This window comes from Photobacterium sp. J15, from assembly GCF_963870815.1.
GTDB classification, from domain to species: Bacteria; Pseudomonadota; Gammaproteobacteria; order Enterobacterales; family Vibrionaceae; genus Photobacterium; species Photobacterium marinum.
In genome coordinates this window covers 3,226,816-3,284,486 of the sequence record NZ_CAWMUI010000001.1, presented here as the reverse complement: position 1 = coordinate 3,284,486, position 57,671 = coordinate 3,226,816, and the positions used below count along the sequence as shown (strand labels likewise).

Below are 57,671 nucleotides of genomic sequence, written 5' to 3'. Positions count from 1 at the left end.
TGCTGGCAGACTTCATAGCCGTTCATGCCTGGCATCATTATATCTAGCAACAACAGAGCAGGTTGCTCGCTTTCCAGTAACTCCAGTGCCTGTGGGCCGTTTTCAGCAGTGAGCACCCGATAGCCTTCAAGCCTCAGGTAATTGGTCAGAACCTGAAGATTGACTGGCTCATCATCGACAATCAGCAGCAAATCACCATCAGCATTTTCCGGCAAATCTGCATCATCGAAATGGGTACTTTCCGATGATGGTGCCTGGAAGTGTGAGTTGGTGAGTGGCTGCTGCATCTCTGTTATGTCTTCTTCTGATGCCAGATTCAGAGTGAAACTGAAGGTAGTGCCGACCATTGGTTGGCTGCTGACGTAGAGTCGCCCTTCCATCAGCTCAATTAGCTGACGACTAATAGAAAGCCCGAGGCCGGCGCCTTGTCGGTAACTGCTGCAGTTGGTGTTGGCCTGGATGAGTGGTTCAAAAATATGCTCCAGTTGTTCAGGTGCAATGCCCTGCCCGGTATCCACGACTTGGATACGAAGCTGGTTCTCGAGCCGGGTTGCCGACAGGATTATTTTCCCCTCAGAGGTGTATTTGATGGCATTGCCGACCAGGTTATACAGCACCTGCTCCAGGCGCTGTTCGTCGCCTAGAACTAGTGGAAGGTCATCTGGGATCTGGTTGATGATTCTGACGGGTTTGCCGCCAAGCAGATGTGTGGAAAGCTCCAGTACCAGCCGTACTGCTGACGCTAGGTCTACCGGTTGTTTGCTGATGTCGAGATCGCCATAGCGCATTTTGTGGTAGTCGAGCAGATCATCAACCAGGTTGGTCAGGCGCTGGCCGCTGTTGATTAGCATTTCCAACTGGCGTCGCTGGTTGGGCTGGATCGGGCCGTTTGCTCCGGCCAGCAGGGATTCGGCTATACCGACTATGCCATGCAGCGGAGTGCGAAGTTCATGCGAGGTGGTTGCCAAAAATTCATCTTTGAGTTTGTCGGTGGTCTGCAACTCATCATTCTGCTTCTGGATCACCTGCAGGCTCTGTTCCAGTTCATTGTTCTGCTGGCGAATTAATGCCATTTTCTCACGCACTGAGCGCTGCATCCGGGCAAAGCTGGTGGCAAGGCGACCAAGTTCGTCGCCGCGCTCTGCTCCCTCTATTTTCTGGTCCATATCACCGGCACACACCCGCTCGGCAGCCCAGGTCAGGCGGAGCAGGGGAGCTGTGATGGAGTTTGATAGCCAGTGCGATGCGATGATCACCAGTACAATGGCTGTCACCATGGCGATCCCGAACAGCTTTTCTAATTGGCGGATGCGGGCAAAGGCTTCCTCTTCCGGTAATTCGATTACCAATGCCCAGTGATTGCCGAAGACATCTATTGGCGCAAAGGCACTTAGTACAGGGACTTGCTGGAAGTTGAGCAGGCTGCCGACCCCGCTGATACCGGACAGGGCGTTTTCGATACTCGTGCTGGTGAGATTATCCGGCAGTGATTGTGAGCCAGACAGTCGTGACTGATGATCGCTGCCGATCAGCAGGGTGTGGACGTAGGTACTGCTGCTGCCGGTATCGGTGATAAGTTTGCTGATGGTGTCATTACGCAGCTGAAAGAATACATAGCTGTGGAGATATCCCTGGCGGATAACAGGTGCGGCAAACCAGGCTGTGTAGTTTTGGCTGAGTGGATCGAGGCTGAAATCAGTAAAGGCAACAGGGACATGCTCTGGCTCAATTTGTTGTTGGCTGGTTTGTGCTTTGATTGCGGCGAACGTCCGGCGCAACGCCGGAAGCGGTGTGTTCTCGTCTTGCAGGTTATAGCTGAATTTATTCGGGCTGAAAGTGGAATAGACGATGTTGCCTTCGATATCGACCAACAGAATGTCACTGAAATCAGAGCGTTTCAGGTATTCCTCATATGCCCAGTTATAGCGTTTATAAATCAGGCGGTAGCGTTCGTGACCAAGGTAATGGCTGCTGTTACTACCGTTTTCGGGTTTAGTGGTCAGGGTCTCTGTGAAGTAACGGTCGCGTTCTTGCCCCTGTGTCAGATAACCGATATCTCCCAGTTGATTGTAGGCACCAACCAGACCGTAAAATCGTCCTCCGCTGGCGTTAGCCAGTTCCGAGCGGGCAAAGCTCTGTACTTCAGATGTTCTGGCTGCAAAAAAGGCATTGAGCTGTTTCTGCTTGTTTTCAAGCAGTGAAGCCAGGTGGTTAGTGCTCTGCTCGGCCAGATCATTGGTATGAGAGTTTAAGAAGAAAAGGGCCGAGAATGTCAGCGGAGTAATGCTGAGAACAAGAAAAGCGAGCATAAGGGTATGCTGGAGACGTTTAAAACGGGTGGTATTCTGCATTCCTGTGCCTGAAATTAACCGACTTGAAACGAAATATGATGTTTACTGCCGGTTTTTCCGCATCGCAACCTGATGCCCATCAACAGTGATTGTTTAATTTATGCTTTAAAAGCAACTATATAGATGGCTTTGGGTGGTGCTACCGGCACCGCAGCAATCAGTTATACTGAGTTTTTTTGTGTGTTCAAGTAAGTGTGTAGGGAAGCGTGTGGCGAACCACAATATTGACGGAATTGACGGCGAATTGGGCTAAAAATAGCTCGGAGGAGGGCTTTGATGTTCGTTGATAAGTTAAGGGCCGAGCCATGGCTCAGCCCTTGATGTTTATTTTTTTGCAGCGTAAATATTGAATTTGTTAGTACTGGCGGCAATCTCACAACTGCCCAGACTGTCTTCAATCAGCGGCGGGTAACGCAGGAAGCTGTTGGCAACAATGATAAGCTGGCCATCCGTGTTGAGGTAATTCGGAGCCTGAGCGATAAAGTCTTCAGTTGCCGCATAGAAAGTTTTCAGGCCGGCATGGAATGGCGGGTTACTGATCAGGAAGTCATAAGGCCCTTCCAGTGCTTTGTAGACGTCTGTCGCTGTAAAGCTTGCTTCAAGGTTGTTTACTTTGAAGGTTTCGCGGGCAGATTCAATCGCCAGGGCGCTGATGTCACACAGCTCAAGCTCAATGGCCGGGTTATTTGTTTTCATTACCGCACCGATAACACCGGCACCGCAACCGAAATCAAGCACACGACCATGCAGAGACGGCAGGGTTTCCAGCAGCAGTTCCGAACCCTTATCGAATTCACCATGGCTGAACACGCCAGGCAGCGAACGGATCGTCAGCTCAGTGCCAGCAACCGTAATCGGGTAGCTCTTGAACCAGCTGTTGATATCGAAGGTTGGTGCCTGCTGTTCACAACGACCCCAGTAAAAGCTGCATCGGCGTGCTGAGTCATATTTGGTGATATTACCGTAGGCTTGAAACATCTTTTCGGCACTACGAACACCACTGCGATTTTCACCGACGATACAAATTTCTGTTTCCGGGCCGAATTTGGCCAGCGTCATAGCCAGTAAGTATTCGGCTTCTGCTTTTGCCTTCGGCCAGTAAAGCAGGATCATATCAATGTCGATATCAGCGCTCAGCTCAGCCCCGAAATGAGACTGAATCTGGCTGTGGCGGCTCATGTTGCAGTGGTAGCCATAGTTGGTCGTAAAGACTGCCACAGACTGGGCAACCTGAGTCAGCTCAAGCGGGTAGGAATCAGACAGTTCGCCGATGACGAGTACTTTACGGTTTTCAAAAAACTCAAGCTGGCGGGCAACAACCTGGCTTGCTGCTGTGTAGGACATAAGGGCCTCAGATTTGCTTTACATGGAGTAAGGGCGCGAATTGTTCCATAAATTAGCGGGTATGAAAAGGTGAACAAAGCCGCACCGGGCGGCTTTGTTTCTTGCAGCCGGTTAACTCTGATCCTGGTTATCCAGAAAGTCTTTGAATTCGACTTCGTAGAGCTTGAACAGTACCAGAGTGACGGCAAAGATGATCGGGCCGTAGATCAGACCAATCAGGCCAAACAGATGCAGGCCGCCGAGAATTGAGAAGAAGATCAGCAGGGTATTCATGCCTGAATTGCCCTGCATCAGCAGCGGGCGCAGCAGGTTGTCGATAGAGCCCACAACAATCACGCCCCAGCCTGCCAGGAACAACGCCCATTCCCACTGATGGCTCAACAGCAGATAAATTGCTGCTGGCAACCAAATCAGAGCGGTTCCGACAACCGGAATGAAGGAAGCAAAAGCCATCATTGAGCCCCAGAACAGGCCTGGGAAACCGGCCAGCCACATGGCAAAACCGCCGGCGACGCCCTGTGCCAGTGCTGTCAGGAATGAGCCGAGTACCGCAGATTTGGCTACTTGCTCGACTTCCGTCAGCAGGGCATCTTCCTGGCTACGGGAAAGCGGAACGACATGACGCAATGCTTTAACCATTTTCTTGTGGTCTCGAAGGAGGAAGAAAAGGACAAACAGCATCAGCAGGAAACTGATCACAAAGTTGGTGGCATCACCGAGGATTTTTGCGCTGACATTGAGCAACTGGGTGCCGAATTTGGAGGCTGCAGACGCTATTTTCTGAATAATCGCATGAGCATCAAGGGGCTCGAACGGGGAGTATTTGTCTATCAGTGCCAGTGCCTTAACGGCGTAAGGATGTGACAGTACTTCTTTGGCACCACCGGAGCTCAGCCATTCATAGCTGTCTCGTGAGAACATGGTCCCCTGATGGACAATTGAGCTGAATACAATCAGCAGCGGGATCACAATGATAAAGGTCAGCAGGAGACAGGAAAGTAATGCTGACAGGTTAGGCTTGTTCGTCAGTTTACGCTCTACTTTGGAGTGTAGCGGATAGTAAAGCAGAGAAATAATAAATGCCATGACGATTGGGCCGAGGTACGGCTCAATCAGGCGGTAGCTGGCATAAGCGGCCAGCGCCAGGGCCGCAATCAGCATCCAGTGGCGAGGTTCGGCTTGAAAACGTTTAGACACCGTTTGTTATCCTTGCTGTTTGTTAATTCTAACGGGGGTTATAATTGCATCCGGTTGGCTAAGTAGCAATCTTTTATAAATCAATTGTTTTGAATGAGGTTCACATCAAATGGGATGCTGTGACTGCGGTTGTGAAACCAAGAAAAAACGGCGGGTGCCGCTGGCTGTGTGGATTTTGCTGGCGCTGGGGGCTCTGGCTGTTTTTTTCTGGCAGTAACAACGGGAAAAAACAAATAATAAAAACGCCACTATCTGAGTGGCGTTTTTGGTGTTAACTATTTGGCTTTAATAGCAGCAAAGCCGTTTATAGCTTGGCTTCCTGAGCCAGTGCTGCGAAGGCAAATTCAGCTGCTTCCAGCGTTGCTTCAATCTCTTTGTCGCCGTGCGCCAAAGAAGTAAAGCAGGCTTCGAAAGCAGAAGGAGCAAGGTAAACGCCTTTTTCCAGCATTAGGTTAAAGAAGCGCTTGAAGCGTTCAACATCGCATTTCGCTACATCGTCGTAGCAGTTCACACTGTCCTGATCGGTAAAGAAGAAACCGAACATAGCACCAACCTGATTGGTCTTCAGTGGAATACCGTATTTATCAGCCAAGTGCTGGAAGCCGTCTGCCAGAGCTTTAGTGGTATTGGCTAGGCGTTTCTCGTTGCCTTCTTCGGTCAGTACTGTCAGGCAGGCATGGCCAGCAGCCATTGCTACAGGGTTACCTGAAAGTGTGCCCGCCTGGTATACAGGACCGGTTGGAGCTACGTACTCCATTACGTCTCGACGGCCACCGAAAGCACCGACTGGCATACCGCCGCCAATTACTTTACCTAGTGTAGTCAGGTCAGGTTTGATGTTGTAGTAACCCTGGGCGCCGCCTTCAGATACGCGGAAGCCAGTCATTACTTCATCCAGGATCAGAAGGGCACCGAACTCATCACAGATTTCGCGCAGGCCTTCCAGGAAGCCTGGTACCGGCGGGATACAGTTCATGTTACCGGCTACCGGCTCAACGATGATACAGGCGATCTCTTCCGGGTGGCTGGCAAAGGTTTCGCGAACTGAATCCAGGTTGTTGTAGGTGCATGTCAGGGTGTGCTTGGCAAAATCTTCAGGCACGCCCGGCGAGCTTGGCTGACCCAGAGTCAGGGCTCCGGAACCTGCTTTAACCAGCAGGCAGTCTGCGTGACCGTGGTAACAGCCTTCGAACTTGATGATTTTGTCGCGGTTAGTGAAACCACGAGCCAGACGGATCGCACTCATGGTTGCTTCTGTACCAGAGCTTACCATGCGAACCATTTCCATTGACGGAACCAGTTTAGAAACCAGTTCAGCCATAGTCACTTCCATCTCGGTTGGTGCACCGAAGCTCAGGCCGCGTTGAGCCGCTTCGATCACTGCATCGCGAATAGCGACATGGTTGTGACCCAGAATCATCGGACCCCAAGAGCCAACATAATCGATATATGCTTTACCATCAGCATCAAAGATGTAAGCGCCGTCAGCTCGTTCAATAAACAGCGGGCTGCCGCCAACTCCGGCAAATGCGCGAACCGGTGAGTTAACACCGCCAGGGATCTTTTCTTGTGCTTTAGCAAATAAATCGGCTGATTTGCTCATTGTATTGTCCTGTTTTCAAATAAAGTCTGATTTGAATTGCCCGCATTGTACCTAAATTACCGGGAATTTGGCGAGCGAATTGACCAAGTATGCTTTTGGTGGCTTATTGTGATGTTGAGCATGGATGGAAAGCTAGTTTGCAACATTGGCTATGTAAAAATATCCATGTCTCGGATAACCTACGGTCAGACGAGCTTCGTCCTTCTCCGCGCTTCCTCCGGCGCATCCCAACATATTACGGCGTAATAATGACAGATAACATTCAAGGCACTCCTGCGCCTGAACGTCTGCAACCTAGTGGATTAGTTCGGCGTTTTCTTTCTCGTGACAAAACACCGGTCTCGGTGTTGTTTCTCTCTGCGTTGGTAGGCCTTCTGGCCGGTCTTATCTCTACATTATTTGAAATTGCAGTTCACTGGGTTTCTGAACAGCGAACCGAGTGGCTGCGTGATGTGATCAGCAGTGTTTTGCCTTTGTGGCTGGCAGCTTTCCTGATTAGTGCTTTGCTGGCTTTCATCGGTTATTACCTGGTTCACCGTTTTGCTCCGGATGCTGCAGGCTCAGGGATCCCGGAAATTGAAGGTGCGATGGATGACATCCGTCCGGTTCGCTGGTGGCGGGTGCTACCGGTGAAGTTTATCGGTGGTCTCGGTGCACTGGGCTCCGGGATGGTACTTGGTCGGGAGGGCCCTTCGGTTCAGATGGGCGGTAATATCGGCCGAATGGTATCGGATATGTTCCGTCTTAAAGATAAAGAAGCAAGGCATGCCCTTTTAGCGTCCGGTGCGGCTGGCGGCCTGGCTGCTGCGTTTAATGCGCCTCTTGCCGGTATCATGTTTGTCGTCGAGGAGATGCGTCCGCAGTTTCGTTACAGCCTTATCTCCATCAAGTGTGTACTGATTTCTGCCATTCTGGCCGATATTGTGTTCCGCAGTATTCAGGGCCAGCATGCAGTGATCTCCATGCCGCAGTATGATGCGCCGGTATTGAAGTCTTTGTGGCTGTTCTTGCTGCTGGGGATGTTTTTCGGTGTCTTTGGGGTGATCTTTAACCGCCTGGTGACGATGGCACAGGACCTGTTTGGCCGGATCCATCGTAATGAGCGTCGTCGCTATGTGTTAACCGGTACCTTGTTAGGTGGCTGTTTTGGTCTGTTGTTGCTGTATATTCCTGAACTGACTGGTGGTGGTATTGCCCTGATCCCGAGTGCGACCCACGGTGATTACAGCATCAATATGTTGTTTATCTTATTCCTTGCCCGAGTGGCGACAACCCTGCTTTGTTTTGGCTCCGGTGCGCCGGGCGGTATTTTTGCGCCTATGCTGGCGCTGGGTACTTTGTTCGGTACCTTCTTCGGCTCCGTTGCGCAGCTGTTCTTCCCTGATTTAGGGATTGAGCCGGGTATGTTTGCGATTGCCGGTATGGGGGCGTTGTTTGCCGCAACGGTAAGGGCACCGATCACTGGCATCTTGCTGGTTATTGAAATGACTAACAATTACCACCTGATCTTGCCGTTGATCATTACCACACTGGGCGCAACCATGCTGGCTCAGGTACTGGGCGGGCAGCCAATTTACTCTCAGCTCTTGCGTCGTACGATGGAAAAGGAAAAAATAGCGCAAAGAAAACAGTCTGAATTGGCTAATACTTGAACAAGTTAGTCGGGTATTAGATAATCAGCCCAATTAACGGAAGTTGTGAGAGGTTTTTAATGAGCGATGCCAACGTACCGCTGAATTTTTCTGATGTGGCAGCGAATAAAGTAAAAGCGCTAATCGCCGAGGAAGAAAACCCGAATCTGAAGCTGCGCGTTTATATCACCGGCGGTGGTTGCAGCGGTTTCCAGTATGGTTTTACTTTTGATGAAAAAGTGAATGAGGGTGATACAACCATCGAAAAGAGTGGTGTAACCCTTGTTGTTGACCCTATGAGCCTGCAGTACCTGATTGGCGGTACCGTTGATTACACTGAAGGTCTGGAAGGTTCACGTTTCTTCGTAAACAACCCTAACGCTACAACAACTTGTGGTTGCGGTGCATCATTCAGCGTATAACAAGCACTGAATGCGTTTTGCTTAAACCGTAACAACAGATAAAAAAAGCCGTCACATCGTGACGGCTTTTTTGTGTCCAGTCGTTTTTGGTGATTGCCTGATAAGCTAGCTGCGGTTGATTAGCAGCGGGCTGTTATCGGCAATTAGTTGGCTGAACTGCGACAACTGCTTCAGGCGTTCAACGGCGTATTTCTTAAACTTCGTTTTTTCGGCACCTTTGAGTGATTTTGCTTGTGGCAGCTTCACTGTACGCGGGTTCTTGTGCACGCCGTTAACCAGGAACTCATAATGCAGGTGCGGACCGGTAACGCGACCCGTGCCGCCCAGCGTACCTACCGTCTGGCCTTGTTTCACTCTTTCTCCGGTTTTGACCAGGCGTTTGGTCATATGCAGGTACTTGGTGATATAGGTTGAGCTGTGACGGATAAAGACATAGTTACCGTTAAACTTGTTGTAGCTTGATTTCATGACCACACCGTCGCCGGCAGCCCAGATTGGTGTGCCGACCGGGGCAACATAGTCGGTACCACGGTGTGGTCTGACACGGCCGGTAACCGGATGCAGACGGCGCGGGTTGAAGTTTGAACTTACATAGCGGAAGTTGATCGGCGAGCGCAGGAAGGCTTTACGCATCGCACGTCCCTCCTGATCATAATACTTACCGTCTTCGCTGCGAACAGCAGTAAAGGTTTCCCCCATATTGGTGAAGGTAGCGGCGATGATATTGCCTCGACCAATTGGTTCACCTTCAACAAAATTTTCTTCAAACAGAACAGAGAAAGTATCACCGGCACGGATATCAAGTGCAAAGTCGATATCCCAGCCGAAGATACCGGCAATTTCCATGATTTGATTGGCAGTCAGTCCCGCTTTGTCACCGGCATTCCAGAAGCTGGAGGTGATCACTGCCTGAGCAAAGTTAATCAGGGTATCAACTTTTTTGGTTTCTTTGCGGGAATGGTAGTTGTCACCGGTGCGGGTAACAACCAGGGTGTCTGTGGCGTTTTGCGGCTGGATCAGCTGGATAAGTTCATTGTTCGGGTCGAAGCCGAACTTCAGAACATCGCCGGGGCGAAGGCTGGTCAGGGTTTTGGTGCCTTCATCGGCATTAACCAGGCGGTAAAGCGTGCCGGGTGACAGACCGACCTTATCGAATACCACTGCGAGGCTTTCTCCCGACTTGATTGTGTGCTCCTTCCAGCGCAGTTGCGCGTATTGAAGCTTTTCGTCTTTTTCCAGCGGCCGGAGCTGGTGTTCATCGAGGTTCATGTCGAGTGGATAGGCTTTGCCTATTTCGAATTTTCGCTCAGGATGAGCTTGCTTGTCGCCAGATCCCGGAATAAGGAGCAGAAGCACCACAAAGGCACTGATTAGCGAGATGAGTATTTGGTGCACTCGTGGCAACCGAACAAGTTTCGATACTAGCATTAACTGGATTTTTTTCACAAAAGGGAAAAATAAGACAGTGCCTAGTCTAACTGGTTTCAAAAAACATCGCTATTCAAGTAAGATGTTCGATTATTACTTTTTTGCCTATTCTGTGGGAGAGAACAAGAATGGCCAGCATTGAACAAGCGTTAGCTGAAATTAAGCGTGGCGTCGATGAGCTGATTCCTGAAGATGAGCTGATTGCCAAGCTGAAAGAAAATCGTCCACTGCGTATTAAACTGGGTGCAGATCCAACAGCTCCAGATATCCACCTGGGTCACACTGTGATTCTGAACAAACTGCGTACTTTCCAAGAACTGGGCCACGAAGTCACTTTCCTTATCGGTGATTTTACTGCCATGGTCGGTGACCCGACTGGTAAAAACACCACTCGTCCGCCGCTGACTCGTGAACAGGTTGTGGAAAACGCCAAGTCTTACACCGATCAGGTGTTCAAGATCCTGGACCCAGAAAAGACTAAGATTGTATTTAACTCCAGCTGGCTGTCAGAGCTGGGCGCGGAAGGCATGATTCGCCTGGCTGCGAACCAGACTGTTGCTCGTATGCTGGAACGTGACGACTTCAAGAAGCGTTACAACGAAGGTCGTCCAATCGCGATCCACGAATTTATGTACCCGCTGCTTCAGGGCTATGACTCTGTGGCAATGGAAACTGATGTTGAGCTGGGTGGTACAGACCAGAAGTTCAATTTGCTGATGGGACGTGAGCTGCAAAAAGCGAACGGTCAGAAGCCTCAGGTTGTACTGACTCTGCCGCTGCTGGTTGGTCTGGACGGCGTTAAGAAGATGTCTAAGTCTGCAAATAACTACATCGGTATTGCAGATACGCCAAGCGAAATGTTCGGTAAGATCATGTCAATATCTGATGATTTGATGTGGAACTACTACGAACTGCTGTCTTTCCGTCCACTGGAAGAAATTGAGCAATTCAAGCAAGACATTGCTGGTGGTAAGAACCCACGTGACGTGAAGATCCTGCTGGCGAAAGAAATTATTGCTCGTTTCCACACTGAAGCAGATGCTGACGCGGCTGAACAAGAGTTCATCAACCGCTTCCAGAAAGGTGTAATGCCGGATGAAATGCCTGAGTTCGAATTCGAAGCGGGTATTGCGATTGCTAACCTGCTGAAAGAAGCCGGTCTGGTTAACTCGACTTCTGACGCTATGCGTATGATCCGCCAAGGTGCAGCGAAGCTGGACGGCGAAAAGATCGAAGATACCAAGCTGGTTCCTGCTGCTGGTACTGCAGTTTACCAGGTCGGTAAGCGTAAGTTCGCTCGTGTTACTGTTAAGTAATTACTTAACAGTAATCGAGAGAATTGAAAAAGGCGCCGTAGGGCGCCTTTTTTGTGCTCATTATTTTTCAATACGGGTCAAACTGACCTTATCCGATTTTGCTCATTGTCTCGGAGCAAAAGCCGGTAACGACAGGTGCCAGCGAATTGCCGTCAGGCGGATCGTTAAGGTGGTGATAATACCAGCCATGGTTGCCACGGTTGAATCAACATGGATAGCCAGTGCTGAGGTATGGACAATACCGCCGAGAATACAGGCAGTGGCGTAAACTTCAGTTCGCAGTACCATCGGGATTTCTCGGGCCAGAACATCACGGATCAAACCGCCGCCGCAACCTGTCATCACGCCCATGATCACCGCTACCATTGGCGAGGCCTCAAAGCGCAGTGCTTTTTCCACCCCGATAGCAACAAAGACGGCGAGGCCGATAGCATCAGCAACTGGCAGGAAATACCAGGGAATTTGCCTTGGGCGACGGATAATCATCATTGAGATTAAACAGGTAACAAAAATAACCCAGAGGTAGTTGGTATCAGTGATCCAGAATACCGGTGTGGCTCCAAGAGCCATGTCACGGATGGTTCCGCCCCCGATAGCTGTCACGCTGGCCAGTACAACAACACCGAACGGGTCCATGCGAAGGCGGCCCGCCAAAATAACACCAGATGCGGCAAACACAGCGGTGCCAAACATATCGAGAAAGTATATAAGCATGTTTGTACCTGTAAGCTCAGAGAAAACGAATAGCTGAGATTGTACGACGAATCGCCACAGGTACAACTTGATACGGTTGCTTTGTGAGCACTTTCACAATGATTGTTGACACCCTGTTAAAGAGTATTTTTTCTAACTATATCAAAGTAGTTACATACTTCTTCCAAGGCATTTACGGTGCGAGGGGTCGGGCGGTTGAGCCAGTCAGCCTGAAGATTAAATATGTGTCGGTTATCGACAGCGGGAAGTTTACCCTGCCATTGCTGCCAGATCCCGGTTTGGGTTCCGGCGTGCTGAGTGCTGAAAATCACTTCCGGCTGGCGGACGACAACCTGTTCTTCGGAAATTTGCGGGTAAGCTGCCGGGCTGTCGGCAAAAATATTTTTACCACCGCAAAGCGAAAATACCTGGCTTGGCCAGCTGTTGTCGTTGACTGTGATAATCGGAGAGCTGCTGAGCTGGTAAAAATAACTGACTGGACGGAGATTTTTATGTCTGCTTTTCAGCTCGGTCAGTTTAGCGCGAAACTCACTGGCATTATGGTTGGCAATGTTTGGCTGTTCTGAATACTGACCCAGAGCCTCAATGGTATCGGCGATATCAGTCAGCTCGACCGGACTGGAGTAGAAAATATTGAAGCCGAGCTGTTCCAGCTTGGTCATTTCGCGGGTTGGGTTGCCTCCTTTCCAGGCCAAGATTAAATCCGGCCTGAGGGTAACAATACGCTCAAGTTTGATACCGCGAAAATTGGCGACCCGCTCAAGGGATTTGGCCGCTTCCGGGTAGTCACTGTAGTCACTGGCTGCAACCAGCTTGTCACCCAGTCCGGCGGCATAAGCCAACTCAGTAGTATGGGGCGAAAGGCTGATCACCCGCTGAACTTGATTTGCGGCAAAAGACAGAGATGAAACCAACAGAAGACATAGCGGGATCAGTTGATAAAGCCGATGCACTTAAAAGGCTCCCTGAAAGATGACAATCAATACGCTTTGAATCGCCAGCCAGCCAACCAGTCGGGTAGTGGCAATCTTTTCTATTTGCGCTAAGTGCAGGGCTGCTGGGGCGATTTTACCACCGAGGCGAGGGCGTTCCATTTTATGTTTTTCATAGATAGCCGGCCCACCGAGAGAGAGTGACAACTTGTGGCCTGTTGCTGCCAGCAACCAGCCTGGACCGGGCAGCAGCCAGTTTTCACCCTGGCGGGTAATTCCCTGTAAAGCGGTCTTGCTGTTATGGCCGATACAGATCAGCAAAGCAAAAATTCGGAGCGGAATTATGTCTAGCACGGCAAGGATACGCACCGCAGCCTGACCGAAAACATGGTAACGTTCACGGCTCGGTGACCAGGCTCGGGCCAGACCAATTGCCAGGCGGTACATCAGAGCGCCGATCCCGCCGGTGAGGGCATACCAGAACAGGACACCTGCCACCAAGCGCCCGTAAGCGAGCAGCTGAGTTTCTGCGGCGGCTTTACCGAGTCCGAGTAGTGATAGGTTACTGGTATCACGGTTCAGCTGACCTTCCAGTAACTGGCGGCAATAAGCTTTGTCTTCCCGGCTGAAGGCGCGGATAAAACGTTTGCTGAATTTGGCCGTGTTGCGCCAGTCCAGTGCCAGCCATAACAATACCAGTTGGAAAGCACTGTCTATCCATACCAGCTGAGACAGGGCGAGCAGCAGCACCAGGACGGTCAGCCACATCATCGACCAGGCCAGCCAGCCGGAGAGCTGTCGTTGCCGGTAAAGATCGTCGGGTTTGTTCACCTTGTCGGCGATAAGGACAGCCAGTTGCTGCCAGAGTTGCAGCGGGTGGAGCTGGGCCGGAATAGGGAGCAGCCATTGCATGGCGATAGCCCCCCACAAGACCAGCAGGGAGCTGTTTTCGTTGAGAAACGCGAGGGTCTCGGTCATTACTGGTTCAGCAGCTCAACCATTTTCTCAACCATCACTGAAGAGCTTTTCGCTGCCAGTGGCAGGAATTCTTCAAAGCTCATTGGTGACTCTTTGTCAGCTACGTCAGAGATAGCGCGAACAACAACGAACGGAATATCGAACTGGTGACATGCCTGAGCGATAGCGGCTGCTTCCATTTCTACAGCAACCACTGACGGGAAGTTTTCACGGATGAAGTTTTGTTTTGCTTCAGTACAAACAAAAGCATCGCCGGTGCAGATCAGGCCGCGAACTGCGTGCATGTTTTCCATGCTTTCCAGTGCTTTTTCAGCTGTGTCCATTAGCTTGGCATCAGAGATGAAAGAAGCTGGCTGCTGAGCCATCTGGCCGATTTCGTAGCCAAATGCCGTTACATCTGCATCGTGGTAACGAACTTCGGTTGAAATTACGACATCACCTACGCTCAGGCTTGAATCAAAGCCACCAGCAGAGCCTGTATTCAGAACCAGATCCGGCTGGAATACTTCAAGCAGTACCGCTGTACCTACCGCAGCTGCTACTTTACCGATACCGGATTGCAGCAGAATAACATCAGCACCATTTAGCTTACCGGTATAGAAGGTACAACCTGCTTTGTGGTGAGTTTCGCTGTTAGTCAGTTGCTCTTTCAGGATGGCAACTTCCTGCTCCATCGCGCCAATAATGCCGATTTTCATCAATACTGTTCTCTTGTCTGTGGATCCGGACTCCCGCTTGGGAGTTAATGTGCGGGGAATTGTAACACGAAGAAATTAAAATCGGGAACGGTGGTGTTACACCACTGTTCCCGGTTTTGTTGGTTGGCCGATGTGGGTTAAACCTCCAGGAAATCGAGGATCCCTTCTGCTGCGCGGCGACCTTCGTCGATGGCGGTAACGACCAGATCTGAGCCGCGGACAGCATCGCCGCCGGCAAAGATCTTGGTGTTGGTAGTCTGGAATGCGAAGCTGCCTTCTGCCGGGGCTTTGATCCGCCCCCACTGATCCAGTTCGACGTCATAAGCAGCCAGCCACGGCATCTTATGTGGCTGGAAACCGAAGGCCATGATAATGGCATCGGCTGCTAAGGTGTGTTCACTACCGGCAACTGGTTCGGGACGGCGACGGCCAGCTTCATCCGGCTCTCCCAAGGCAGTTCTGACCATTTTGACCCCAGAGACTTTGCCGCTGCGGTCAAGTTCGATGCCAACAGGCTGAAGGTTGAACATGAATTTCACGCCTTCTTCGCGGGCATTTTTTACTTCACGGCGTGAGCCCGGCATGTTGGCGGCGTCACGGCGGTAGGCACAGATAACATTCTTTGCACCTTGGCGAACAGAGGTACGAACACAGTCCATCGCGGTATCACCGCCACCCAGCACCACAACCCGCTTACCTTTCATATCAATAAAGTCGTTGCCGTTTTCCAGCTCCATCACCCGGTAGGTGTTGGAAATCAGAAACGGCAAGGCATCATAAACCCCCGGTGCCTCTTCGTTGTCGAGTCCGGCACGCATACTTTTATAGGTGCCGACCCCGAGGAATACCGCATCATATTCACTGAGCAGTTGTTCCATCTGGATATCTTTGCCGACTTCGGTATTGAGGCGGAACTCAACGCCCATATCGGAAAAGATCTTGCGGCGGTTGATCATCACCTCTTTTTCCAGTTTGAACGAGGGAATGCCGAAGGTCAGCAGGCCGCCGATTTCCGGATAGCGGTCGAAGACCACAGGTTTAACTCCGTTGCGAACCAGGATGTCGGCACAGGATAGGCCTGCAGGTCCGGCACCAATGATGGCTACTTTTTTGTCGGTCCATTCGACCTGAGACATATCCGGCTTCCAGCCCATTTCAAAGGCCTTGTCGGTAATGTATTTTTCGACATTGCCGATGGTGACGGCGCCAAAGTCATCATTAAGGGTGCAGGCTCCTTCACAGAGACGGTCCTGCGGACAGACCCGGCCGCACACTTCCGGCAAGGTGTTGGTCTGGTGCGACAGTTCAACGGCTTCGATGATCCGGCCTTCATTGGCCAGCTTCAGCCATTGCGGAATGTAGTTGTGGACCGGGCACTTCCATTCACAATACGGGTTACCGCATCCCAGGCAACGGTCGGCTTGTGCGCTGGCTTGCTGTTGGGTAAAAGGTTCGTAGATTTCCACGAAGTCGATTTTGCGTATTTTCAACGGCTTCTTGGCCGGATCGATACGGGCGACGTCGATAAATTGGTAGATGTTCTGGCTCATTCGGTATCCCTCCCTTACTGTGCCTGAACACGCAGCTCAGCGGCGCTGAGGCTCTGGTGACCCAACAGGGTATTTACATCGGCAGTTTTCGGCTTGGCCAGATAGAACTTAGGGATCCACTGGTCGAAATCAGCCAGGATTTCCTGGGCTCGGTCTGAGCCGGTTTCTTCCAGATGGCTGTCGATGAGTCCGCGCAGGTGTTCCTGATGGATTTTCAGATCATCCAGCGGCAGGGCTTCAATCAGCTCTGGATTAACGCGTCCTGCAAAGTCGCCGTCTTCATCCAATACATAGGCAAATCCGCCTGTCATACCGGCACCGAAGTTAACACCGGTCTTGCCGAGAATGGCGACGATGCCGCCTGTCATGTACTCGCAGGCGTTATCACCGGCTCCTTCAACCACGGCGATGGTGCCTGAGTTACGAACCGCAAAACGCTCGCCTGCAGTACCGGCTGCGAAGAACTTGCCTCCGGTGGCACCATACAGGCAGGTATTGCCGACAATGGTAGCTTCGTTAGATTTGAAGGCCGAACCTACCGGCGGACGGATGACAACCTTGCCGCCGGTCATGCCTTTGCCGACATAGTCATTGGCATCGCCGGTGAGATAGAGGTTGAGACCTCCGGCATTCCACACCCCGAAGGACTGTCCGGCTGTACCGGTCAGGTACAGGTTTATCGGGTTGGCAGCCATGCCCTGGTTTCCGTAGCGAAGGGCTATTTCACCTGACAGGCGGGCTCCGATGGAGCGGTCTGTATTACGGATGTCGTTATACAGGTCGGCCCCGCAGCCGCTTTCGATCGCCGGCAGAGCTTCGGCAAGCAGGGTGCTGCTAAGTACTGCCGGATCAAACGGGGTATTCGGTTCTGTGCAGTAAAGTGTCTTGCCTTCAACCGGCGTCGGTGAATGCAGCAGGCTGGTTAACTCCAGCTTGCTTTGTTTGGAAGTAAACCCATCGAGGATTTCCAGCAAATCAGTACGACCGATTAAGTCGGTGAGTTTTTCCACACCCAGCCGTGCCAGCAACTCCCTTACTTCTTCACCAAGACCTATAAAGTAGTTCATCACCTGTTCCGGCAGCCCTTTGAAGAAATCGCGGCGCAGTTTTTCATCCTGGGTTGCAACACCGGTTGCACAGTTGTTGAGATGGCAGATCCGCAGATATTTACAGCCGAGGGCAACCATTGGCGCGGTACCGAAACCGAAGCTTTCGGCACCGAGGATTGCGGCTTTGACCACATCCAGGCCGGTTTTCAGGCCGCCGTCGACCTGAAGCCGGATTTTATGACGCAGGCCGTTGGCAACCAGTGCCTGCTGGGTTTCGGCCAGCCCTAATTCCCACGGGCTACCAGCATATTTAACCGAGGTCAGCGGGCTGGCACCGGTACCGCCGTCATAACCGGAGATGGTGATCAGGTCGGCATAGGCTTTGGCAACGCCGGTGGCGATGGTGCCGACACCCGGCTCGGAAACCAGCTTGACCGAGACCAGCGCCTTCGGGTTGATTTGCTTGAGGTCGAAGATCAGCTGCGCCAGATCTTCAATTGAGTAAATATCATGATGCGGTGGCGGTGAGATCAAGGTGACGCCTGGCACCGCATAACGCAATTTGGCGATTTCTGTGGTGACCTTGTGCCCCGGCAATTGACCGCCTTCGCCGGGCTTGGCTCCCTGAGCGACCTTGATTTGGATGACATCGGCATTGACCAGATAGTGCGGGGTGACACCGAAGCGGCCGGAGGCAACCTGCTTGATTCGCGAGTTACGTTCCCCCCCGAAGCGACGGGGATCTTCGCCGCCTTCCCCGGAATTTGAGCAGCCGCCGAGGCGGTTCATGGCGATAGCCAGAGCTTCATGGGCTTCGGGGCTCAGGGCTCCGATAGACATCGCCGCCGAGTCGAAACGCTTATAGAGCCCGGTGGCCGGTTCAATGCTGGCGATATCGAGCGGATTGTCGGATTCCTTAAGGTTCAGCAGGTCACGCAGCGCCGCAACCGGGCGATCATTAACTTGTTTAGCAAAGGTCAGATAGTCCAGATAATCCCCGGTTTTGACCGCATGTTGCAGGGTTTGCACCACATCCGGGTTGTAGGCATGGAACTCGCCGTCGTGGACGTACTTGAGCAGGCCGCCGTTTTCGAGCGGTTTACGCTTGAGCCATGCCCGGCGTGACAGGTTGTACAAATCCTGCTGGAAGTCGTTGAAATCGGCTCCGCTGATACGGCTGGAAACGCCCCGGAAGCAAAGGTCGATCACTTCTTCTCCTAAGCCTACTGCTTCGAACAGTTTCGAGCAGCGGTAAGAGGCGATGGTGGAAATCCCCATCTTCGACATGATCTTATATAGCCCTTTGTTCATGCCTTCGCGGAAGTTAAGCATGACTTCACGGTAGGACTTGCTGATGGCACCGTTGTCGACCAGCTGGCCTAGGGATTCATAAGCCAGATAAGGATAGACGGCGGTGGCGCCGAATCCGAGTAGGACTGCAAACTGGTGCGGATCTCGGGCGGTGGCGGTTTCAATCACGATATTGGCGTCACAGCGCAGGTTGGTATCAACCAGCCGGGTCTGGACAGCACCGACAGCCATCGCAGCCGGAATTGGTAGTTTGTCCGGGTTGATCCCGCGGTCCGATAACACCACCAGCACAGTACCGTTGCGTACCAGGCGTTCAGCTTGATCTGCGAGATCAAGGATAGCTTGTTTGAGGTCCTTTTCTTCCGGGTCATAGTTAATGTCGATGATGCTGTTGCGGTAGTACTGGCTGTCGAGCTCCAGCAATTGGACCAGATCCGAATAGAGAAGTATCGGAGATTTGAAAGCAACGCGGTGGGCGTGACCGTCGGTTTCGCAGAACACATTCATCTCACGGCCGATACAGGTCGCCAGCGACATCACGTGCTTTTCCCGTAGCGGGTCAATCGGCGGATTGGTGACCTGGGCAAACATCTGGCGGAAATAATCAGTGATGGCCCGCTCTTTTGATGACAGTACCGCAACCGGAGCATCGTCACCCATTGAACCGGTGGCTTCCTGGCCGTTTTCTCCGACAACCCGAAGCACCTGATCCAGCTCTTCGTTATTCACTCCAAACAGCTTTTGGTAGGTCTTCAGTTCGTTGTCATCGAAGGTGCGGCAACCGACCTGATCATCCCCTAATTCTTCGAACGGCACCAAGCGCTTAACGTTACTGTCCATCCACTCTTTATAGGGATGGCGGCTCATCAGCTCATTGTCGATATCACCTGAGTGCCAGATTTTGTTGAATTTGGTGTCGATCACCAGCAGCTCACCGGGGCCTACCCGACCTTTTTCAGCAACTTCATCTGGGGCGTAGTCCCAGATTCCAATCTCTGAAGCCAGGGTGATCAGCTTGTCTTTGGTGATGACATAGCGGGCCGGGCGCAGGCCGTTACGGTCGAGGTTACAGGCTGCATAGCGGCCGTCAGACATGACGATACCTGCCGGGCCGTCCCACGGCTCCATGTGCATGGTATTAAAGTCATAGAAGGCTCGAAGCTCGGGATCCATATCCGGGTGGTTCTGCCACGCCGGTGGAACCAGCATCCGCATCGCCCGGAACAGATCCATACCGCCGGAGAGGAAGAGTTCCAGCATATTATCCAGGCTCGATGAGTCCGAGCCGGTTTCATTGACGAACGGAGCGGCTGTTTGCAGGTCTGGCAGCAATGGTGAGGAGAACTTGTAGGCGCGAGCCCGTGCCCACTGGCGGTTACCGGCGATAGTGTTAATTTCGCCATTATGGGCGAGATAACGGAACGGCTGAGCCAGCGGCCAGCGCGGTTGGGTATTGGTCGAAAAACGCTGGTGGAACAGGCAAATCGATGATTCCAGGCGGATATCACCCAGATCGAGGTAGAACCGCGGCAGGTCGGCAGGCATGCATAGTCCTTTATAGACAGTTACCTGGGTCGACAGGCTGCAGATATAGAAATCCGGGTCTTCGTTAATTCGCTTTTCTATCCGGCGACGAGCAATATAAAGGCGGCGGTCGACATCCCGTGGCTTCCAGCCTGCTGGGGCGTTGATAAAGACTTGTTCGATTTGCGGGAGTGATTCTGTGGCAATCGGACCCAGTACTTTAGGATCAACCGGCACTTCACGCCAGCCAGCAATGGAAAGGGTTTCTTTGGTCAGCTCTTCGCTGATAATAGTACGCGCCTGCTCGGCTTTGACCGGATCCTGGCTTAGGAAAATCATCCCCACAGCAAACTCGCGGGCGAGTTTCCAGTCCAGCTCTTCTGCAACAAGACGGTAAAAACTGTCGGGCTTTTTCATCAGCAGGCCGCAACCGTCACCGGTTTTGCCATCGGCGGCGATACCGCCTCGGTGGGTCATACGATCCAATGCGGATATAGCGGTACGGACAAGTTTGTGGCTGGTTTCCCCCTCTATGTGGGCGATAAGGCCAAAGCCACAGTTATCTTTTTCCAGCGTTGGGTCATACAGTGTCATTGCAACTCTCCCTTGCTTCTGCCCTCCGGACAGCGTTACTGCATATTTATGGCAATCTCCCTGATCACCTTTTCTGCTATTCAGCAATAGATGAAGTTAACGAGAATTTACAAAAAGGTCAAATATTCGTCACAAGCCGACCGGGGTGAAAAACAGGTCAGAAACCTTATGGTAACTGGTTGGAATTGTTTCTGTTTTTATTGTTGTGACACATTATGTTTACATCTTGTGTGGTGCGATATAGACAGGGAAGGGTATGAAAAGTCGGCGTTTTCTCGGGAGAGTGACGGATTATTACGGATAGCAGTTATGCAATAATGATTTAATGAGCTTGAATTGTTGTTGTGCCACGGTTTGCCATGCCGGGCTGGTTTGAGTGGCAATAAAAAGCCAGCTCCTGGGAGCTGGCTGATTCGGTAGAACAAAAGTGAATAAAATTAGCCTTTAGATAGCATAAGTGAATCCGCTTTTGCTTCCAGATTGGAATTACCCATCAGGTAATCATCGATTTCACGGGCACATTCCCGGCCTTCGCTGATACAACGTACAACCAAGGACTGGCCGGTACGCATGTCACCGGCAGCAAACACGCCTTTCTGGTTGGTAGCAAAGCCGTTGGTCGCGACATTGCCGCGCTCATCCAGTTTGATATCTAGCTGGGCCAGCACGCCGGTCAGTTCCGGGTGAAGAAAGCCCATTGCCAGGAAGGCCATATCACACGGAATGATGCGTTCTGAGCCATCAATCTCGGTAAAGCCCGGACGTTCACCCGCTTTTGCTTCTTCCCACTGAATATCTGCAATGCGGAGTGCGGTCAGGTTGCCGCTGTCATCACCGATAAACTCCTTGGTCAGGATGTTCCAATGGCGCTCACAGCCTTCTTCGTGAGAAGTCGAGGTGCGCAGGATTGTCGGGTATGACGGCCACGGTTGGCTGACCGGGCGTTTTTCCGATGGCACAGGCATGATTTCAACCTGAGTGATGCTGGCTGCACCATGGCGATTTGAGGTACCGACACAGTCAGAACCGGTATCACCGCCGCCGATGACAACCACATGTTTGCCTTTGGCGTGGATTTCTTCGGCTTTCAGGTCCATATCGTTAGCACGACGGTTGTTCTGGGCCAGGAATTCCATGGCGAAGTGAACACCTTTCAGGTCGCGCCCCGGGATCGGCAGGTTCCGAGGTACGGTTGAGCCGCCGGTCAGCAGCACCACATCAAAATCCTGACGTAGCTGCTGGGCGTTGATGTCGACGCCGATATGGGCATTCACTTCAAACTTGATCCCGGCCTCTGCCATCAGGGCAACCTTGCGGTCAATGATGTCCATGCCGAGCTTGAAATCCGGGATCCCGAAGCGCAGTAGGCCACCGACTTTTTCGTCACGCTCAAATACAGTTACGCAGTGACCAGCACTGTTGAGCTGCTCTGCCGCTGCCAGCCCAGCCGGGCCGGAACCGATGATAGCGACGGTTTTTCCGGTACGGGCACGCGGCTTTTTCGGCTTGGCGTAACCTTCCCGGTAGGCTGTTTCGACAATGGTTTTCTCGATGTTGCAGATGGTGATTGGATCCTGGTTGATACCAAGCACACAGCCGCTTTCACAAGGGGCCGGGCAAACCCGGCCGGTAAATTCCGGAAAGTTGTTGGTTGAACTCAGGATGTTCCACGCTTCTTCCCAGCTGTCGCGGTATACCGCGTCATTGAACTCTGGGATGATATTACCCAGCGGGCAGGAGTTGTGGCAGAACGGTACGCCACAGTCCATGCAGCGTGATGCCTGAGTATTGATTTTGTCACCAAACTCTTTGTTCAGGACAAACTCTTTGTTGTCCTGGATCCGTACGCTCGGATCCAGTTTTTGTGGCAGCTCACGGCCAAATTCCAAAAATCCAGTAGGCTTACCCATTCACGGCCTCCAGCTCTTCCTTGTTTTCTGCTTCCGCTTTGCGCTTTTGTAGTACAGCCTTGTAGTCGCGCGGCATGACTTTCACCATCTTCTCCAGATTTGCATCGAAGTTATCAAGGAAAGTCTGCGCCACTGTACTACCGGTATGCTCAACATGTTTGGTCAGCATTGACTGTAGTAACTCACGGTCTTCCTGCTCGATTGGGTCCAGGTCAACCAGTTCCGGGTTAAGTTTGGTTTCGAAGTCACCATACTGATCCCAGACATACGCCACACCGCCGCTCATACCTGCGGCAAAGTTACGGCCGGTCTGGCCCAGGATGACAGCGACACCGCCGGTCATGTATTCACAACCGTGGTCACCGATGCCCTCGACAACCACTTTCGCACCTGAGTTACGAACACAGAAACGTTCGCCGGCCAGGCCGCGGATGTAGGATTCGCCAGAGGTTGCACCGTAGAAGCAGACGTTACCGACAACAATGTTGTCTTCCGGGATCAGGCCTGAGTTGGCATCCGGGTAAAGAACCAGCGTACCGCCGGACAGGCCTTTGCCCCAATAGTCGTTGGCATCACCTTCCACTTCGAACTTCACGCCTTTCGCCAGGAATGCTCCGAAGCTCTGGCCCGCCGAACCATTGAACTTGATGTTCATCGGCTGTGGCAGTCCCTGGTCCTTGTAGACTTTCGAAATCTCGTTCGACAGCATGGTACCGGTACTGCGGTCGGTGTTGATGATGTCGAATTCGGCATCCACTTGTTTGCCTTCGCTCAGTGCCGGAGCCGCTGTTTCGATCAGCTTGCGGTCCAGAACCGCTTCCAGGTTGTGATTCTGTTCGCGCTGGTTGTACACGCCGTCTTCTTCACGCGGCTGCTCGATGTGCAGTACCGGGCTCAGATCCAGGTTCTGGTATTTCCAGTGCTCAATGTCTTCACGCAGTTTCAGCTTCTGAGCCTGACCGACCATTTCGTCGATAGTACGGAAGCCTAGTTCTGCCATGATTTCACGCAGGCCCTGTGCCATGTATTTGAAGAAGGTAACTACGTCTTCAACACGACCGTCGAAGCGCTCACGCAGGGTCTTGTTCTGGGTAGCGATACCGACCGGGCAGGTGTTCTTATGACACTTACGCATCATGATACAGCCTTCAACAACCAGAGCCGCTGTTGCCACGCCCCATTCCTCGGCACCCAGCAGAGTTGCTACCGCAAGGTCGCGCGGGGTCTTCATCTGACCGTCGGTCTGCACCACGATACGGTTACGCAGGCCGTTTTTCAGCAGGGTCTGATGTGTTTCAGCCAGGCCCAGCTCCCATGGCAGGCCAGTATGGCGGATAGAGGAAATCGGTGATGCGCCTGTACCGCCGTCGAAACCGGCAATCAGAACCACGTCTGCTTTTGCTTTGGCTACCCCGGAGGCAATGGTGCCGACACCGGCTTCCGATACCAGTTTGACGTTAACACGTCCGGCACGGTTGGCGTTTTTCAGGTCGTAGATCAGCTGCGCCAGATCCTCGATAGAGTAAATATCGTGGTGCGGCGGTGGTGAAATCAGGCCGACTCCCGGGGTTGAGTGTCGGGTTGCACCGATCCATTCATCCACTTTGTCACCCGGCAGCTGACCGCCTTCGCCCGGCTTGGCTCCCTGAGCCATCTTGATCTGAATTTCGTCAGCGTTGGTCAGGTAGTATGAGGTTACACCGAAGCGCCCGGAAGCTACCTGTTTGATTGCTGAGCGCTCCCAGTCACCGTTGTCTTTCTTCTCAAAGCGGATCGGGTCTTCACCGCCTTCACCTGAGTTCGACTTGGCACCGATGCGGTTCATCGCGACTGCCAGGGTGGAGTGCGCTTCGTAGGAGATAGAGCCAAAGCTCATCGCCCCGGTAGCAAAACGCTTGAGGATGTTTTCGATTGGTTCGACGTCATCCAGCGGGACTGAACCGGCCGGATTCTTGATAAATTCCAGCTGGCTTCGCAGTGTTGCCGCTTTGTCACCCTGCTCGTCAATGGCCTGGGCATATTGCTTGAACTGGTCGTAGTCCTTGTTGCGGGTGGACTGCTGCAGCAGGCTGATGGTTTCCGGGTTGAACAGGTGCTTTTCGCCACGCTGTTTCCATTGGTAAACACCTCCGACATCCAGCATCTTGATCGGGATTTCGCGGGTCGGGTAACCCAGACGGTGACGGATCAGGACTTCTTTGGCGATATCGTCAATCGTCAGGCCCTGGATACGCGATACCGTACCGGTGAAGTATTTGTCGACAACGGACTTGTTGATCCCCAGTGCTTCGAAGATCTGGGCACCGTGGTATGACTGCAGGGTCGAGATCCCCATTTTGGAGAAGATCTTAAGCAGGCCGCCATTGATACCTTTGCGGTAGTTGTTAAACAGCTCTTTTGTCGATAGTTCCGGATCCAGTTTGCGCTTGCTCTGCAGATCGACCAGCGTCTCGGTTACCAGGTACGGGTTCACCGCGTTGGCACCGTAGCCGAACAGAGTGGCAAAGTGGTGGGTTTCGCGGGCATCACCGGTTTCAACCACAATGTCACACTTGGCGCGCAGGCCTTTGCGGATCAGGTGGTGGTGGACCGCGCCGACAGCCAGCATGGCAGGAATCGCCGCGTGGTTAGAGTTTACTGCACGGTCGGTCAGGATGATGATTGAGTAGCCGTCGACTACCGCATCTTCGGAATACTGGCAGATACGCTTCAGTGCGCGCTCCAGTTTGCCCGGTTCGCCGTTGGCTCGGAAAACGATGTCCAGGGTTTTGGCCTGAAGGTGCTCGTTATCGATAGCACGCAGCTTTTCCAGCTCGGCGTTGGAAAGTACAGGTGATTCCAGCTCAACTTTCTGGCAGTGCTCAGGCGTTTCTGTCAGCAGGTTCTGATCTTTACCCAGATAGGTGTTAAGTGACATCACCATGCGCTCGCGGATCGGGTCGATCGGCGGGTTGGTTACCTGGGCAAACAGTTGTTTGAAATAGTTCGACAGGTGCTGTGACTGGTGTGACAGCACAGCCAGCGGCCAGTCGGCACCCATGGCACCCAGCGGCTCGTAACCGGTTTTCGCCAGCGGGACAATGATCTCGTTGACTTCTTCAGTGGTGATACCGAAGGCTTGCTGGTGGCTCAGCAGACGTTCCGGCGTCGGCTGGTGGTGCATGTTGTCAGCATCCGGCAGCGACTTGAGGCTTAGCAGGTTATCTTTAACCCACTGCTCATATGGCTGTGCCGACGCGATGGTGTCTTTGACTTCTTCGTCTGAGATGATCCGGCCCTGCTCCAGGTCGGCGACAAAGATTCGTCCAGGTTGCAGGCGCCCGCGGAACTGGATGTTCTCCGGCTCGACTTCGACTACACCGGACTCCGATGCCATGATCAGGAAGTCATCTTTGGTCACGGTATAGCGCGACGGGCGCAGGCCGTTACGGTCAAGGGTTGCACCAACCTGAACGCCGTCAGTGAAGCAGACCGATGCCGGGCCGTCCCATGGCTCCATGATGTTAGCGTGGTACTGGTAGAAAGCACGACGCTTCGGATCCATGTTCTTGTTTTCCTGCCAGGCTTCCGGGATCAGCATCATCAGGGCATGCGGCAGGCTGCGGCCGGAGAGAACCAGAAGCTCCAGCGCCATATCGAAGTTGGATGAGTCCGAACCGCTTTCCTGGCAGATTGGCAACAGCATGTCGATTTCTTGCTGGCTAAACAGCTCCGACTCCAGAATTGCTTCACGGGCTTTCATCCAGTTCAGGTTACCGCGAACTGTGTTGATCTCGCCGTTGTGGGCAATGTAGCGGAAAGGCTGGGCCAGGCGCCATTTCGGGAATGTGTTGGTCGAAAAGCGCGAGTGAACCAGAGCCAGGGCTGTCACCATGGTTGGGTTTTGCAGATCCAGGAAGTACTGCGGCACCTGTTCGGTGGTCAACTGGCCTTTGTACACCAGGGTCTTGTAAGACATCGAGTTGATGTAGAAGTCATCGCCGATATTGGAAATGCTTTCAAGGCAGACACGGATGGTGTAGTTACGCAGTACGTAAAGTTTACGCTCCAGTACGGCTGGTTCGAGGCTGGCACCGCCGGTAATAAAGACGTGTTCAAACTGTGGTTCGGTACTGAGCGGGTCATCACCGATCATTGAGTTGTCGACCGGCAGAACGCGGTAGCCAATCACTTCAAGCTCGAGGCGCTTGGCGTTACGTTCCAGGATATCGCGGCACTGCTGGCGTTTATATTCATCCTTGGGGAAGAGGACGACGCCAACACCGTATTGTTCGAATGAGGGTAGTTTAATACCCAGTTTAACGGTTTCTTCAAGTAAGAATTCGTGAGGTTTCTGAAGTAGGATACCGGCACCGTCACCACTGCTTGGATCGCAACCCTGGCCGCCACGGTGTTCCATCCGGGCAAGCATATCAAGGGCTTGGGTGACAATTTCGTGGGATTTCCGATTCTTCAGGTGGGCGACAAAGCCGATACCACAGGCATCGTGCTCCATTTCAGGCACATAAAGCCCCTGAGCATTAAGCTCTTGATCTGTCATAGATACTTCCTTCCAGTTTCAGCAGGCATCAGTCCAGAGCCTGAGTTATCCCTAATTTGTTATTTTCATCGTGACCGGCCTTGGGCGGACTCCTGTCCGGCCGGGTGATGTTGTGTTTGCTGTGGGATGATGAGTGTCAATCATTAGCAAACGAAATTCTGTAGCACTTTTGTTCTGGTTTGCAAAAGTGCTGCGACTGCTAGGTTGGTGTGGTAGAAATCACTGCGTAGCGGAGTAATTTCATTACATTTGTTGTTCATAAAATGCACACTGCTGTAACTATCCTACAGTTTTGATTTATCAATTACCAACAAAAAATCGGGGCATAACAGCATAAAAGTGTTATCTGTATGAATTTCTAGCACGATTATCTGCTTGAATATTCGATAATAGTTCTCATTGTGAATAAAAAAGGTCAATACAGAAGGAGTTATCCTCTCATTTACCGTGGTTATGGCAGACAAAACGTTATTCAGTTTTGTTGTTTTTTGTTAACAAAACGATGTGGGTGAGCCGGGGGCGCAAATAAAGCCGGGTTTATTGCTTTGACACATTTTCCGGATTGGCTTTTGGTGTTAATCTGCGCTGCTTTTCCTCATCAACAACTCAGGTGACACGATGCAGTTGCACGAACTAGTCAATACATTCGGACAGGATTTACAGCGGCGCTATGGAGAGAAAGTGCACAAGCTTACCCTTCACGGCGGATTCAGCTGTCCCAACCGTGATGGCACGATTGGTCGCGGCGGCTGTACTTTCTGTAATGTGGCCTCATTTGCCGATGAACAGGCGCAACATAAACCTATCACTGAACAGTTGAATCAGCGTGCTGGCGAAGTGAACCGCGCTAAGCGTTATCTTGCGTATTTCCAGGCTTATACCAGCACTTATGCTGAAGTACAGACGCTCAAAGCAATGTATGAAGAAGCACTGGAAGCGGCTGATATCGTTGGCTTGTGTGTAGGTACCCGCCCAGACTGTGTACCGGATGAGGTACTGGAACTGTTGGCTGGCTACCATCAGCAGGGATATGAAATCTGGCTGGAGCTGGGGCTGCAGACGGCTAATGACAAGACGCTGAAGCGGATCAATCGCGGTCATGATTATGCCTGCTACGAGAAGATTACCAAACGTGCCCGTGCTCTGGGGCTGAAAGTGTGTGCTCACCTGATTGTCGGGCTGCCGGGTGATACCCGTGAAGATAACCTTGAAACTATCCGTAAGGTGGTGGATGCCGGGGTTGACGGTATTAAGTTGCACCCGCTGCATATTGTCGAAGGCAGTATTATGGGGCTGTCCTGGAAAGCGGGGCGTTTGGCTGAACTCAGCCTTGAAGATTATACCGAGATTGCTTCTGAGATGATTCGTCTGACACCGCCGGACGTGGTATTTCACCGTGTTTCTGCCAGTGCTCGCAGGCCAACCCTGCTGGCTCCTATCTGGTGTGAAAACCGCTGGTTGGCAATGACGGAAATCGGCCGAAATCTGGATAAGCTCGGTGCTCAGGGGAGTGCGGTGGGTAACCCGTTTGTTTACCAGCCGATTGTCGCTTCAAAGTAAAAGTATGTTAGATTAGCGGGGAATATAATAAGTAGTCATTCAATAATACAATGCATACAGCTTGTCCCCGCTTCAGCATCAATAACAGTCTTATCCGACGACCCATGTTGGTCAGTTTTCAGGACATTCTTATGAAAGTGAACAGGCTTGTCGGTTCATTTTCAGCTGTGTTCCCCTCGATATACCTGTTCGCAATCGCTTGCTTGTTTCCTGGTGCCGGTCTTGCACTGGAACCGTCGGTCAGCCTTCTCAGTAGTCCGGTACTGATTTTTACTCTAGTGCTGTTTATTCTGCTTGCTGGTGGTGGCTTGGTTGCGCTGGCGCTACTTCATCTCGATTCTTCTTCCTTCCGAAAGCTTCATGCTATTTTGACTCATATGCCGCTGGCGGTAGTGATTGTCAGAAAAAAAGACGGTGCTTTGCTGTATGCCAATAAAACCAGCTGTGAGTTGCTGGGTGTCAGGCGCTTAGACGGCTGCTACCTGTACCCGGATGATATCAGCCCTGAAATGATGTTTGATTTCCTGCGGCCATTCTCTTATTACCGGGGCTTTCGCAATGTAACTGAAGAGCTGCAGTTTTCTCGTGATCGTTTGATGAAGTTGAAGGTCTCGGGGCAGCCTGTTCGCTATAAATGGCAGGCGGCCTGGCTGCTTTTCATTGTTAAGCCTCAGGAGCCGCAGGCATCGGAGACGATGCTTGAGCAGGAACAGCGGGTCTTTCAGCAGGTACTGAACTCATTGTCAGAACTGGTTTACTTCCAGGATAAAAGCGGCCAGATCTTGGGGACCAACAAGGCATTTGATCGTTTCTGGCAGGGGCGTTTTGATGAAGGGGTGATGGACGAGGTTGATAGCTTCTCAGGCCATAACTCCAGCCATAGCTGGACAACAGCTCCGGACGGTTCCAGTCGGTTGCTGGAAACTAATAAGACGATGCTGATTGACGATAAAGGTGAGGCGATCGGTACCCTCAGTATCAGCCATGATGTGACTGACTGGCATGAGATGCAGGAGAACCTCAAACAGGAGATTGAGCGACGGGAAATAACAGAACAGGCGCTGGCGCAGCGTAATAACCTGTTCGATACCATAATGAATGCCTGCCAGGATCCAATCGGTCTTTATAACGAACATGGTGTTTATGTTGGCTGTAATGAGTCATTTGCCCGCTCACTAGGGCTCCGTCGCGAAGAAATGCTGGGACGTAGTGCTTCTGAATTGCTTGATGAAGAAGTCTGGCAAAACTACTGGGAATCGGATCAGCAGGTGATGCGAGATGGTCTGACAGTGAAGATGGATGACTATGTGATCCTCGATGACGGTGCGCCTATTTGGTACGAGGTTTTGAAGTCGCCATACAAAGATCCGACTGACGGTACGGTCGGAGTACTTATCATGGCGCGGGATGTGACAGAGCGGAAGATGGCTGAGCAGCAATTGGCTGATGCAATTATGGAGTTGCAGGAGCTGAGCTTTATTGACAGCCTGACCAAGGTGGCCAACCGTCGCAGTTTTGATGAGCAGTTGCGTAAGCTTTGGCACAGCCACATCCGCGAGCAGAATCCGCTGACGTTGATTTTGTGCGATATCGATAACTTCAAATCATTCAATGACAATTATGGCCACCAACAGGGGGATTTTGCGCTACGGGAAGTTGCTAAGGTGTTCCGAAATGTGGTGAAGCGTGAGACTGATGCCGTGGCACGTTACGGCGGCGAAGAATTTGCCTTCCTGTTGCCGAATACTGACATCAAAGGCGGTAAGGTGATTGCTGAGCGGGTGCATCGTCATTTGGCTGAAAAAGGCATCCTCCACGATTATTCTGATGTTGCTGAAAAGCTGACCGTCAGTTTAGGGGTCGCAACGGTGACTCCAAGGCCGCACCAGGATTACGGTGAGTTGGTTGAGCTGGCAGATATTGCACTTTATCAGGCAAAATCAGCGGGGCGTAACTGTACTAAGCTGATGTCAGATCGGGTTGCAACTTAGCCCGTGTATTAACAATCTGTTTATTTTCAGGGCCTGCATTTGCAGGCTTTGTTTTATCTGAGATACATATCCTTTGGTTATCGGGCCGGGGCGATTATCATGATGGCAGCCTTTCATTAGTGGGAATAAATAATGAAACAAATCAAAGTTCTGGCTCAGTTTTATGTCGACTTGCTGGTGAAGTTGGGGATTGTCCGCTTCAGTATGTTACTGGCGCTGGCCCTGGTGGCCCTGGCAGTACTGGTGCAGGTTGGGGTAACTCTGGTTCTGCAGGGGAAGGTGGACAATATCGATATTGTCCGTTCAGTCTTTTTCGGTCTGTTGATCACGCCTTGGGCGGTGTATTTCCTTTCAGTGGTGGTTGATCAGCTTGAAGATTCACGCCAGCGCTTGTCCAAGCTGGTGACCAAGCTGGAAGAGATGCGCTCGCGCGATATGCTGCTTAACAAGCAGTTGCAGGAAAATATCGCCCAGCTGAACCAGGAAATTGAAGAGCGGGTAAAAGCAGAAGAAGCCCGTGAGATTGCGATGCAGGATCTGGAAAACGAAGTGTTCCAGCGTGAAAAAGCCCAGTTGGATCTGGCTGAGCAAAGTGCTTTGCTGAAATCTTTTCTCGATGCTTCGCCTGATCTGATTTACTACCGTAATGAACAAGGCCAGTTTTCCGGTTGCAACCGGGCGATGGAAGAGCTGACGAACCGTACAGAGAAACAATTGGTAGGTCTGACTCCGAAGGATGTTTACAGTGAAGAGATTGCCCGTAAGATCGCCGAGACTGACCAGCAGGTATTCAAGCAGAATGTTTCCCTCACTTATGAGCAATGGTTGGAATACCCGGATGGCCGTAAGGCGGTTTTTGAGTTGCGTAAAGTGCCTTTCTACAGCCGTGACGGTCGCCGTCTGGGGCTTATGGGCTTTGGCCGCGATATTACCGACCGCAAGCAGTATCAGGACGCTCTGGAAAAAGCCAGCCGTGATAAAACCGCCTTTATTTCGACTATCAGCCATGAGCTGCGTACGCCGCTGAACGGCATTGTCGGCTTAAGCCGGATGCTGCTTGAGACACAGCTTAACGATGAACAACGCGGTTATATGCGGACGGTACATGTCAGTGCGATCACCCTGGGTAATATTTTTAATGACATCATCGACATGGATAAGTCAGATCGCCGTCGTCTTGAGTTACTACCTAAGCCGCTGGACTTTGAAGAGTTTGTGGTTGAGATGGGCAATATTTCCGGTCTGATGGCAGAGCAGAAAGGGTTGCGGTTCGATCTTGAGCGCCTGAGTGATTTGCCGCGCTATATCGAAGTTGATAGTACCCGCCTGCGTCAGGTGCTGTGGAATCTGGTTAGTAACGCTACCAAGTTTACTAAAGATGGCGGCGTGATCCTGTCGGTGAGCGGTGAAATCATCGGTCAGCAGGCTGAAATCACGTTTGAAGTGGAAGACAGTGGGATCGGCATTCCGCAGGAAGAGTTGGATAAAATCTTTGCCATGTATTATCAGGTGAAAGATGAGAACAACAACCTGCATGCAGTCGGTACCGGTATCGGCTTAGCCGTATCGCGCCAACTGGTGCAGATGATGGGTGGTGACATTACCGTATCTTCTGAAGTTGGCGAGGGCAGTACCTTTACGGTAACGATTAGAGCTCCGCTGGTGGATCAGGTTGAAGATGATGAAGAAATGCCGGCGGTACAGCAGCTCGGCCTTAACATCTTCATGGTGGAAGATATTGAACTGAATATCACAGTTGCCAAAGCACTGCTGGAAAGTCTGGGTCATGAGGTAACAATTGCCATGCGCGGTGAAGAGGCGCTGGAGATGTTCAACCCTGATGATTTCGACCTGGTATTGCTTGATATCCAGCTGCCGGATATGACAGGTTTTGACATCGCGGCTAAGCTGCGTGAGCAGTATGACCACCTTCCGGCGCTTGTTGCCCTGACTGCTAATGTTATTAAGGACAAGGCGGAGTACCTTGAAAAAGGCATGGATGATGCGCTTAGTAAGCCGTTGAGTGTGAAGGCTATCAGTGACGTTATCCAGCGCCTGGTGCTGACCTGTCCGATTGACAATGATGAGGAGATTGAAGAGCAGGAACAGGAATCAGGATCACCAAGTGATGAAATGATCAATCAGTTGTTGGATCTCGAGATGCTGACCTCCTATGTTGATATTGTGGGTACTAAGCCTGTTTATGACAGCATTGCTATGTTCGAGCAGAAAATGCCTGAATACATTGCGATTCTAGATTCAAATATGACGGCCAAGGATAAGGATGGCATCAAGTTTGAAGCACACAAAATCAAGGGAGCGGCAGGCTCTATCGGCCTTAAACATATCCAGCAGGTCGCGCAGAAAGCGCAGTCTCCTGAGCTGCCGGCTTGGTGGGAAAACATCAATGACTGGGTTGATGAGATCAAGGATGGTTACCAGAATGATTTGGCAGTGCTGAAAAACTGGCTGGCAACGAAGGAGAAATCATGATGAAGCTGAAAAAACTGACCTTGGGGCTCGCTTGTTTGTTGCTGGCAGCCTGTTCTGAACCGGAAAAGCCATCGTCAACAGAGGCTGGATCACCTGAGGCTGGTACTCCGGCTGAGCAGACAGTGGAGCAGGCTGAAACAGAGGCTCCTGAACCGGCAGAACCACTGGCGACTGATATCTGGCAAGCTCCGACTGAGCTGACGCTTTCCGGTGTTACCGTGAATTTGCGTAGTGATCTTTGGCTTAACAGTATGCCGGTGATTGGTGATGACGGTACTCAACCTGCGATTAAACTACAGGCATCCGTGAAGCTGCAGTCGACGGATATGAAACCATTGCCGGGCGGTATCGAAATTACTCAGGTGTTGCTTGAGCAGGACGATAAGCAGTGGCTGGTGAATGAAAACCTGGAAGTGCGGGGCGAAGGTGAGTTGACTTTAGAGGTCGTGATGCAGGCCGGGCCTGAATGGGAGTCGGGTAGTTTGGTCAATGTTGCTATTATCTTCAACTTTGATGGAGAAGAGCACAGGTTGGTAGAGCGTGATGTGGCAGTCAGCCAAGTGTTCTGATTCAGCGTTTTAAACAGAAGTACAAACAAGAAAGGCTCCGAAAGGAGCCTTTTTTAATGAAGTCAGCAATGTGATTATTGCTCTTCCAGATCACCGCAGAAACGGTAACCTTCACCGTGGATAGTTGCGATGATCTCCGGAGTATCAGCCACTGATTCGAAGTGCTTACGGATACGACGGATAGTCACGTCAACAGTACGGTCGTGCGGCTTAAGCTCACGGCCTGTCATTTTCTTCAGCAGTTCGGCACGAGTCTGGATCTTGCCTGGGTTTTCACAGAAGTGAAGCAGAGCGCGGAACTCAGAACGAGGCAGTTTGAACTGTTCGCCTGACGGGCTTACCAGTGAACGGCTGTTGATTTCCAGTGACCAGCCGTTGAACTCGTAACGTTCTACCAGACGCTTGTCTTCAGTAGGCAGGCCTTGGTTCATGGCACGGTTTAGCAGGTTACGGGCACGGATAGTTAGTTCACGTGGGTTGAACGGCTTAGTGATGTAGTCATCAGCACCGATTTCCAGACCCAGGATCTTGTCTACTTCATTGTCACGGCCAGTCAGGAACATCAGCGCCATGTCGCCCTGCTCACGCAGTTCGCGAGCCAGCAGAAGACCGTTTTTACCTGGCAGGTTTATATCCATGATCACAAGGTGAACTGGGTGTTCTGAAAGCATCTGGTGCATTTCCGCACCGTCATTTGCTTCAAATACTGTGTAACCCTCTGCTTCAAAGATGCTTTTCAGGGTGTTACGTGTTACGTGCTCGTCTTCTACAATCAGAATGTGAGGGGTTTGCATTGGCAGTACCTAAATTTCTAAAAACGGAATCTGGTCAAAAACAGAATAGTTAAATTCTATAAAAAAAATTCACATACAGGCAAAGTCCCGGATAAAGGACTATTTGTTTATTCAAAAACTGACCTGTTTGGTACGCCATCCTTTTTTCAGCAAGATGATGTGTCATAGCAACTGCTGAAAGAACTCTAAAATTTAGAGTCATTGGCTACAATTTCCGTGGGATGGCGATGATTGTATGCACTTAACAGCACGCTAACAATATTACGGCTTTGTTTCGTGACTGCTTTTTAGAGCTTTCTTGATTTACATCAAACAGGGGTAAGTCTATTACGAATCTTCACTTTGTTTAACATTAGCTACAAATTAATCCGTCACCCGGAAGGTAAATCTCTAAATGTGTGAAAACATCTCGCTTTGGTGTAGCTATCAGAAGATTTTATTCAAAATGCCGCAACAGCCTGTTTACGCTTGCTTTGCAATTCTAACAGCATTTAATCCCGGAAGCATTGTTATTAATAACTCAAATAACATTTTGCGAAATGAATTATTGAGATCTCAGTTGGAAAATTTGACAAAAGGGGTTCAAAGCGTGATTTGTCAGGCTCCGGACAGAAGTTGGCAGGAACCGAGCTTCATTGCGCCGATTTCCTTAGTTCAGGCGAAACAGTTAGCTCGGCAGTGGCAGCAGAATGCGATCTACTGGGTAGAGTCGGGAGAGCTCTTTTTGGTTCCTGTGTTAATGGAAGATGTCATGACAATGAAATTGGGGCAAATCAAAGACTTTTTCTACACTGAGTAGAGACCCGCTACTTGCCGATCAGACAAAGGAGCCTGCGATGTTAGATCTACTACCCGACCTGTGCGATCACTATGGAGAGGATGTCAGATGGTTGCCACTGCCGACACATGACTACGGCGGCAGGACGATTTTTTACGGTGAGGTTGTTACCTTGCGCTGTTTCGAAGATAACAGCCTGGTCCGGGATATTGTTTCTGAAGACGGAACCGGAAAGGTGTTGGTGATTGATGGTCATGGTTCCTGTCGGCTGGCATTGCTTGGTGATCAACTGGCGATGCTGGCTCATAACAATAACTGGGAAGGTATTGTGATTAATGGTGCGGCGCGGGACATTGGCACTTTGGGCACGATCGATATCGGTGTGAAAGCCCTTGCTGCATGCCCGTTTAAAACAGAGAAGCGGCAGACAGGAGATCGCAATGTCACGTTGACAGTCGCCCATACCCTGGTTTATCCGGGGGATATGCTGTATGCCGACAGAAACGGCATCCTGTTAAGTAAGAAAGCGCTGGATTTGTCTGTGGTCGGTGATGACTAGCTATGGCTGGGAAAACAAAATCACAGAAAGCAAAAAAGCAACGAATATAAGAATGTAATCTATATTCGTTGCTCTGTTTTTGATTTTATCATGACGGTTCTGTTACTTTTTCAGTCCGATTCAGAATCGGAAGCCGATACCTAACTGATATATCTGCTCAAGCGCTTCATAATCAACGGTCGCATGCAGGTTAACCCTGTCAGTGACTTCATATTGACTGGATACTTCAACCCCCAGCACAGTTTCCCGCTCAATGGTTTCTGAAGTAACAGCACTTTTCAGACTGATTTTCGATGAAAGGTTGTATTTAACTCCGGAGAGTAATCCGCGACTTGTCGCCTTAGATTCATTACCACTTTTGATCCGGGTACTCAGGTACAGCTCAGTATTATCTGTCAGTGCATAGGCATAGCCGCTGTCAATCTGCCAGACGTCGAACTGTTCGGCACTTTTTGATTCTGATGATAAGAACCAGCCAGATGAGTCGGGAGTGTTTTCGCTCAGGTTGAATAGTCCCTTTTCTGCTGCCTTTGTTGGTAACGCCACTACCAGCAGGGCAATTGTGATCAGCAATTTTTTCACTGCGCCACCTTCCCTGTTGCTTTGTTATGGTTATACGTTTTTTTATACCGGGCTGATCAAAATCAGCATTATCAATATTAGGACACAATTCTGAAGATTGATACGTCAGATCCGGCGAATGAGAGTTTGAGCATAAAACTACGATTACTGGGCTGAATTATGCCTTTGTTATGTTGCTTCTTTCGGTACATCGACTACTTTCGCAGTCGATGCTTATTTTGATAGGGGTAGACATCTTCGTATTGGCGGTTAGCAATATTTTGTTGCAGTTGCTGCCAGTAGCTGGCCTCAAATAAATCGCTGTGAAGCTCATTAAATAAGGATCTGACGGTTGGGTTGATCAGCAGGAAGGTGCGGAACTCTTCCGGGAAAACATCGTTTGGCCCGACGCTATACCAGGGCTCAGCGGCCATTTCGTCTTCCGGGTATCGCGGAGGCGGGATCCGGCGGAAGTTCATTTCCGTCATGTAGCTGATTTCATCGTAGTCATAGAAAACGACCCGTTTGTGTCGGGTCACACCGAAGTTTTTAAACAGCATATCGCCGGGGAAAATATTGGCAGCGGCCAGCTGTTTTATCGCCTTGCCATACTCATCAACTGCATGGCGGAGATCGTCATCATTGGCCTGCTCGATGTAGATATTGAACGGGATCATTCGTCGCTCAGTGTAGAGGTGTTCGATGATCACTTCATTGGCGGTTACTTTGATTTTTGATGGGGCGACCTCAAGCAACTCCTGTAATAGCTCATCACTGAAACGGCTGCGTTCAATTGAGAAGTTCTGGTACTCCTGGGTATCAGCCATTCGTCCGACCCGGTCATGCTCTTTAACCAGTTTGTACTTCTCCCGTACAGTGGCATGGCTGATGTCTTTTTGTGGCGCGAATTTATCTTTTATCACTTTAAAAACAAAGTCATAGGATGGTAGGGTGAATACAGACATCACCATTCCCTTGATTCCGGGAGCCGAGATAAATTTATCGTCGGAGCTTTCCATATGGCGGAGGAACTCCCGAAACAGCTCGGTTTTGCCATGTTTCTGACATCCTATAGCTGTATAGAGTTCTGCATTGGTCTTGTTTGGCATCATCTCGCTGAGGAAACGGACCAGCGCAGCCGGTGCCGGGGCATAGACCATGAAATACGAGCGGGCAAAACCAAACACCACACTGATGTCATCAACATCGCACAGGCAGGCATCGATATAGAGTTGTTTGTTGCTGTTGTTCAGCACCGGTAGTACCAGCGGGGCGCTGCGGTTGTCCTTTAGGCTGATACGACCAACCAGGTATGCGGCTTTGTTGCGGAAGAAAGGCTCCCTGATCATTTCTATCGTCGGAGTTGAACTTAGGGCTGTTCCCAGCTCTTTGTTCAGGCGGTGAACTAACAGGTCGATATCCCGTTTTTTATCTTCCCAGCTGAGGGTAAACGGGGTGTCGTCGAGCATTCTTTCCAGCAGACTGTTGAGTCCGGAGCCTGTGTTGTAGATCCGTGTCAGTGACGTGGGGTAAGTCGGGATCCGACCTTCCTGAGAGCTGTGAACAAATAGCTTATCGCGATTAATATTGCGATGACTGAATATCCGGCAATACACTGAATTGAAAAAACTTTCAGCAATTTCATATCTTGGGTAATCAAGTAGAAGATCGATGTAAGCGGACTTCACCGCCATCAAAAACTGGTGATTGGCAAAGCGCTCACCCAGCATAATCTGTATTTGGCTGGTGACCAGCCCGACATGGTGATCGTAGAAGTTGATGCGTTTTTTGAGTGCCTGGTGGACGGCGGTCCAGTTTTGGGTTTCAAAGCGTTCCTGGGCTCCGGCTGTTACATCCAGAAACCGTCCGTACATGGCATCGAAGCCTTGCAAGATAGTATGGGCTACTAGCTGTTCCATTGCTGCTGTCATTCGGGATCCCTCCGAACACTAAGAATAGTCACTTTTTTCAGTTCAATGTCTCAGAAAAGCGAATGGTTGATTATTCACCAGCTCATTACTATGCACGGCGATGAGTTATAGTGCAATCAATTGCTGTTTTTTATGCTAATTTGGTATGAGTTGAGTGCTGAAAATATCTTCATTTCGCCAGTAACTTGTACCAGATGGGTAAAAAACTTTGTTGACTCATCCAATTGAATCAGGTAAACGTAAATTAATACAGATTATTGGCGACATTTTAGAAACCTATGTTTAACGCGATCAGCATTATTACCACCACCATTACAATTACCGGCACTACAGGTGCTGGGGTGGGCTGATACGCATAAGTTTCAGAGAAAAAGCCCGCACTCAGCAAGTGCGGGCTTTTTTTTAACCATTTTTTGAAGAATCGGGCTGACACCAACGCAGGATATGCAGCTAGGCTGTTAGTCAACAGATAAAGGAAGCCGGGAGTAGTGGATGCGAGTATTAAAGTTTGGTGGTTCATCATTGGCCGATGCAGAGCGATTTTCGCGGGCTGCGGAGATCATTACCAATAACGCCCAGCAGGGTGATGTGTCAGTGGTGCTGTCAGCACCGGGTAAAGTGACAAATAAACTGGTTTCTGTGATTGAAAGTACAGTTAATACCGGTGATGCGGAATTGCAGATTGCTGACTTGGAATCTGTATTCAATGAGCTGTTCAGCGGACTTGAAGCCTTAGAGCCTAAGCTGGATAGAGCACTGCTGGATGCCAAACTACTGAGCTCGCTGGGTCAGCTTCGCCAGTATGTTCATGGTATGAAGCTGCTGGGGCTATGCCCGGACAATGTGTATGCCAAGGTGATCAGCAAGGGTGAACGCATGTCGATTGTGGCGATGAAAGCCCTGCTGGAAGCTAAAGGCCAGCCTGCCAGTCTGATTGACCCGGTTGCGTATTTGCAGGCCAATGGCGATTATCTTGAAGCGCATGTCGATATCGAAGTTTCCACTCAGAATTTCAAACAGAATCCACTGCCGGAAGGCCACGTTAATATCATGCCGGGCTTTACTGCCGGTAATGAAAAAGGCGAACTGGTGACGCTGGGCCGAAATGGTTCGGATTATTCAGCGGCAGTACTGGCGGCTTGCCTGCGTGCTGAGTGCTGCGAAATCTGGACTGATGTTGATGGTGTTTACAGCTGTGACCCGCGCCTGGTGCCGGATGCCCGCCTGCTTAAATCCCTGAGCTATCAGGAAGCGATGGAGCTTTCTTATTTCGGCGCTTCTGTTCTGCATCCGAAAACTATCGCCCCGATTGCCCAGTTCCACATTCCTTGCTTGATCAAAAACAGCTTCCACCCTCAGGGAGACGGTACCCTGATCGGACTCGATACCGGTGAAGATAAGTTGGCGGTGAAAGGGATCACGACCCTTAAAGATCTGACGATGGTTAACGTCAGCGGCCCTGGCATGAAAGGCATGGTAGGGATGGCTTCGCGTGTTTTCGGGGCTATGTCCGCGGCGGGCGTTTCCATCGTTCTGATCACTCAGTCATCGTCTGAATACAGCATCAGTTTCTGTATCGAGAGTGAAGACAAGGCGGTGGCGCAGCAGGCTCTGCAGAGTAACTTTGAGCTGGAATTGAAAGAAGGCCTGTTGGAGCCGGTTGAATTTATGGGTGATTTGTCCATTGTAACTCTGGTTGGTGATGGCATGCGTACATCCCGCGGTGTTGCTGCCCGCTTCTTTACGTCACTGGCAGAAATTGATGCCAATGTGGTGGCGATTGCCCAGGGCTCGTCCGAGCGGGCAATTTCGGCGGTGATCCCGGTTGAGAAAGTCTCTGAAGCAGTAAAAGCCTGTCATGAGAACCTGTTTAACAGTAAGCACTCACTGGATGTGTTCGTGATTGGTGTCGGTGGTGTCGGCGGCGAGCTGGTGGATCAGATCCGCCGTCAGCAGGAGAAGCTGTTCGACAGCGGCATCATGATCCGTGTCTGCGGCCTGGCCAACAGCAAAGGGATGCTGATGAACAGCAACGGCCTGCCGCTAAGCAACTGGCGAGACCTGATGGGGCAGGCCAACGAACCGCTTAGCCTGGCCCGAATGATCCAATTGGTGAAGCGTAACCACATTATCAACCCAGTAATTGTTGACTGTACTTCAGACCAGGGGATTGCCGATCAGTATGCAGATTTCCTGGCTGCCGGTTTCCACGTGATCACCCCGAACAAGAAAGCCAATACCGCGAGCATGGCGTATTACCATCAGTTGCGTCAGGCTGCCCGTTCGACTCGCCGTAAATTTATGTACGAAACCACTGTTGGTGCCGGCCTGCCGGTTATCGAAAACCTACAGAACCTGATGGCAGCCGGTGATGAGTTGGAGCGCTTCTCCGGTATTTTGTCCGGTTCATTGTCTTATATCTTTGGCAAGCTGGATGAAGGCATGAGCTTCAGCGAGGCGACAACAGTTGCAAGGAATAATGGCTTTACTGAGCCGGATCCGCGTGATGATCTTTCAGGCACTGATGTGGCGCGTAAAGTTCTGATCCTGGCCCGAGAAGCCGGAATGCCACTGGAGTTGGATGATGTGGTTGTCGAGCAGGCGCTGCCGCCAGGCTTTGACAGCGAAGGCTCGGTTGATGAGTTCATGGCACGCTTGCCGGAAGCTGACGCGTACTTCAGTCAGCTTGGCGAAGAGGCGGCCAAAGAAGGAAAAGTGTTACGTTATGTTGCCGAGATCAACAACGGCCAGTGTGCAGTGAAGATTGCCGCGGTAGGCCAGGATGATCCTATGTTCAAAATCAAGGACGGTGAAAATGCTCTGGCATTCTACAGCCGTTATTACCAACCAATCCCTCTGGTGCTGCGTGGTTACGGTGCCGGTACAGAGGTGACTGCCGCAGGTGTGTTTGCTGATTTGATGCGCACATTAGGCTGGAAGCTAGGAGTATAAAAATGAGTGTTGTGGTTTATGCACCAGCATCAATTGGCAATGTCAGTGTCGGGTTTGACGTACTGGGGGCCGCCGTGTCCCCGATTGACGGCACGTTGCTGGGGGACCGGGTAAAGGTTGAGGCCGGTGAACAGCCGTTTTCATTGGCTTGCGTCGGGCACTTTGTCGACAAATTGCCGCAGGAAGCAGAAGAGAACATCGTTTTTCGTTGCTGGCAGGTTTTTGGCCGAGAGCTGGACAAAAAAGAGCACCAACTCAAACCAGTGGCTATGACGCTTGAAAAGAACATGCCGATTGGCTCGGGGCTGGGTTCCAGTGCCTGCTCGATTGTTGCTGCCCTGGATGCGCTGAACCGTTTCCATGATATGCCGCTGGATGAAACTGAGCTGCTGGCCCTAATGGGGGAAATGGAAGCCGAGATTTCCGGCAGCCTGCATTATGACAATGTGGCGCCTTGTTACCTTGGTGGCTTGCAGTTTATGGTGGAAGAGCTGGGGATCATCAGTCAGTCAGTGCCATGTTTTGATGATTGGTACTGGGTGATGGCTTATCCGGGCATTAAGGTTCCGACTGCTGAGGCGCGTGCCATCCTGCCGTGTCAGTACCGTCGCCAGGATGTGATTGCCCATGGCCGCTATCTGGGTGGTTTTATCCATGCCTGCTACTCACAGCAACCGGAGCTGGCAGCTAAAATGATCAAAGATGTGGTGGCGGAGCCTTACCGGGAAAGGCTGTTGCCGGGCTTTCCTGAGGCGCGCCAGTACGCGCTGGAAGCCGGAGCTCTGGCGAGCGGGATTTCCGGCTCGGGCCCGACAATGTTCAGTGTCTGCAACGATATTGACGTGGCTAAGCGTATTGCACGCTGGCTGGAAGAACATTATGTTCAGAATGAAAATGGATTTGTTCATGTCTGCCGTTTAGATGGACAGGGATCAAAAGTAACAGGAAGCGAGCTATAACAATGAAGTTGTATAACTTAAAAGAACATCAGGAACAGGTTTCGTTTGGTCAGGCTGTACGTCAGGGGCTGGGCCGGAATCAGGGTTTATTTTTCCCGTCAGAACTTCCTGAGCTGGGCGATGTAGATGCCCTGCTGGAGATGGATTTTGTCAGCCGCAGCAGCAAGATCCTGTCAGCGTTTATCGGTGAAGAGCTTGTGGCTGATACGGTTGAACAGATGGTGAAAAATGCCTTTCAGTTCCCGGCGCCTGTTGCCAGGGTAAAAGACGGTGTTTACGCCCTTGAACTTTTCCACGGTCCGACATTGGCATTTAAAGATTTCGGTGGTCGCTTTATGGCTCAGTCGCTGGCGGCGGTCAGTGACAGCGATGGCAAGATCACGATTCTGACTGCCACTTCCGGTGACACCGGTGCTGCGGTTGCCCATGCTTTCCACGGTATGGATAACATCAAGGTGGTGATCCTTTACCCGAAAGGTAAGATCAGCCCACTGCAGGAAAAACTGTTCTGTACCCTGGGCGGTAATATCAGCACTGTAGCGGTTAACGGTACGTTTGATGACTGCCAGGCTTTGGTAAAGCAGGCGTTTGATGATGAGAAGCTGCGTAAAGACATTGGCCTGAACTCGGCAAACTCAATCAATATCAGCCGCCTGATGGCCCAGATCTGCTACTACTTTGAAGCAGTTGCCCAGCTGCCGAAAGCTGAGCGCGATAACTTAGTGGTGGCGGTACCGAGTGGTAACTTCGGTAACCTGACGGCCGGCCTGCTGGCAAAAGCGCTGGGTCTCCCGGTAAAACGCTTCATTGCAGCAACCAATGTCAACGATACTGTACCGCGCTACCTGCAAAGCGGCCAGTGGGAGCCGAAACCGACAATTCCGACAATTTCCAATGCGATGGATGTGAGCCAACCAAATAACTGGCCGCGTATCGAAGAGTTGTGTCAGCTTAAAGGCTGGGGGCTAAGCGAGCTGGGTTACGGTGCTGTGACTGATGAGCAAGCGGCAGAGACCCTGCGTGAGATGGATGTCGAAGGATATCTGTGTGAGCCGCACGGCGCAGTTGCTTACCGGATTCTGACTGAACAATTGCAGGAAGGTGAAACCGGTATGTTCCTGTGTACTGCTCACCCGGCCAAGTTCAAGGAAGTGGTCGATGATATTCTGGAAAAAGATATCGATCTTCCGGGACCACTGGCGAAACACAACGCAATGGAGTTGCTGTCATTGGAACGCGATAATGATTTCGGGCAACTGAAAGAAGTGCTTTACAGCGTACAGGACTAGCCTCCGCTTCAGCTTTTAATAATTTGAATTCAGGATATAAAAGGAAACGGTAGCCGACTGGCTACCGTTTTTTTATGTCTGATGAAAATATCCGTTAGTTTTCTTGTTGAGGCTCAGCAGCAGGTTCTGCGTTTTGCCTTGCAAACTTGTTTACCCATAGGGAAATCGCACCGTCACCGGTAATGTTACAAGCCGTACCGAAGCTGTCTTGTGCCAGGTACAGGGCTATCATCAGCGCCAGTTCGGACTCACCGAAACCAAGCATGGTCGACATTAAACCCAGTGCCGCCATCACAGCACCCCCCGGTGCTCCTGGTGCAGCAATCATTGTCACACCCAACATCATGATAAACGGCAGCATTTCCATCAGTGACGGAATCGCAATATGCTGGCTCAATGCCATAACCGCTGTTGAGCAAGTAACCAGTGTGATGGTTGAACCGGACAGGTGGATGGTTGCACATAGTGGAATGGTGAAGTTGGCAATAGATTCATCAACACCGTTTTCTTTAGTTTGCTTCAGGGTAACCGGAATAGTTGCCGCTGATGACATGGTACCAACCGCTGTAAAGTAAGCTGGCAGCATGTTTTTGATCAGTTTAACCGGTGGCTGGCCGGTTGCCAGGCCGGTGATTGTGTATTGAATGGTGATCCAGGCCCAGTGCATGAAAATGGCCAGTGCCAGTACTACACCAAAGGTTTTCAAGGTTGAGAATACGGTGCCTTCAGCAGACATTTCGGCAAACACACCGGCAATGTAGAAAGGCAGGAACGGAATGATGACTTTTGACAGCAACAGATCAATGACACTACGTCCCTCGTTAACGACTTTCTTAAGTTGTGTGCTGTTGGTAATGCTGATGCCCAAACCGAACAGGAAGGCAGTTGCCAGTGCCGTCATCACCCCAAACAGTGGTGGAATTTCCAGTTTGATGAAGCTGGTAAGTTTTTCGGCAGCATCGGCGCTGGCTGCTGCTGGCTCTGGCAAACCGGCAATCACGAAGCTGGCGACGAGAAATGCCAAGCTACCGGCAACAATGGTTGAGCCGTATGAAAGAGCGACGGTTTTGCCCAGCAATGAGCCGGAGTTTTTCGGCAGGCTGGCAATACCGCTGGTGATATAGAACAGGATAATCAGAGGGATAGTAAAGCCAATCAGCTGACCACCCAGTAGTTTCACAGTAAGCAGCAATCGAATGATTGCATCAGGGGCAAAAAATCCGAGGAGGATACCGGCTAAGATGCCGGCGACGAGCTTTAGGATCAGTTTCATTGAGCGGACTCCTGAGGCGAGTTGTTTTAATTATTCCTAAAAAGTATCACTCGCTATGTTTGTTACATTTTTTGGCGAGCAATGCTAACAAACTACTCTATTTTTAAAATTTATGCCCAAATTTTAATTAAAAGTGAGATATATCTATCAGTATGCTTTTTGAGCAACTTTTGTCTGTTATATGAGCGTCAGGTAAGAGGGATCGGGGGGAATTGGAAGAGAATGTGCGCTTTATTGGCAGGGGAAACAATAACGGCAGCCAGAGATTGGCTGCCGTTATGTTAAGGATTATTTAGCTAATGATGATTAGCTTTCCGGCTGAAGCTCACCAGCCGGTGCGTCATTTTTCTTGGCAAATTTGTTTACCAGCAGAGAAATCGCACCGTCACCTGTGATGTTACAGGCTGTACCGAAGCTGTCTTGTGCCATATACAGGGCAATCATCAGTGCCAGCTCGGCCTCGCCAAAGCCCAGCATTGATGCCATCAGGCCAAGAGCCGCCATTACACCACCACCTGGTGCGCCCGGTGCTGCAATCATAGTTACACCCAGCATCATGATAAACGGCAGCATGTCAAACAGTGACGGGATTGCTGCATGCTGAGTCAGGGCGATAACTGCGGTTGAGCAGGTCACCAGTGTGATTGTTGAGCCTGACAGGTGAATGGTTGCACACAGCGGGATCGTGAAGTTGGCAATGGACTCATCAACACCGCTGTTTTTGGTCTGGCGTAGTGTTACCGGAATGGTTGCTGCCGATGACATGGTACCTACCGCGGTGAAATAAGCTGGCAGCATGTTTTTGATCAGCATAAACGGTGACTTACCGGTTGCCAGGCCAGTCAGGGTGTATTGGATCACGATCCATACCCAGTGCATAGTCACAGCTAGCGCCATTACGATGCCGAAGGTTTTCAGGGTCGTGAATACGGTGCCTTCTGCTGCCATTTCGGCAAAGATACCGGCAATGTAGAACGGTAGCATCGGGATGATCACTTTTGATAGCAGCAGGTCGATAACACCTCGGCCTTCATCAGCCACTGCTTTAAGGTGCTTGCTGTTAGTGACACTGATACCCAGGCCGAACAGGAAAGCTGTTGCCAGGGCTGTCATCACACCAAATAGCGGTGGGATCTCCAGGGCGATAAAGCTGGTCAGTTTGTCTGCCGTTTCGGTCGCTGTCGCTGCTGGTTCTGGCAAACCGGCAATCACAAAGCTGGCAACAAGGAATGCCAGGCTGCCGGCGATAATCGTTGAGCCGTATGACAGGGCAACAGTTTTACCCAGCAGAGAGCCAGAGTCTTTCGACAGGCTTGCGATACCGCTAGTGATATAGAACAGGATAATCAATGGGATGGTAAAGCCGATCAGCTGGCCACCCAGTTGTTTCACAGTCAGAAGCAGTCGAATGATCGCATCAGGGGCAAAAAATCCGATGAGGATACCGGCCATAATACCGGCAATAAGTTTTAGGATTAACTTCATTGAGTTTGTTTCCTGAAGATGTGTGTTTGTAATGGCTCCGTCAATTGTCATTACCTGCTCAGCCCTTAAAGGAGAGAGGAAATTCTGCTTGTCTGTATTTTTAATTAATGCCCGGCTCCTCTCTAAACGGAGGTGATTACCAGGCCCTTTTAAGCAGAGATTGGTTACAATCTGAACAATATAGGAGAATGGTGTTTTGTAACCCGTAGTTACAAAAAAAAACGGCATCAGAGATGCCGTTTTCAGGTGTTATTTTACTATATATCAATAAGCGATTACAGGCTGTTTGTAAAAGTACGTGCAATTACGTCGCGCTGCTGCTCAGTAGTCAGAGAGTTGAAACGTACAGCGTAGCCAGATACACGGATTGTTAGCTGTGGGTACTTCTCAGGGTGCTTAGCAGCATCTTCCAGAGTTTCACGCTTCAGTACGTTAACGTTCAGGTGCTGACCACCTTCGATTTTAGCCGGTGCTTCGATAGCAACTTCACGGCTTTCGTATTCACCCAGCTCAGCTGCAGGGATAACCTGATCAGCTTCGTAACCAGCTGAAGCTGCAACACAACGAGCTTCGTTTGTTTCGCTGTCCAGTAGCCAGATAGAATTCAGTAGGTCGTTGTTCGCAGTTTTAGTAATTTGAATACCAGAGATCATGACTTAACTCCTCCAAAGGATGTCGTTATTTTTTCAATTTTGTATTGAGCTGGCTGTATTATATACCTGCCCGATGCAAAATTGGTATTGATTTAGATCAAATTACAACAAAAAACCTTAAATTAGCTAGGGCTGTTTTTTTGAGCTAGGTCAACTAAGTATTAGATTTACTGGGTTGATGTGTATTTTTTATTTATTCAAAAAAAGTTGAATTGATCAAATGTAGTAAAATTACATCAATTTTGAGGGTGTAACACGGTGATTTACCGTGATAACGTGCCCTTTATCTAATCATTTTGTAATCGCTGACGTTTAAAAATAACGCCCGGAAAGAAGGTATAAAAATGAAGTTAATTGGAGCCCATGTCTCAGCGGCTGGTGGGGTGCACAACGCCCCGGTAAATGCCGCCGGGATTGGGGCAAATGCATTTGCTCTGTTTACCAAAAACCAGCGCCAGTGGGTGGCAAAGCCACTGGAAGAGGATGTGATTAAGGCATTTAAGGCGCGCTGTCAGCAATATGGCTTTTCACCGGAGGCGATCCTGCCTCATGATTCCTACCTGATAAATCTTGGCGCTCCGGAAACTGAAAAACTGGAGAAGTCACGCAATGCCTTTATTGATGAGATGCATCGCTGTAACCAGTTGGGACTGACACTGCTGAACTTCCATCCGGGCAGCCACCTGAAGAAGATTTCCGAGCGGGAATGCCTGGCTCTGATCGCCGAATCAATTAACCTGGCTCATCAGGCGGTACCGGATGTGGTTGCTGTAATCGAAAATACAGCCGGACAGGGCAGTAACCTCGGTTGGCGTTTTGAACACCTGGCTGAAATTATTGAGCAGGTTGAGGATAAGGTCCGGGTCGGAGTCTGTATTGATACCTGTCATACCTTTGCTGCTGGTTATGATCTGCGGGGAGAAGCCGCCACTGATGCCACGTTTGCTGAATTCGATCAGGTTGTCGGCATGAACTACCTGCGAGGTATGCACCTGAATGATTCCAAAGGCGCGCTGGGAAGTCGGATAGACCGCCACCATAGTCTGGGAGCCGGAGAGATTGGCTGGGATTGCTTCCGTTATCTGATGCAGGACTGTCGCTTCGATAATATACCTTTGGTATTAGAAACCATTAATCCGGATATCTGGCAGCAGGAAATCGAGCAGTTGCGTTCGTTTGTAGTTTGATTATGGTGCAACTGAGCACTCTTTCAGGGCATTGTCTTACTGTACTGCTTTGAAATGAGTGCTTTTTTGTTTCTGCTTTAACCTAATTCATTGATTTAATTGGGTTCATCTCATACTGGTTTTTCTGGCATCAAATTTTCATTGTTCATTGTGTCCTTCTTTTTAAATCTGCTTATTTCAAGGAGCATATTATGAACCCGGATATGATGATGCTGTGTTATGGATTTGCCTTTAATATTCGTTTTCCACAGGCCAACCGCCCGGTTCAGGGACGGGGGCACTGGCGCACACCCGTTCCGCGCCACCGTTCTTCAGAACACCACTAATCTGCAACTGATTCTTTTATCCTTCTATATAGGTAGTGCTTGATATAAATAGAGGCTTGCTTCTGAACTGCCGTTTGTCATTCGTTATTCCGTTAAAGAGGATATATCCAAACATCCAGAGGTTATTTGGGTATAGAATAAGCGGCTAATTTAAGTATCAGGAGCAAGCCATGAGCGAAGCGATGACCTGGCAGCAGCTTATCAGCCAGGAACAAAAGCAACCTTATTACCAACACATTGAACAGTTTGTTGCAGCAGAACGAGCTGCCGGAAAAGCTATTTTCCCGCCAGAGGAAGACGTGTTCAGTGCTTTTGCTACAACGCCTCTTGATAAAGTTAAAGTTGTTATCCTGGGCCAGGATCCTTACCACGGCCCAAGCCAGGCTCATGGCCTGAGTTTTTCTGTTCGTCCCGGAGTGAAGATTCCGCCTTCACTGGCCAATATGTATAAAGAGCTGGCAAATAATATCCCGGGCTTTGAGGCCCCTGATCACGGTTACCTGCAGCACTGGGCAGAGCAGGGTGTATTGCTGCTTAATACGGTACTGACAGTCGAGCAGGGCAAGGCCCACTCACACGCTAAAATCGGCTGGGAAACTTTCACGGATCGGGTAATTGAAGTATTAGATCAGCACTGCGAAGGCGTGATTTTCTTGCTGTGGGGAGCTCATGCCCAGAAAAAAGGTAAGAAGATCAATGGAGAAAAGCATCACATACTGAAGTCGGCTCACCCGTCTCCGCTGTCGGCCTACCGTGGGTTCTTTGGTTGCAAACATTTTTCTCAGGTGAATACTCTGCTTGAGCAGATGAATAAACCGGTAATTGACTGGAAGTTAGAGAATCATATCTAATCAGCCAGAATGTGGTGATTTTGTAACTTTTTGATCAATAAACAAACAGGATCAAGGCGAGTTCTTTCGAGTCGGTTTAAACTCAAAATATGTTTTAAGGAAGAATATTTTGGGAGCGAGCTATGATGTTGGAAAGTATTCATACTGAACATGGCTATATCAACCGGCTGCTCAATGTATTGCAACAGAAGCTGGATGCGATTAGACATGGACGGCCTGTTAATTACAGTCTGATTAAAGACATTATCGACTATTTACAGAAACAGGCTGAGTGCTGCCACCACCCCAAGGAAGATTTGCTGTATCGCTATTATCAGTCGCATTATGCGAATAGTCGTGAAATGCAAAACCTCGAGGCGGAACATGAGGAGTTGTCTGAGCTGACTCGTGAGTTTGCTGAAACGGTAGATATGATTTTGATGGACGCAGTGATTCCGCTGGATGTTTTTGCTGAGAAGCTGAATGTGTTTGTCAATCGGCAAAGAGCTCACCTTGAGTTTGAGGAAAAGCATATCCTGCCTTTGCTCAGAAACACCTTTACTGCCGAAGACTGGTTAGCCGTATCGGCTGAGTATGAGCAGTGTGAGTACGATCCGCTGTTTGGCGATAAAGTTGCAGAGCGTTACCGTAATCTAGCTGAACGCTTGAAGGTACAGGCGTCGAAATAAATAAAGCCGGCATCATAGCCGGCTTTTTCATTGATAGGTGGATATCTGGTTTAATTATCAGAAATCGATGTCGTCGTCATAGTCTCGGAACATATCAATTTCTTCAAGTTCCTTACGAAGTCTCTGCTTGTCCTTAAGCGCCTCAATTTCACGCCACTTACGTTTTACCGGTTTACTGCGTTTAGCCCGGCGGGGCGTCTCATCGGCAAGAATGTCATCGAATGCATAGCTGTCCATAAAGCACCTCTTCCTTACGCTTCGGTCCTAGTTAAATATCATATTGGCAAAAAAAATAAAATTGATGTGTTTCGCATTTGTTATCTTTTTATGAATATTTGAGGGGCCAGATCTCACAATTGCTTACAGTTTGTACAAAAAGCAACCGTTATCGTTGAGGGATTATCGGGAGTAGAGGGCTGAATCATAAAGTGAAACTGCAAAAATCGTTGTGATCGGGTAAATCGCTATGAAGGGCTGGGAGTTAGCGGCGGTTTATTGACACGAGATCACATTAATCCGGTTAAGGTGCTGATTAATTATTGCTCGTAAATGTGTTGAGTAATTTAAATGAAATTGTTAACTGTTTACATTTGTGAGTGTTTTTTAGCCGCTGGGAGATGCGGTTAATCAACAACTATATGCACTTTGTGCGTATTGATTTTTCTCACATAACTTTGCATGATCATATGCCATCTGCAGTTACACAACACATACCAACTGCATTCAGGTACGGCAAAATTGCTCGCAGAGAGGGGTTTGTACCTGTCTAATACCACATAAAAAAGAACGACAAAGGTTGTTTATAAACAACTCTATTTACTACTTTGGTTATATTCGGTGCCAATAAAAAGGTGCTGGGTAGGGCCGCGTTTTGATGATTTTACAGGGGGAGACGTGTCAAGCCAGATTAATTTTTTGAACGATCTGTTGTGGGGCTCCGTGCTTATTTACCTGCTAATTGGGGTAGGCATTTTCTTTACTATTCGTCTGGGACTGATCCAGTTCAGACATTTCGGCCATATGTTCAGCGTAATGAAGAACAGCCGTAAGGCAGACAAAGCCGGTATCTCTTCATTCCAGGCTCTGTGTACTAGCCTTGCTGCACGTGTCGGTACCGGTAACATGGCCGGTGTTGCTGTTGCCCTGACGCTTGGTGGCCCGGGTGCTATTTTCTGGATGTGGCTGATTGCGATGCTGGGCATGGCGACAGCTTTTGCTGAAAGTGCACTGGCACAGCTATATAAAACCCGTGATGACGACGGTAACTATCGTGGCGGTCCTGCATATTATATGGAGAAAGGCCTGGGAATGCGCTGGATGGGCGTTGTATTCTCAGTCTGTCTGATCATCGCATTCGGCCTGGTCTTTAACTCGGTACAGGCGAACTCCATCACTCAGGCAATGAATGTAGCCTTCGGCTGGAACCCGACTTACGTTGGTATTGCCCTGGTTGTGATGGCGGGTGTGATTATTTTTGGTGGTCTGCGTGCAATTGCTCGTACTGCAGAGATCCTGGTTCCGGCGATGGCGCTGTGTTACCTGTTGCTGGCGCTGTTTATCATGTTTACCAACATTGAGAAGCTGCCTGATGTACTGATGATGATTTTCCGCAGTGCGTTTGGCCTTGAGGAAGCAGCATCCGGTGCGCTGGGTTACACTATTGCGCAGGGCATGATTAACGGTCTGAAACGTGGTCTGTTCTCTAATGAGGCAGGTATGGGTTCGGCACCGAATGCAGCTGCATCAGCTACACCTTATCCGCCGCACCCGGCTTCACAGGGCTATGTGCAGATGCTGGGCGTGTTCATGGACACCATTGTTATCTGCTCGGCAACGGTAGCGATTATCCTGATGTCCGGTGAATACGTACCACACGGTGAGGTTACCGGTATTGAGCTGACACAGCGCGCCCTGAGCTCACAGGTTGGTGGCTGGGGTTCAGTGTTTATCGCTGTGGCTATCTTCTTCTTTGCCTTTACTTCTTTGGTTGCGAATTACTCGTATGCCGAGACGAACCTGATTTTCCTTGAGCATAACCACAAAGCAGGCCTGGCGGTTTTCCGTGTCGTGGTACTGGCGATGGTAATGTTCGGTGCTGTTGCTGATTTGCCGACTGTCTGGGCTATGGCAGACGTGTCGATGGGGATGATGGCTATCATTAACCTGATAGCCATAGTGTTGCTGTCGGGCACGGTTGTGAAATTGGCGAAGGACTACAACAAGCAGTTGGGTCAGGGTAAAGTGCCTACCTTTGACAGTAACGATTACCCAGAGCTGCATGCCCAGCTTGAAGAAGGCATCTGGGATCGCTCAAACAACAAATAGGTTTTATTCCGATAGGTAATACCTATCAGAGAAATCACTAAAGCCACGCGACTATCGCGTGGCTTTTTTTTACATCGGTGTTACCCTTTGAGCAGTTAGCCGAAATAGGAATAAAGCCTTATGTTAATTGTGGTTTCTCCTGCAAAAACACTTGATTACGAGTCTCCTCTGGCCACCAAAAATTATACTTTGCCGGAGCTGACGGATCACTCAGCTGAGCTGATAGAAGTTTGCCGTGAGCTGACCCCGGCAGACATTGCCACTCTGATGAAGGTCAGTGACAAAATCGCCGGCCTTAATGCTGCCCGCTTTGCTGAGTGGCAACCGGAATTCACCATGGAAAATGCCCGGCAGGCCATTCTGGCGTTTAAAGGGGATGTTTATACCGGGCTGGAAGCGGAAACCATGAGTGAAGAGGATTTTGTTTATGCGCAGCAGCACCTGCGAATGCTATCCGGACTGTATGGCCTGCTGCGTCCGCTGGATCTGATGCAACCGTACCGTCTGGAAATGGGCTCTAAGCTGGCTAATTCACGCGGTAGTAATCTCTACCAGTTCTGGGGCGAGATTATTACCGACAAGTTAAACCAGGCTCTGGCAGAGCAGGGAGACAAGCTCTTGGTCAACCTGGCATCGAATGAATACTTCAAGGCGGTGAAGCCGAAGACGCTGGATGCACAGGTGATCACGCCGGTATTTAAAGACTGCAAGAACGGCACCTACAAGGTGATCAGCTTTTATGCCAAGAAAGCCCGCGGCATGATGGCGCGTTATATCCTGGACAATCGTGTTGAGTCTGTGGAGGCATTGAAGCAGTTTGATGTGGCGGGTTACTACTTCGTCCCGGCGGAGTCGACGGAAAGCGAACTGGTGTTCAAGCGCGAAGAACAGTAGTTACTTCTGAAATAAGAAAACTCACGAAGCATTCAGGTTATAAAAAAACGGGCTGGTTTCGACCAGCCCGTTTTGTGTTTCATAACAACTTAATACGTCTTACTTTTTCGCCTTTTTCTTTTTGGCTGATGTTTTTTTCTTGCCGTCTTTTTTGCTGTCTTTTTTCTTTTTCTTCTTCACTGTCGCCGGCTTTTTGTGTTGCGGACGCATACCTTCGATGAAGCGCTCTGGCACTTCTTCGTCCATGTAGCGGCTCACACGTTCGATCATTGTCTGATCGTGGGCTTCAACCAGTGAAATTGCGGTACCTTTCTTACCAGCACGGGCTGTACGGCCGATGCGGTGCAGGTAGATATCAGCAGTACGTGGCATGTCAAAGTTGATGACATGGCTGACGTCCGGCAGGTCGATACCACGGGCAGCGACGTCGGTGGCAATCAGCACATTGACGGTACCGTCGCGGAAACGGCTGATTGAGTTGTTACGGGCGGCCTGGGCCATTTCACCCTGAAGCCAGCAGCACGGTACTTTCATCGCAGCCAGTTGATCTCGCAATGTAGCCAGGCGCTCACGGGTTTTTACGAAGATAATGGTGCGCTCAGCCTGCTCTTTGAGAATGTTTTCCAGCAGTGCCAGCTTGTGCTCCATATGGTCACAGCGGTGGTAGTACTGGTGGATCTTTTTACGCTCGCGACGAGGTGGCTCAGCGTTAACTTCAACAGGCTCGTTCAGGATGGTGCGTGAGAATTCACGAACGCCTTTGCCTTCCAGTGTTGCAGAGAACAGCAGGCTCTGGCGGCGCCAGCGGCACTCGTGGTTGATTTTCTCAACGGCTTTGCCGAAACCCATATCCAGCATACGGTCTGCTTCGTCCAGGATCAGGCATTCGATCGCACGGCAGTCGAAGCGCTCGGCTTCAATGTATTCCATCAGGCGGCCCGGGGTCGCCACTACGATATCCTGTGTCTTACCCAGCAGCTCTGCGTGCTCGTCATAAGAGATACCGCCGGTGATGGTGAAGACTTTCAGGTTAGTGAACTGCGACAGTTCGCGAGCCTGGTCGGCAACCTGGATAGCCAGTTCACGGGTCGGAGTCAGAACCAGCACACGGGCAGGACCCGGCTTCTTGCGCGGAAAGTCTTGCAGATGCTGGATCATCGGCAGAAGAAATGCGGCTGTTTTTCCGGTACCGGTCGGAGCGGAAGCCAGAACATCTCTACCGTCCAGGGCGTGAGGGATAGCCTGTGCCTGAATAACGGTCGGGCGTGCATAGCCTATTGTTTCAATCGCTTGAAGCAGCTCGCTATCTAACTCTAATTCGGAAAAGTCTCTCACCAGTCATTTCTCCTCGGGAATTAAGACTTATACCCGTCACAGCATGTTTAAAAGGCTATAACGGGAGGATGGGGATAAGGGGCGGCATTATAGAGATAATTGCCGCAACTCGCACCGATTAAAGCACAAAAAAATCACGATAGGCCAAAACGGTGCGCAGTTGTGGTGGTTTGCTGTTACCTGAGCAGGCTTAAAGCTTCAGGTAAAAGTCGCTGGTCAGGGTCGTAAATGCCTCTGAATATGCGCCCTGGTGGTGAATACAAAGCGCTTCGCTTACGGTATCACCGGATTGTGGCGAGAGTGTGATAAGCAGTCGGGTTACAGGCTTTCTCTCCGTGCTGCGTACTTCACAGACGCGGCGGCAGAACAATTTATGCTGAGTTGCCTGTTCAATCAGCTGGCGTCCTTCATATTCCGGCAGGATCAGGCTGGCATTGCCATCTTCGCTGAGCAGGTGGCGGATTACTGTCAGGAGGTCAGAGTGGCTCAGACTGTCGGTATGTCGCGCGGTTGCCCGAGCCTGGCTGTCTGCCTGCTGACCGTTGTTAAAGTAGGGCGGGTTGCAGACAATGGCGTTAAAGCGCCCCGTCGGCTGTGCCTGCGCCCAGGTTTGAACATTTTGCTCAATGCAATGCAGGCGGGATGCCCAGGGAGAGTCGGCAAAGTTCTTTCTGGCGGCATTTGCCGCAGGCTGATCGATCTCGACGGCGGTGACTGGCAGTGAAGTATGCCCGGTGCGCTGTGCGGCAATCAGTGCCAGTAATCCGCTGCCGGTACCGATATCCAGTATCTCCCCTAGCTCTGGTAATCCTGCCCAGGTGCCCAGCAGCACCCCGTCGGTACTGACCGGCATACCGCAACCGTGGTCATCAACATGGAATTGTTTGAAAGTAAAACCTTTTGCCATTTTCACTCCGTCAGGTTCGGCATTGGCGTGTGCCGGGGATGGAATTTTGTTCAGGATCGGCATTATAGCCAGTTCGATAACAACATCAGAATATTTTAATTTTGTTAATTTGTTGTTGTCTGGTTATTGATTCTATTTTTTATCTTTTTAATAACTCTCTTTTGCTGGTTTTATGTTTCGAACTGAGCTCTCAAAATAGCCAGTTGTGCTGGTTTTTAAGCTGTGAAACCAAAGATTATGGTGTTTTTCACTATGTGGTTGCTTCTTGTTCTCTTTTTCTTCATTATGCTGCGATAAATGTCACATTCAGCAATAAGTAATTTGTGACAAATAAATTTAAGAATTACGCAAACACATCATCAATGCAGCAATGAGTGGGAGGGTGCAGTTTGAACAAATCACTCAAGTTCACAGATATCATGGCGCTGGGTTTTATGACCTTCGCTTTCTTCTTAGGTGCGGGGAACATTATCTTCCCACCTCAAGCCGGTTTGTCTGCCGGTGAAAATATGATTCCGGCTATGTTCGGTTTCCTTTCTACTGCCGTTGGCCTGCCTCTGATCGGCATTATCGCCGTTGCTGTTGCCGGTGGTGGCTGGGACGGACTGACTCGTGACCTGCCACCGAAAGTGGCAACCCTGATGGCTGTGCTGATCTTCATTATTATTGGTCCCGCTTTTGCAGCACCGCGTACAGGTCTGGTTGCTTACGAGATGGCTGTTAAGCCGTTCTTGGGTGATGCTGGTCAGACTAGCCTGACTGTATTCTCAGTGATTTTCTTTGCTGTTGCTCTGTTCTTTGCCTGGTCTCGCGGCAAGCTGATCGACATGATTGGTAAGTTCCTTACTCCGGCATTGTTTGCGGTATTGGCGGTACTGGCTATTGCGGTATTTGTTAACCCGCAGGGTGAAATTCTGGCAGCTCAGGGTGACTATATGAACATGGCGTTCACCAAAGGCTTCCTGGAAGGCTACAACACCATGGATACCTTTGCGGCACTGATGTTCGGTATGCTGATTGTTGATGTGATCCGCAAGAAAGGTGTGACAGACGAGAAGGCGACTTGTACTTACCTGATCTACGCAGGTCTGATTGCTGCAGCCGGTCTGGCATTTGTATACATTTCACTGTTCTACCTGGGCGCAACCAGCTCTGCTGTAGCGGTAGGTGCTGATAACGGCGGTGCAATTCTGGCAGCTTACGTACAGGCATTGTTTGGCCCTGTTGGTCAGATGATTCTGTCAACTATTGTACTGCTGGCTTGTTTGACTACAGCTATCGGTCTGATCAGTGCATGTTCTGATTACTTCAGCTCACTGACTAAGCTGTCTTACGAGAAGTGGGCGGTTATCCTGGCGGTGATTTGTGCGGTGATTGCAAATGTTGGCCTGAACCAGCTTATTTCACTGTCGATTCCGGTTCTGTTTGCACTGTATCCGGTAGCGGTTGCATTGGTAGCTCTGACCTTCGTTCGCCAGTGGATGCCAAACCCACGTCTGGCTTACCGCACGGTACTGTCTGTATCACTGCTGTTCAGCCTGATTGATGCGGCTAAGTTCATGGGTATTGACATGTCAGCACTAAACATCCTGCCACTGTTTGATTACGGCATGGCATGGGTTCTGCCGACACTGGCTGCACTGGTTGTTGCTCGCCTGGCGGGTAGCGCGCTGAGCCAGCAGGATGCTCAGGCAGCTTAAGCTTCAATTGAATACCAATAAAAAACGGGATGCCTTGGTATCCCGTTTTTGTATCTGTTGTTTTGTCCTGACGTTTCTAGTGTCAGTTTTATAGGGTTTCGCTGTATTCCGTCAGGACCTGCTCACACCACTGGGTGATACGGTCATCGCTCAGCTCGTACTGGCTGTCTTCATCCAGCGCAAGGCCGACAAAGAAATTCTTATCTTCGGTCAGGGCTTTTGACGCTTCGAAGTGATACCCCTCATTTGGCCAGTAGCCGACAAAATTCACCCCGGTCGGTAGCAGCTTGTCGTGCAGCATACCCATCGCATCTAAATACCATTCGGTGTAGCCTTCTTGATCACCCAGGCCGAACAGGGCAACGGTCTTGCCTTCGAGTTTCAGTCCGTCCAGCTGGTCCCAAACGGCTTCCCAGTCTTCCTGCAGTTCACCGAAATCCCATGTTGAGATCCCCAGGATCAGCATGTCGAATTGATTCATCGTGCTGATGTCTGCTTCTTTAATGTTGTGCAGTTCAACCAGCTCTGCACCGATGCAT

42 protein-coding genes and 1 other annotated feature (2 of these 43 only partly in view) are annotated in these 57,671 nt (G+C 50.5%); of the genes, 19 read left to right on the top strand and 23 right to left on the bottom strand.

Annotation, left to right across the window (positions count from 1 at the left end; all coding sequences use genetic code 11):
• The 4 genes from AACQ93_RS14675 to hemL form a co-directional block, all read right to left on the bottom strand.
• Positions 1-2,351 carry the 5' portion of a response regulator gene (locus AACQ93_RS14675; RefSeq protein ID WP_064605895.1) on the bottom strand. It extends 1,033 nt beyond the left edge of the window, so 2,351 of the gene's 3,384 nt are visible here — the first part of the coding sequence; the start codon lies at positions 2,349-2,351; its stop codon lies beyond the left edge, outside the window.
• A 324-nt stretch (positions 2,352-2,675) separates the two neighbouring features.
• Entirely contained in the window at positions 2,676-3,695 is a 1,020-nt protein-coding gene (gene rsmC, locus AACQ93_RS14670) for a 16S rRNA (guanine(1207)-N(2))-methyltransferase RsmC (RefSeq protein WP_064605894.1), read from the bottom strand.
• Positions 3,696-3,806: 111 nt separating this feature from the next.
• Complete coding sequence (locus AACQ93_RS14665) at positions 3,807-4,856, bottom strand: AI-2E family transporter (RefSeq protein ID WP_051035892.1); 1,050 nt, start codon at positions 4,854-4,856, stop codon at positions 3,807-3,809.
• A gap of 340 nt (positions 4,857-5,196) precedes the next feature.
• On the bottom strand, positions 5,197-6,495 hold the full coding sequence (hemL, locus tag AACQ93_RS14660) for a glutamate-1-semialdehyde 2,1-aminomutase (protein WP_064605892.1): 1,299 nt from the start codon (positions 6,493-6,495) through the stop codon (positions 5,197-5,199).
• Positions 6,496-6,743: 248 nt separating this feature from the next.
• On the opposite strand from hemL, the gene clcA reads away from it, so the two are divergent.
• Together clcA and erpA are read left to right on the top strand one after the other, a co-directional pair.
• Positions 6,744-8,147 (top strand): H(+)/Cl(-) exchange transporter ClcA, encoded by a 1,404-nt coding sequence (gene clcA / locus AACQ93_RS14655; RefSeq protein WP_064605891.1) that lies wholly within the window; start codon positions 6,744-6,746, stop codon positions 8,145-8,147.
• Between the two features lie 59 nt (positions 8,148-8,206).
• Complete coding sequence (gene erpA / locus AACQ93_RS14650) at positions 8,207-8,548, top strand: iron-sulfur cluster insertion protein ErpA (RefSeq protein ID WP_007470649.1); 342 nt, start codon at positions 8,207-8,209, stop codon at positions 8,546-8,548.
• A 105-nt stretch (positions 8,549-8,653) separates the two neighbouring features.
• On the opposite strand, the gene AACQ93_RS14645 is transcribed toward erpA, so the two are convergent.
• Complete coding sequence (locus tag AACQ93_RS14645) at positions 8,654-9,976, bottom strand: peptidoglycan DD-metalloendopeptidase family protein (protein WP_064606738.1); 1,323 nt, start codon at positions 9,974-9,976, stop codon at positions 8,654-8,656.
• Between the two features lie 128 nt (positions 9,977-10,104).
• Here AACQ93_RS14645 and tyrS point away from each other — a divergent pair, with 128 nt between their 5' ends.
• The gene (gene tyrS, locus AACQ93_RS14640; RefSeq protein ID WP_064605890.1) at positions 10,105-11,292 is read left to right on the top strand and encodes a tyrosine--tRNA ligase; all 1,188 of its coding nucleotides are present in this window, start codon (positions 10,105-10,107) and stop codon (positions 11,290-11,292) included.
• 102 nt (positions 11,293-11,394) lie between these two features.
• On the opposite strand, the gene AACQ93_RS14635 is transcribed toward tyrS, so the two are convergent.
• From AACQ93_RS14635 to gltB (AACQ93_RS14600), 8 genes are all read right to left on the bottom strand, one after another.
• A complete protein-coding gene (locus tag AACQ93_RS14635; protein WP_007470646.1) occupies positions 11,395-12,006 on the bottom strand; it encodes a TRIC cation channel family protein in 612 nt (203 codons plus the stop codon).
• A 116-nt stretch (positions 12,007-12,122) separates the two neighbouring features.
• On the bottom strand, positions 12,123-12,959 hold the full coding sequence (btuF, locus tag AACQ93_RS14630; RefSeq protein ID WP_064605889.1) for a vitamin B12 ABC transporter substrate-binding protein BtuF: 837 nt from the start codon (positions 12,957-12,959) through the stop codon (positions 12,123-12,125).
• Positions 12,960-13,916 (bottom strand): cobalamin biosynthesis family protein, encoded by a 957-nt coding sequence (locus AACQ93_RS14625; RefSeq protein WP_064605888.1) that lies wholly within the window; start codon positions 13,914-13,916, stop codon positions 12,960-12,962.
• Positions 13,916-14,614 (bottom strand): 5'-methylthioadenosine/S-adenosylhomocysteine nucleosidase, encoded by a 699-nt coding sequence (gene mtnN / locus AACQ93_RS14620; RefSeq protein ID WP_007470630.1) that lies wholly within the window; start codon positions 14,612-14,614, stop codon positions 13,916-13,918. Before mtnN ends, AACQ93_RS14625 begins: the two co-directional genes overlap by 1 nt.
• A gap of 137 nt (positions 14,615-14,751) precedes the next feature.
• Entirely contained in the window at positions 14,752-16,164 is a 1,413-nt protein-coding gene (locus AACQ93_RS14615; protein WP_007470628.1) for an FAD-dependent oxidoreductase, read from the bottom strand.
• 14 nt (positions 16,165-16,178) lie between these two features.
• The gene (gene gltB, locus AACQ93_RS14610; RefSeq protein WP_064605887.1) at positions 16,179-20,642 is read right to left on the bottom strand and encodes a glutamate synthase large subunit; all 4,464 of its coding nucleotides are present in this window, start codon (positions 20,640-20,642) and stop codon (positions 16,179-16,181) included.
• Between the two features lie 437 nt (positions 20,643-21,079).
• Positions 21,080-22,552 (bottom strand): glutamate synthase subunit beta, encoded by a 1,473-nt coding sequence (locus AACQ93_RS14605; RefSeq protein ID WP_064605886.1) that lies wholly within the window; start codon positions 22,550-22,552, stop codon positions 21,080-21,082.
• On the bottom strand, positions 22,545-27,092 hold the full coding sequence (gene gltB / locus AACQ93_RS14600; RefSeq protein WP_064605885.1) for a glutamate synthase large subunit: 4,548 nt from the start codon (positions 27,090-27,092) through the stop codon (positions 22,545-22,547). The genes AACQ93_RS14605 and gltB (AACQ93_RS14600) overlap by 8 nt, the downstream gene beginning before the upstream one ends.
• A 618-nt stretch (positions 27,093-27,710) precedes the next feature.
• On the opposite strand from gltB (AACQ93_RS14600), the gene AACQ93_RS14595 reads away from it, so the two are divergent.
• The 4 genes from AACQ93_RS14595 to AACQ93_RS14580 all read left to right on the top strand — a co-directional run bounded on the left by AACQ93_RS14595 (position 27,711) and on the right by AACQ93_RS14580 (position 33,705).
• Positions 27,711-28,652, top strand: a complete 942-nt coding sequence (locus AACQ93_RS14595) for a TIGR01212 family radical SAM protein (protein WP_064605884.1) — start codon at positions 27,711-27,713, stop codon at positions 28,650-28,652.
• Positions 28,653-28,783: 131 nt separating this feature from the next.
• Entirely contained in the window at positions 28,784-30,643 is a 1,860-nt protein-coding gene (locus AACQ93_RS14590) for a diguanylate cyclase domain-containing protein (protein ID WP_084419168.1), read from the top strand.
• Positions 30,644-30,775: 132 nt separating this feature from the next.
• A complete protein-coding gene (gene arcB, locus AACQ93_RS14585; RefSeq protein ID WP_064605883.1) occupies positions 30,776-33,136 on the top strand; it encodes an aerobic respiration two-component sensor histidine kinase ArcB in 2,361 nt (786 codons plus the stop codon).
• Positions 33,133-33,705 carry a hypothetical protein gene (locus tag AACQ93_RS14580; protein WP_064605882.1) on the top strand — a complete coding sequence of 191 codons (573 nt, stop codon included), beginning with the start codon at positions 33,133-33,135 and terminating at the stop codon, positions 33,703-33,705. The genes arcB and AACQ93_RS14580 overlap by 4 nt, the downstream gene beginning before the upstream one ends.
• 74 nt (positions 33,706-33,779) lie before the next feature.
• On the opposite strand, the gene arcA is transcribed toward AACQ93_RS14580, so the two are convergent.
• A complete protein-coding gene (gene arcA / locus AACQ93_RS14575) occupies positions 33,780-34,499 on the bottom strand; it encodes a two-component system response regulator ArcA (RefSeq protein WP_007470609.1) in 720 nt (239 codons plus the stop codon).
• Positions 34,500-34,893: 394 nt separating this feature from the next.
• Between arcA and AACQ93_RS14570 the strand changes: the two genes are divergently transcribed.
• Positions 34,894-35,298 (top strand): DUF3293 domain-containing protein, encoded by a 405-nt coding sequence (locus tag AACQ93_RS14570; protein ID WP_084419166.1) that lies wholly within the window; start codon positions 34,894-34,896, stop codon positions 35,296-35,298.
• 37 nt (positions 35,299-35,335) lie between these two features.
• Positions 35,336-35,836: a putative 4-hydroxy-4-methyl-2-oxoglutarate aldolase gene (locus tag AACQ93_RS14565; RefSeq protein ID WP_007470604.1), complete on the top strand. Its 501-nt coding sequence runs from the start codon at positions 35,336-35,338 to the stop codon at positions 35,834-35,836.
• Positions 35,837-35,956: 120 nt separating this feature from the next.
• Here AACQ93_RS14565 and AACQ93_RS14560 read toward each other — a convergent pair whose 3' ends face one another.
• The gene (locus AACQ93_RS14560) at positions 35,957-36,418 is read right to left on the bottom strand and encodes a hypothetical protein (protein WP_064605881.1); all 462 of its coding nucleotides are present in this window, start codon (positions 36,416-36,418) and stop codon (positions 35,957-35,959) included.
• Positions 36,419-36,612: 194 nt separating this feature from the next.
• Entirely contained in the window at positions 36,613-38,328 is a 1,716-nt protein-coding gene (aceK, locus tag AACQ93_RS14555) for a bifunctional isocitrate dehydrogenase kinase/phosphatase (RefSeq protein ID WP_064605880.1), read from the bottom strand.
• Positions 38,329-38,616: 288 nt separating this feature from the next.
• Positions 38,617-38,733, top strand: a sequence feature (Thr leader region).
• 87 nt (positions 38,734-38,820) lie between these two features.
• On the opposite strand from aceK, the gene thrA reads away from it, so the two are divergent.
• From thrA to thrC, 3 genes are read left to right on the top strand one after another with little or no spacing between them, the layout of a single operon-like run.
• Positions 38,821-41,280 (top strand): bifunctional aspartate kinase/homoserine dehydrogenase I, encoded by a 2,460-nt coding sequence (gene thrA / locus AACQ93_RS14550; protein ID WP_064605879.1) that lies wholly within the window; start codon positions 38,821-38,823, stop codon positions 41,278-41,280.
• A gap of 2 nt (positions 41,281-41,282) precedes the next feature.
• Positions 41,283-42,239, top strand: a complete 957-nt coding sequence (thrB, locus tag AACQ93_RS14545; protein WP_007470593.1) for a homoserine kinase — start codon at positions 41,283-41,285, stop codon at positions 42,237-42,239.
• Between the two features lie 2 nt (positions 42,240-42,241).
• Entirely contained in the window at positions 42,242-43,528 is a 1,287-nt protein-coding gene (gene thrC / locus AACQ93_RS14540; RefSeq protein ID WP_064605878.1) for a threonine synthase, read from the top strand.
• 94 nt (positions 43,529-43,622) lie between these two features.
• On the opposite strand, the gene AACQ93_RS14535 is transcribed toward thrC, so the two are convergent.
• The 3 genes from AACQ93_RS14535 to grcA all read right to left on the bottom strand — a co-directional run bounded on the left by AACQ93_RS14535 (position 43,623) and on the right by grcA (position 46,939).
• Complete coding sequence (locus AACQ93_RS14535) at positions 43,623-44,801, bottom strand: dicarboxylate/amino acid:cation symporter (RefSeq protein ID WP_064605877.1); 1,179 nt, start codon at positions 44,799-44,801, stop codon at positions 43,623-43,625.
• Between the two features lie 306 nt (positions 44,802-45,107).
• On the bottom strand, positions 45,108-46,286 hold the full coding sequence (locus AACQ93_RS14530) for a dicarboxylate/amino acid:cation symporter (RefSeq protein WP_007470586.1): 1,179 nt from the start codon (positions 46,284-46,286) through the stop codon (positions 45,108-45,110).
• Positions 46,287-46,561: 275 nt separating this feature from the next.
• On the bottom strand, positions 46,562-46,939 hold the full coding sequence (gene grcA / locus AACQ93_RS14525) for an autonomous glycyl radical cofactor GrcA (protein ID WP_064605876.1): 378 nt from the start codon (positions 46,937-46,939) through the stop codon (positions 46,562-46,564).
• A 344-nt stretch (positions 46,940-47,283) separates the two neighbouring features.
• Here grcA and nfo point away from each other — a divergent pair, with 344 nt between their 5' ends.
• The 4 genes from nfo to AACQ93_RS14505 all read left to right on the top strand — a co-directional run bounded on the left by nfo (position 47,284) and on the right by AACQ93_RS14505 (position 49,971).
• Positions 47,284-48,126: a deoxyribonuclease IV gene (nfo, locus tag AACQ93_RS14520; protein ID WP_064605875.1), complete on the top strand. Its 843-nt coding sequence runs from the start codon at positions 47,284-47,286 to the stop codon at positions 48,124-48,126.
• 191 nt (positions 48,127-48,317) lie between these two features.
• The gene (locus AACQ93_RS14515) at positions 48,318-48,452 is read left to right on the top strand and encodes a hypothetical protein (RefSeq protein ID WP_007470580.1); all 135 of its coding nucleotides are present in this window, start codon (positions 48,318-48,320) and stop codon (positions 48,450-48,452) included.
• Between the two features lie 170 nt (positions 48,453-48,622).
• Positions 48,623-49,303, top strand: coding sequence for a uracil-DNA glycosylase (gene ung / locus AACQ93_RS14510; protein WP_064605874.1), 681 nt, complete (start codon positions 48,623-48,625; stop codon positions 49,301-49,303).
• A 122-nt stretch (positions 49,304-49,425) separates the two neighbouring features.
• Entirely contained in the window at positions 49,426-49,971 is a 546-nt protein-coding gene (locus AACQ93_RS14505) for a hemerythrin domain-containing protein (protein WP_007470576.1), read from the top strand.
• A 57-nt stretch (positions 49,972-50,028) separates the two neighbouring features.
• Here AACQ93_RS14505 and AACQ93_RS14500 read toward each other — a convergent pair whose 3' ends face one another.
• Positions 50,029-50,208 (bottom strand): DUF3545 family protein, encoded by a 180-nt coding sequence (locus AACQ93_RS14500; protein ID WP_007470574.1) that lies wholly within the window; start codon positions 50,206-50,208, stop codon positions 50,029-50,031.
• 657 nt (positions 50,209-50,865) lie between these two features.
• On the opposite strand from AACQ93_RS14500, the gene AACQ93_RS14495 reads away from it, so the two are divergent.
• Complete coding sequence (locus AACQ93_RS14495) at positions 50,866-52,296, top strand: alanine/glycine:cation symporter family protein (protein ID WP_064605873.1); 1,431 nt, start codon at positions 50,866-50,868, stop codon at positions 52,294-52,296.
• Between the two features lie 120 nt (positions 52,297-52,416).
• Entirely contained in the window at positions 52,417-53,190 is a 774-nt protein-coding gene (gene yaaA, locus AACQ93_RS14490; RefSeq protein WP_064605872.1) for a peroxide stress protein YaaA, read from the top strand.
• 99 nt (positions 53,191-53,289) lie between these two features.
• On the opposite strand, the gene srmB is transcribed toward yaaA, so the two are convergent.
• Positions 53,290-54,528 (bottom strand): ATP-dependent RNA helicase SrmB, encoded by a 1,239-nt coding sequence (gene srmB, locus AACQ93_RS14485; RefSeq protein ID WP_198160170.1) that lies wholly within the window; start codon positions 54,526-54,528, stop codon positions 53,290-53,292.
• Positions 54,529-54,715: 187 nt separating this feature from the next.
• Positions 54,716-55,432, bottom strand: a complete 717-nt coding sequence (locus tag AACQ93_RS14480; protein WP_064606733.1) for a tRNA1(Val) (adenine(37)-N6)-methyltransferase — start codon at positions 55,430-55,432, stop codon at positions 54,716-54,718.
• Positions 55,433-55,821: 389 nt separating this feature from the next.
• On the opposite strand from AACQ93_RS14480, the gene brnQ reads away from it, so the two are divergent.
• The gene (gene brnQ / locus AACQ93_RS14475; RefSeq protein ID WP_007464915.1) at positions 55,822-57,132 is read left to right on the top strand and encodes a branched-chain amino acid transport system II carrier protein; all 1,311 of its coding nucleotides are present in this window, start codon (positions 55,822-55,824) and stop codon (positions 57,130-57,132) included.
• An 88-nt stretch (positions 57,133-57,220) separates the two neighbouring features.
• Here brnQ and fldB read toward each other — a convergent pair whose 3' ends face one another.
• On the bottom strand, positions 57,221-57,671 hold the 3' portion of the coding sequence (gene fldB, locus AACQ93_RS14470) for a flavodoxin FldB (protein WP_064605871.1). Its footprint extends 68 nt past the window's final position; 451 of the gene's 519 nt are visible here — the last part of the coding sequence; its start codon lies off the right edge, out of view; it ends in the stop codon at positions 57,221-57,223.

Excerpts from the sequence above, each read along its gene's own strand:
- tyrS (WP_064605890.1), top strand. The coding sequence starts at position 10,105 with ATGGCCAGCATTGAACAAGCGTTAGCTGAAATTAAGCGTGGCGTCGAT.
- yaaA (WP_064605872.1), top strand. The coding sequence starts at position 52,417 with ATGTTAATTGTGGTTTCTCCTGCAAAAACACTTGATTACGAGTCTCCT.
- AACQ93_RS14635 (WP_007470646.1), bottom strand. The coding sequence starts at position 12,006 with ATGCTTATATACTTTCTCGATATGTTTGGCACCGCTGTGTTTGCCGCA.
- AACQ93_RS14665 (WP_051035892.1), bottom strand. The coding sequence starts at position 4,856 with ATGCTGATTGCGGCCCTGGCGCTGGCCGCTTATGCCAGCTACCGCCTG.
- AACQ93_RS14590 (WP_084419168.1), top strand. The coding sequence starts at position 28,784 with ATGAAAGTGAACAGGCTTGTCGGTTCATTTTCAGCTGTGTTCCCCTCG.
- AACQ93_RS14605 (WP_064605886.1), bottom strand. The coding sequence starts at position 22,552 with ATGGGTAAGCCTACTGGATTTTTGGAATTTGGCCGTGAGCTGCCACAA.
- erpA (WP_007470649.1), top strand. The coding sequence starts at position 8,207 with ATGAGCGATGCCAACGTACCGCTGAATTTTTCTGATGTGGCAGCGAAT.
- mtnN (WP_007470630.1), bottom strand. The coding sequence starts at position 14,614 with ATGAAAATCGGCATTATTGGCGCGATGGAGCAGGAAGTTGCCATCCTG.
- AACQ93_RS14505 (WP_007470576.1), top strand. The coding sequence starts at position 49,426 with ATGATGTTGGAAAGTATTCATACTGAACATGGCTATATCAACCGGCTG.
- rsmC (WP_064605894.1), bottom strand. The coding sequence starts at position 3,695 with ATGTCCTACACAGCAGCAAGCCAGGTTGTTGCCCGCCAGCTTGAGTTT.
- AACQ93_RS14625 (WP_064605888.1), bottom strand. The coding sequence starts at position 13,916 with ATGACCGAGACCCTCGCGTTTCTCAACGAAAACAGCTCCCTGCTGGTC.
- AACQ93_RS14515 (WP_007470580.1), top strand. The coding sequence starts at position 48,318 with ATGAACCCGGATATGATGATGCTGTGTTATGGATTTGCCTTTAATATT.
- AACQ93_RS14480 (WP_064606733.1), bottom strand. The coding sequence starts at position 55,432 with ATGGCAAAAGGTTTTACTTTCAAACAATTCCATGTTGATGACCACGGT.
- arcB (WP_064605883.1), top strand. The coding sequence starts at position 30,776 with ATGAAACAAATCAAAGTTCTGGCTCAGTTTTATGTCGACTTGCTGGTG.
- AACQ93_RS14580 (WP_064605882.1), top strand. The coding sequence starts at position 33,133 with ATGATGAAGCTGAAAAAACTGACCTTGGGGCTCGCTTGTTTGTTGCTG.
- AACQ93_RS14615 (WP_007470628.1), bottom strand. The coding sequence starts at position 16,164 with ATGAGCCAGAACATCTACCAATTTATCGACGTCGCCCGTATCGATCCG.
- arcA (WP_007470609.1), bottom strand. The coding sequence starts at position 34,499 with ATGCAAACCCCTCACATTCTGATTGTAGAAGACGAGCACGTAACACGT.
- clcA (WP_064605891.1), top strand. The coding sequence starts at position 6,744 with ATGACAGATAACATTCAAGGCACTCCTGCGCCTGAACGTCTGCAACCT.
- aceK (WP_064605880.1), bottom strand. The coding sequence starts at position 38,328 with ATGACAGCAGCAATGGAACAGCTAGTAGCCCATACTATCTTGCAAGGC.
- AACQ93_RS14565 (WP_007470604.1), top strand. The coding sequence starts at position 35,336 with ATGTTAGATCTACTACCCGACCTGTGCGATCACTATGGAGAGGATGTC.
- nfo (WP_064605875.1), top strand. The coding sequence starts at position 47,284 with ATGAAGTTAATTGGAGCCCATGTCTCAGCGGCTGGTGGGGTGCACAAC.
- AACQ93_RS14595 (WP_064605884.1), top strand. The coding sequence starts at position 27,711 with ATGCAGTTGCACGAACTAGTCAATACATTCGGACAGGATTTACAGCGG.
- AACQ93_RS14500 (WP_007470574.1), bottom strand. The coding sequence starts at position 50,208 with ATGGACAGCTATGCATTCGATGACATTCTTGCCGATGAGACGCCCCGC.
- hemL (WP_064605892.1), bottom strand. The coding sequence starts at position 6,495 with ATGAGCAAATCAGCCGATTTATTTGCTAAAGCACAAGAAAAGATCCCT.
- thrA (WP_064605879.1), top strand. The coding sequence starts at position 38,821 with ATGCGAGTATTAAAGTTTGGTGGTTCATCATTGGCCGATGCAGAGCGA.
- AACQ93_RS14645 (WP_064606738.1), bottom strand. The coding sequence starts at position 9,976 with ATGCTAGTATCGAAACTTGTTCGGTTGCCACGAGTGCACCAAATACTC.
- grcA (WP_064605876.1), bottom strand. The coding sequence starts at position 46,939 with ATGATCTCTGGTATTCAAATTACTAAAACTGCGAACAACGACCTACTG.
- thrC (WP_064605878.1), top strand. The coding sequence starts at position 42,242 with ATGAAGTTGTATAACTTAAAAGAACATCAGGAACAGGTTTCGTTTGGT.
- AACQ93_RS14570 (WP_084419166.1), top strand. The coding sequence starts at position 34,894 with ATGTGTGAAAACATCTCGCTTTGGTGTAGCTATCAGAAGATTTTATTC.
- ung (WP_064605874.1), top strand. The coding sequence starts at position 48,623 with ATGAGCGAAGCGATGACCTGGCAGCAGCTTATCAGCCAGGAACAAAAG.
- thrB (WP_007470593.1), top strand. The coding sequence starts at position 41,283 with ATGAGTGTTGTGGTTTATGCACCAGCATCAATTGGCAATGTCAGTGTC.
- gltB (WP_064605887.1), bottom strand. The coding sequence starts at position 20,642 with ATGACACTGTATGACCCAACGCTGGAAAAAGATAACTGTGGCTTTGGC.
- AACQ93_RS14530 (WP_007470586.1), bottom strand. The coding sequence starts at position 46,286 with ATGAAGTTAATCCTAAAACTTATTGCCGGTATTATGGCCGGTATCCTC.
- AACQ93_RS14535 (WP_064605877.1), bottom strand. The coding sequence starts at position 44,801 with ATGAAACTGATCCTAAAGCTCGTCGCCGGCATCTTAGCCGGTATCCTC.
- gltB (WP_064605885.1), bottom strand. The coding sequence starts at position 27,092 with ATGACAGATCAAGAGCTTAATGCTCAGGGGCTTTATGTGCCTGAAATG.